General features: G+C 73.4%; 44 protein-coding genes and 1 pseudogene. 14 read left to right on the top strand and 31 right to left on the bottom strand.

The window, feature by feature from the left end:
- Positions 1-246 precede the first annotated feature (246 nt).
- The 3 genes from L1785_RS18625 to hflX all read right to left on the bottom strand — a co-directional run bounded on the left by L1785_RS18625 (position 247) and on the right by hflX (position 5074).
- Positions 247-1227 (bottom strand): L-lactate dehydrogenase, encoded by a 981-nt coding sequence (locus tag L1785_RS18625; protein ID WP_236090795.1) that lies wholly within the window; start codon positions 1225-1227, stop codon positions 247-249.
- Positions 1228-1295: 68 nt separating this feature from the next.
- Positions 1296-3422 carry an ATP-dependent DNA helicase gene (locus tag L1785_RS18620; protein WP_236090794.1) on the bottom strand — a complete coding sequence of 709 codons (2127 nt, stop codon included), beginning with the start codon at positions 3420-3422 and terminating at the stop codon, positions 1296-1298.
- A gap of 107 nt (positions 3423-3529) precedes the next feature.
- On the bottom strand, positions 3530-5074 hold the full coding sequence (gene hflX / locus L1785_RS18615; protein ID WP_236090793.1) for a GTPase HflX: 1545 nt from the start codon (positions 5072-5074) through the stop codon (positions 3530-3532).
- 134 nt (positions 5075-5208) lie between these two features.
- Here hflX and L1785_RS18610 point away from each other — a divergent pair, with 134 nt between their 5' ends.
- Positions 5209-5919, top strand: coding sequence for a class I SAM-dependent methyltransferase (locus tag L1785_RS18610; RefSeq protein WP_236090792.1), 711 nt, complete (start codon positions 5209-5211; stop codon positions 5917-5919).
- Here the strand turns inward: L1785_RS18610 and L1785_RS18605 are convergent.
- The 3 genes from L1785_RS18605 to L1785_RS18595 form a co-directional block, all read right to left on the bottom strand.
- Complete coding sequence (locus tag L1785_RS18605; RefSeq protein WP_236090791.1) at positions 5895-6914, bottom strand: diaminopimelate epimerase; 1020 nt, start codon at positions 6912-6914, stop codon at positions 5895-5897. The genes L1785_RS18610 and L1785_RS18605 overlap by 25 nt on opposite strands.
- Positions 6911-7885: a tRNA (adenosine(37)-N6)-dimethylallyltransferase MiaA gene (gene miaA, locus L1785_RS18600; protein ID WP_236090790.1), complete on the bottom strand. Its 975-nt coding sequence runs from the start codon at positions 7883-7885 to the stop codon at positions 6911-6913. Before miaA ends, L1785_RS18605 begins: the two co-directional genes overlap by 4 nt.
- A gap of 214 nt (positions 7886-8099) precedes the next feature.
- The gene (locus tag L1785_RS18595; RefSeq protein WP_236090789.1) at positions 8100-8783 is read right to left on the bottom strand and encodes a hypothetical protein; all 684 of its coding nucleotides are present in this window, start codon (positions 8781-8783) and stop codon (positions 8100-8102) included.
- A gap of 277 nt (positions 8784-9060) precedes the next feature.
- On the opposite strand from L1785_RS18595, the gene L1785_RS18590 reads away from it, so the two are divergent.
- The gene (locus tag L1785_RS18590) at positions 9061-9537 is read left to right on the top strand and encodes a type III secretion system chaperone family protein (RefSeq protein WP_236090788.1); all 477 of its coding nucleotides are present in this window, start codon (positions 9061-9063) and stop codon (positions 9535-9537) included.
- A complete protein-coding gene (locus L1785_RS18585; RefSeq protein ID WP_308113378.1) occupies positions 9534-10241 on the top strand; it encodes a type III secretion system chaperone family protein in 708 nt (235 codons plus the stop codon). Before L1785_RS18590 ends, L1785_RS18585 begins: the two co-directional genes overlap by 4 nt.
- 507 nt (positions 10242-10748) lie before the next feature.
- On the opposite strand, the gene miaB is transcribed toward L1785_RS18585, so the two are convergent.
- Positions 10749-12506 (bottom strand): tRNA (N6-isopentenyl adenosine(37)-C2)-methylthiotransferase MiaB, encoded by a 1758-nt coding sequence (miaB, locus tag L1785_RS18580; RefSeq protein ID WP_372461886.1) that lies wholly within the window; start codon positions 12504-12506, stop codon positions 10749-10751.
- A gap of 160 nt (positions 12507-12666) precedes the next feature.
- Between miaB and L1785_RS18575 the strand changes: the two genes are divergently transcribed.
- The 4 genes from L1785_RS18575 to L1785_RS18560 all read left to right on the top strand — a co-directional run bounded on the left by L1785_RS18575 (position 12667) and on the right by L1785_RS18560 (position 16061).
- A complete protein-coding gene (locus L1785_RS18575) occupies positions 12667-13491 on the top strand; it encodes an amino acid ABC transporter ATP-binding protein (protein ID WP_372461885.1) in 825 nt (274 codons plus the stop codon).
- A gap of 42 nt (positions 13492-13533) precedes the next feature.
- Positions 13534-14388, top strand: coding sequence for a glutamate ABC transporter substrate-binding protein (locus L1785_RS18570; RefSeq protein WP_236090787.1), 855 nt, complete (start codon positions 13534-13536; stop codon positions 14386-14388).
- 111 nt (positions 14389-14499) lie between these two features.
- Positions 14500-15189 carry an amino acid ABC transporter permease gene (locus L1785_RS18565; protein WP_236090797.1) on the top strand — a complete coding sequence of 230 codons (690 nt, stop codon included), beginning with the start codon at positions 14500-14502 and terminating at the stop codon, positions 15187-15189.
- Positions 15186-16061 carry an amino acid ABC transporter permease gene (locus L1785_RS18560; protein ID WP_236090786.1) on the top strand — a complete coding sequence of 292 codons (876 nt, stop codon included), beginning with the start codon at positions 15186-15188 and terminating at the stop codon, positions 16059-16061. The genes L1785_RS18565 and L1785_RS18560 overlap by 4 nt, the downstream gene beginning before the upstream one ends.
- A gap of 152 nt (positions 16062-16213) precedes the next feature.
- Here the strand turns inward: L1785_RS18560 and L1785_RS18555 are convergent, their stop codons facing one another.
- The 3 genes from L1785_RS18555 to L1785_RS18545 all read right to left on the bottom strand — a co-directional run bounded on the left by L1785_RS18555 (position 16214) and on the right by L1785_RS18545 (position 18675).
- Complete coding sequence (locus L1785_RS18555) at positions 16214-16900, bottom strand: regulatory protein RecX (RefSeq protein WP_236090785.1); 687 nt, start codon at positions 16898-16900, stop codon at positions 16214-16216.
- A gap of 103 nt (positions 16901-17003) precedes the next feature.
- Positions 17004-18188: a recombinase RecA gene (recA, locus tag L1785_RS18550; protein ID WP_236090784.1), complete on the bottom strand. Its 1185-nt coding sequence runs from the start codon at positions 18186-18188 to the stop codon at positions 17004-17006.
- A 253-nt stretch (positions 18189-18441) separates the two neighbouring features.
- Complete coding sequence (locus L1785_RS18545; RefSeq protein ID WP_236090783.1) at positions 18442-18675, bottom strand: DUF3046 domain-containing protein; 234 nt, start codon at positions 18673-18675, stop codon at positions 18442-18444.
- Positions 18676-18717: 42 nt separating this feature from the next.
- On the opposite strand from L1785_RS18545, the gene L1785_RS18540 reads away from it, so the two are divergent.
- Both L1785_RS18540 and L1785_RS18535 read left to right on the top strand, forming a co-directional pair.
- On the top strand, positions 18718-24081 hold the full coding sequence (locus L1785_RS18540; RefSeq protein ID WP_236090782.1) for an Lhr family helicase: 5364 nt from the start codon (positions 18718-18720) through the stop codon (positions 24079-24081).
- Positions 24082-24084: 3 nt separating this feature from the next.
- Positions 24085-24930 (top strand): DNA-formamidopyrimidine glycosylase family protein, encoded by an 846-nt coding sequence (locus L1785_RS18535; protein WP_236090781.1) that lies wholly within the window; start codon positions 24085-24087, stop codon positions 24928-24930.
- Positions 24931-25029: 99 nt separating this feature from the next.
- Here the strand turns inward: L1785_RS18535 and L1785_RS18530 are convergent, their stop codons facing one another.
- From L1785_RS18530 to pgsA, 3 genes are all read right to left on the bottom strand, one after another.
- Positions 25030-25383 (bottom strand): helix-turn-helix domain-containing protein, encoded by a 354-nt coding sequence (locus tag L1785_RS18530; protein ID WP_236090780.1) that lies wholly within the window; start codon positions 25381-25383, stop codon positions 25030-25032.
- Positions 25384-25654: 271 nt separating this feature from the next.
- Entirely contained in the window at positions 25655-26176 is a 522-nt protein-coding gene (locus tag L1785_RS18525; protein ID WP_236090779.1) for a CinA family protein, read from the bottom strand.
- Entirely contained in the window at positions 26173-26775 is a 603-nt protein-coding gene (gene pgsA / locus L1785_RS18520) for a CDP-diacylglycerol--glycerol-3-phosphate 3-phosphatidyltransferase (protein ID WP_236090778.1), read from the bottom strand. Before pgsA ends, L1785_RS18525 begins: the two co-directional genes overlap by 4 nt.
- Positions 26776-26861: 86 nt before the next feature.
- Here pgsA and L1785_RS18515 point away from each other — a divergent pair, with 86 nt between their 5' ends.
- Complete coding sequence (locus L1785_RS18515) at positions 26862-28211, top strand: CapA family protein (protein WP_236090777.1); 1350 nt, start codon at positions 26862-26864, stop codon at positions 28209-28211.
- Between the two features lie 49 nt (positions 28212-28260).
- Here L1785_RS18515 and L1785_RS18510 read toward each other — a convergent pair whose 3' ends face one another.
- Both L1785_RS18510 and L1785_RS18505 read right to left on the bottom strand, forming a co-directional pair.
- On the bottom strand, positions 28261-31035 hold the full coding sequence (locus L1785_RS18510; protein WP_236090776.1) for an FtsK/SpoIIIE family DNA translocase: 2775 nt from the start codon (positions 31033-31035) through the stop codon (positions 28261-28263).
- A gap of 91 nt (positions 31036-31126) precedes the next feature.
- Complete coding sequence (locus tag L1785_RS18505) at positions 31127-31537, bottom strand: hypothetical protein (protein WP_236090775.1); 411 nt, start codon at positions 31535-31537, stop codon at positions 31127-31129.
- Positions 31538-31647: 110 nt separating this feature from the next.
- Here L1785_RS18505 and L1785_RS18500 point away from each other — a divergent pair, with 110 nt between their 5' ends.
- Positions 31648-32319 carry a TetR/AcrR family transcriptional regulator gene (locus L1785_RS18500; RefSeq protein WP_236090774.1) on the top strand — a complete coding sequence of 224 codons (672 nt, stop codon included), beginning with the start codon at positions 31648-31650 and terminating at the stop codon, positions 32317-32319.
- On the opposite strand, the gene L1785_RS18495 is transcribed toward L1785_RS18500, so the two are convergent.
- From L1785_RS18495 to rraA, 7 genes are all read right to left on the bottom strand, one after another.
- Positions 32309-32995, bottom strand: coding sequence for a DUF998 domain-containing protein (locus L1785_RS18495; protein WP_236090773.1), 687 nt, complete (start codon positions 32993-32995; stop codon positions 32309-32311). The two genes, L1785_RS18500 and L1785_RS18495, sit on opposite strands and share 11 nt — an antisense overlap.
- A 108-nt stretch (positions 32996-33103) precedes the next feature.
- The gene (locus L1785_RS18490) at positions 33104-33538 is read right to left on the bottom strand and encodes a DUF4328 domain-containing protein (protein ID WP_236090772.1); all 435 of its coding nucleotides are present in this window, start codon (positions 33536-33538) and stop codon (positions 33104-33106) included.
- Between the two features lie 14 nt (positions 33539-33552).
- Positions 33553-33777, bottom strand: a complete 225-nt coding sequence (locus tag L1785_RS18485; protein WP_236090771.1) for a hypothetical protein — start codon at positions 33775-33777, stop codon at positions 33553-33555.
- A 71-nt stretch (positions 33778-33848) separates the two neighbouring features.
- Positions 33849-34727, bottom strand: a complete 879-nt coding sequence (locus L1785_RS18480; protein ID WP_236090770.1) for a DUF4328 domain-containing protein — start codon at positions 34725-34727, stop codon at positions 33849-33851.
- Between the two features lie 173 nt (positions 34728-34900).
- Complete coding sequence (locus tag L1785_RS18475) at positions 34901-36586, bottom strand: ribonuclease J (protein ID WP_236090769.1); 1686 nt, start codon at positions 36584-36586, stop codon at positions 34901-34903.
- A 32-nt stretch (positions 36587-36618) separates the two neighbouring features.
- A complete protein-coding gene (gene dapA / locus L1785_RS18470; RefSeq protein WP_236090768.1) occupies positions 36619-37575 on the bottom strand; it encodes a 4-hydroxy-tetrahydrodipicolinate synthase in 957 nt (318 codons plus the stop codon).
- 107 nt (positions 37576-37682) lie between these two features.
- A complete protein-coding gene (gene rraA, locus L1785_RS18465) occupies positions 37683-38147 on the bottom strand; it encodes a ribonuclease E activity regulator RraA (protein ID WP_236090767.1) in 465 nt (154 codons plus the stop codon).
- Positions 38148-38244: 97 nt separating this feature from the next.
- Between rraA and L1785_RS18460 the strand changes: the two genes are divergently transcribed.
- The 3 genes from L1785_RS18460 to L1785_RS18450 all read left to right on the top strand — a co-directional run bounded on the left by L1785_RS18460 (position 38245) and on the right by L1785_RS18450 (position 40921).
- The gene (locus L1785_RS18460) at positions 38245-39717 is read left to right on the top strand and encodes an NAD-dependent succinate-semialdehyde dehydrogenase (protein WP_236090766.1); all 1473 of its coding nucleotides are present in this window, start codon (positions 38245-38247) and stop codon (positions 39715-39717) included.
- Between the two features lie 81 nt (positions 39718-39798).
- A complete protein-coding gene (locus L1785_RS18455) occupies positions 39799-40302 on the top strand; it encodes a GNAT family N-acetyltransferase (protein ID WP_236090765.1) in 504 nt (167 codons plus the stop codon).
- Between the two features lie 151 nt (positions 40303-40453).
- Complete coding sequence (locus L1785_RS18450) at positions 40454-40921, top strand: hypothetical protein (RefSeq protein ID WP_236090764.1); 468 nt, start codon at positions 40454-40456, stop codon at positions 40919-40921.
- A gap of 22 nt (positions 40922-40943) precedes the next feature.
- On the opposite strand, the gene L1785_RS18445 is transcribed toward L1785_RS18450, so the two are convergent.
- From L1785_RS18445 to truB, 9 genes and pseudogenes are all read right to left on the bottom strand, one after another.
- The gene (locus L1785_RS18445; protein WP_236090796.1) at positions 40944-41393 is read right to left on the bottom strand and encodes a tetratricopeptide repeat protein; all 450 of its coding nucleotides are present in this window, start codon (positions 41391-41393) and stop codon (positions 40944-40946) included.
- A gap of 170 nt (positions 41394-41563) precedes the next feature.
- Positions 41564-42343 carry a 4-hydroxy-tetrahydrodipicolinate reductase gene (gene dapB, locus L1785_RS18440; protein ID WP_236090763.1) on the bottom strand — a complete coding sequence of 260 codons (780 nt, stop codon included), beginning with the start codon at positions 42341-42343 and terminating at the stop codon, positions 41564-41566.
- A 132-nt stretch (positions 42344-42475) separates the two neighbouring features.
- Positions 42476-43874, bottom strand: a pseudogene (locus L1785_RS18435) (M16 family metallopeptidase).
- Position 43875: 1 nt separating this feature from the next.
- Positions 43876-46143 carry a polyribonucleotide nucleotidyltransferase gene (locus L1785_RS18430; protein WP_236090762.1) on the bottom strand — a complete coding sequence of 756 codons (2268 nt, stop codon included), beginning with the start codon at positions 46141-46143 and terminating at the stop codon, positions 43876-43878.
- 195 nt (positions 46144-46338) lie between these two features.
- Positions 46339-46608, bottom strand: coding sequence for a 30S ribosomal protein S15 (gene rpsO / locus L1785_RS18425; protein ID WP_236090761.1), 270 nt, complete (start codon positions 46606-46608; stop codon positions 46339-46341).
- Between the two features lie 189 nt (positions 46609-46797).
- Positions 46798-48765, bottom strand: a complete 1968-nt coding sequence (locus L1785_RS18420) for a peroxidase family protein (RefSeq protein ID WP_236090760.1) — start codon at positions 48763-48765, stop codon at positions 46798-46800.
- 181 nt (positions 48766-48946) lie between these two features.
- Positions 48947-49903, bottom strand: a complete 957-nt coding sequence (locus tag L1785_RS18415; protein WP_236090759.1) for a bifunctional riboflavin kinase/FAD synthetase — start codon at positions 49901-49903, stop codon at positions 48947-48949.
- Positions 49904-50009: 106 nt separating this feature from the next.
- Positions 50010-50477: a hypothetical protein gene (locus L1785_RS18410; RefSeq protein ID WP_236090758.1), complete on the bottom strand. Its 468-nt coding sequence runs from the start codon at positions 50475-50477 to the stop codon at positions 50010-50012.
- Positions 50478-50580: 103 nt separating this feature from the next.
- Positions 50581-51654 (bottom strand): tRNA pseudouridine(55) synthase TruB, encoded by a 1074-nt coding sequence (truB, locus tag L1785_RS18405; protein ID WP_236090757.1) that lies wholly within the window; start codon positions 51652-51654, stop codon positions 50581-50583.
- Positions 51655-51789 lie beyond the last annotated feature (135 nt).

The following is a 51789-nucleotide window of genomic DNA, read 5'->3' as shown; positions in this document are numbered from 1 at the left end:
CCGGGAACGGCGTCCAGTTGAGCAGCGGCACGCCGGCGATCGTGGCCGAGCTCCACAGAGCGATCTCGGAGTCGCGGGGGGGGGCCCCCCGGGAGGGGGGGGGGGGGGCCCCCCCCCCCCCCCCCCCCCCCGCGCCCCCCCCCCCCCCCCGCCCCCGGCGGGGGCCCCCCCCCCCCCCCCCCCCCCCCCCCCCCCCCCCCCCCCCCCCCCCCCCCCCCCCCCCCCACGATCTCGGCGCTTCCCTCGTCAGAGCCCGAAGCGCTTCTGGACCGCCCGCACGCTCTCCGCCGACGCGCGCAGACCGGCCAGCTCCTGGTCCGACAGCGGGACGGGCACGTTCTGCGTGACCCCGCGGCGGTCCACCAGGGACGGCAGGGACAGGCACACGTCGCTGATGCCGTAGTAGTCCTCCAGCAGGGAGGACACCGGCATCACAGCGTGCTCGTCCTGCAGCACCGCCTCGATGATCCGCGTCGCTGCGAGACCGATGGCGTAGTTCGTGGCGCCCTTGCCGGAGATGATCCGGTATGCGGAGTCGACGACCTCACGGTGCACGGCCTCGCGCGACTCCTCGTCGAGCGGCTTCGCGCCCGGGAACGGCGTCCAGTTGAGCAGCGGCACGCCGGCGATCGTGGCCGAGCTCCACAGAGCGATCTCGGAGTCGCCGTGCTCGCCCGCGATGTAGGCGTGGACGTTGCCCACCGCCACGCCGCACCGCTCGGCGAGCACGACGCGCAGGCGCGAGGAGTCGAGCACGGTCCCGGACCCGAAGAGCCGCTCGCGCGGCAGCCCGGAGATCCTGAGCGCCGCGTACGTCACCACGTCGACCGGGTTGGTGACCATCACGTAGACCGCGTCGGGCGCGACCTCCACGAGGCCGGGCAGGATCTTGGCGGTGAGCTCGATGGTCGCCTCGGCAAGGTCGAGCCGCGTCTGGCCGGGCTTCTGCTTCGCGCCGGCGGTCACGACGACCACGTCCGCGTCGGCGCACACCGCGACGTCGTCGGAGCCGATGACCTCCGCCTGGGGCGTGAACATCAGGCCCTGCTGCAGGTCGAGCACCTCGGCCTCGACCTTGGCCTTGTTGACGTCGAGCAACGCGATGGTCCGCGCGGACCCGCGGGCGAGGGCGGCGTAGGCGAGGGTGGACCCGACGGCCCCCGCCCCGACCACGGCGAGCTTCGTCGTGCGGGACGCCGACCTCGCGTCGGACAGCGCAGCGTTCACGGATCCTCCTCCGGCTCGGGCGATGGCCCGGGCGCTCCGCGCTGGGCGGGCCGCCCGGCCACCTCAGGCTAGGTGTCGAGTCGTGCCAGCGCAGCGCGGACGAGCTGCGCGTCGGACGTAGGCCAGAAGCCCGGCATGGACCGCGTGAGGAACGACGCGTAGCGCGCCGTGGCGAGCCTCGGATCGAGCACTGCGACCACGCCGCGGTCCGTCGTGGTGCGCACCAGGCGGCCGGCACCCTGCGCGAGGAGCAGCGCGGCGTGCGTCGCGGACACCGCCATGAAGCCGTTGCCGCCGGCCTGCTCCACGGCGCGCGCCCGCGCCGCTTTCACGGGGTCGTCCGGGCGGGGGAACGGGATCCGGTCGATGATCACGAGCTGGCACGACGGCCCGGGCACGTCCACGCCCTGCCACAGCGACAGCGTGCCGAACAGGCACGTCGCGGGGTCGTCCGCGAACTCCCGCACGAGGCTCGGGAGCTGGTCGTCGCCCTGGCAGAGGATCGGCACGTCCAGCCGTTCCCGCATCGCCTCCGCCGCGGCCACCGCCGCCCGGCGCGACGAGAACAGCCCGAGGGTCCGCCCGCCCGCGGCCGTGACGAGCTCCGCGATCTCGTCGAGCTGAGCCTCCGTGGTCGGCTCGCGCCCCGGCGCGGGCAGGTGTCTCGCGATGTAGAGGATGCCCTGGCGCGGGTAGTCGAAGGGACTGCCGACGTCCAGCCCCGTCCACGCCGGCTTGTCGGCCGGGTGCTCGGCGGGCGCCTCGCCGTCGCCGAGCGTGGCACGGCCGAGCCCGAGCGCGCCTGCGACGGGCTCGAACGTGCCGCCGAGCGCCAGGGTCGCGGACGTGAACACGCCCGTCGACTCGCTCAGCAGGTGGGTGCGGATCAGCCCGGCGACATGCAGCGGCGCCGCGTGCAGGCGCGTCACCCCGTCGGAGAAGCCGCCCCACGCCGCGTCCGGACGCGAGCACCACAGCACGTCGTGGCTCGTGTCGTCGACGGCCATCCGGTCGGCCGTCTCGAAGAGCTGCAGCACAGCGGACTGCGCCATCTTCAGGCCGGGGTCGGGCTGGCCCGACGCCGGACCGGCGCCCTTCCCCTGTCCTGCCGGCTCGGGCTTGAGCCGGGTGAGCAGCTCGCGCGCCGCATCCCGGACCGCCCCCACGGCCGTGCGCAGAGCGTCCGGCAGCCCGTCCGGGAACCGTTCTGCCGGCGCGGTGACGAGCAGCGTGCCCAGCCCCTGCGCCGCGGCGTCGAGCGCGGTCGTGTCGGCGCCGCCGTGCCGCCGCGCGAGTCGCGACGCGTGCTCCACGGACGCCATCGAGAGGTCCACCGTGGCGGCCGCCGTGACGCGGTCGACGAGCTCGTGGGCCTCGTCGACCACCACGACGTCGTGCTCCGGCAGCACGCCGGGGCTGCCGGACACCGCGATCCCGAGCATCGCGTGGTTCGTCACGACGACGTCCGCCTCGCGTGCGGAGGCCCGCGCGCGCTCCGGGAAGCACTCGGCGAGCATCGGGCACCGGCCGCCCAGGCACTCCATCGACGTGACCGACACCTGCCGCCAGGCCCGGTCCGGCACGCCCGGCACCAGGTCGTCCCGGTCCCCCGTGTCCGTCTCCGACGCCCACTCGTGCAGGCGGCGCACCTGGTCCGCGAGCGTCTCGCCGTCGCGGCGACGACCGCGGGAGGCGGCGCGGCCGCCCGTGGCGCCTGCTCCGCCGTCGGACGCCGGGTGGTCCTCACCGCCGGGGAGGTCGAAGAGCGTGGGCTCGTCCGCCGGGTAGCCGCCCGCTACCTTGTGCACGCACAGGTAGTTGTGCCAGCCCTTCAGCAGCGCGATGCGCGGCTCCCGGGGCAGCAGCGGCGCGACCGCGCGCGCGACCAGCGGCAGGTCACGGGTGATGACCTGGCGCTGCAGCGCCAGGGTGGCGGTGGAGACGACGACGCGGCTCTCCGCCGTCACCGCGTGCCGCACCGCGGGGACGAGGTAGCCGAGCGACTTCCCGGTGCCCGTGCCCGCCTGGACGAGCAGGTGCTCGCCCTTCTCCACCGCGTCCGCCACGGCCTGCGCCATCTGGTCCTGTCCCTCGCGGCGACCACCGCCCAGCTCGCCCACGGCCAGGTCGAGCAGCTCGCCGACCGAGGGCACGTCGGAGGTCCGCGCGGCGGGCGAGTCGTCGAGGCTGGTCACGCATCGATCCTACGGGCGACCACCGACACCCGGCGCCCCGCTGCGGCGGGTACGCCGGTGGCGCCCGTCCCGGCGGGACGGCGCCACCGGCACAGCCACGCCGAGCGTCAGGAGGCCTGTGCCGCCACCCGATCGAGCTCGGCCGCGAGCGCCGCGTCGACGCGCCCGCGCAGGTGGGTGCCCGCCGCGACGTGCTCCTCCTGGTCGATCTCGCCCGACTCGTGCACGCGGTGCACGAGGTCGCCGCGCGAGTACGGCACGACGAGGTCGATCTCGACCGACGGCCGCGGGAGGGCGTCGGCGACGATCTCGCGCAGCTCGGCGATCCCCTCGCCCGTGTGGGCGGACACGACGACGGTCCGCTTCTCGCGCCGCTGGATGCGCCCCACGACGGCCGGGTCGGCGATGTCGGCCTTGTTCAGCACGACGATCTCGGGGACGTCATGAATGCCCGGGATGTCCGCCAGGACCTCGCGCACGGCGGCGATCTGGCTCTCCGGGTCCGGGTGCGCCGCGTCGACGATGTGCAGCAGCAGGTCGGCGCTGCCGACCTCCTCCAGTGTCGAGCGGAACGCCTCGACGAGCTGGTGCGGCAGGTGGCGCACGAAGCCGACGGTGTCGGCGAGCGTGTAGACGCGGCCGTCCTCCGTCTGCGTGCGCCGCACCGTGGGGTCGAGCGTGGCGAACAGGGCGTTCTCCACGAGGACTCCCGCGTCCGTCAGGGCGTTGAGGAGGGACGACTTGCCGGAGTTGGTGTAGCCGGCGATCGCCACCGCGGGGATCGCGTTGCGCTTGCGGGACAGTCGCTTGGTCTCGCGCGACGGCCCCATAGCGTCGATCTCGCGGCGCAGCTTCGCCATGCGGTTACGGATGCGGCGGCGGTCCAGCTCGATCTTCGTCTCACCGGGTCCGCGCGAGCCCATGCCGGCGCCGGCGCCGCCCACCTGGCCACCGGCCTGACGGGACATCGACTCGCCCCAGCCGCGCAGGCGCGGCAGCAGGTACTCGAGCTGCGCGAGCTCGACCTGCGCCTTGCCCTCCCGGGACTTGGCGTGCTGGGCGAAGATGTCGAGGATCAGCGCCGTACGGTCGACGACCTTGACCTTCACCACGTCCTCCAGCGCGCGGCGCTGGGACGGGGCGAGCTCGCCGTCGACCACCACGGTGTCCGCGCCGGTGGCCAGCACGAGCTGAGCGAGCTCGACGGCCTTGCCGGACCCCAGGTACGTGCCGGGGTCGGGCTTCTGGCGGCGTTGCAGCAGGCCGTCGAGCACCTGCGAGCCGGCTGTCTCCGCGAGCGCTGCGAGCTCGCGGAGCGAGATCTCGGCGTCGAGCGCGGCCGCCTCGCCACCGCTGTAGAGGCCGACCAGCACGACGCGCTCGAGGCGCAGCTGCCGGTACTCGACCTCGGTGACGTCCTCGAGCTCGGTCGACAGCCCGGCGACGCGGCGCAGCGCGGTGCGCTCCTCGAGATCGAGCTGCTCGCCGTCGTGGTCCGTGTGCACGGTGCCGCCGTCGGCCCGCGCCGTCCCCGCCCGAGCGAGCACCCGTGCGACGACGTCGTTCGCGATGGCCTGGGCAGCACGCTCGTGGTGCTCGTGGCCGGACGGCTCGTCTGCCGGTGCGCCGGGATTCGTCGGGGAGTCGGTCATGTAATGCCCTTCGGTGGATGTCCTTGGTACAACAACGATCCCACGTCGGGCAGTCCCGGGGCCACGCCTTTCCGCGTGATTTCGCCGCGACCACGCGAGCCGTCCGCCGTCGGACGCGGACCTAGGATTGGCAGGTGAGCCAGCCTGACCACGACAGCACCGCGCCCGAGCACTACTTCACGGCAAAGCCCGCCTCGGCCGAGGAGCTGCGCACCCTCGCGGTCCGGCTCGCCGGGCGAGAGGTCGAGGTCGAGGTCGCGTCGGGCGTGTTCTCCCCGGGGGGCGTCGACAAGGGCACCCGCGTCCTCCTCCAGGAGGTGCCGGCCCCCCCGCAGGAGGGCAACCTGCTGGACCTCGGCTGCGGCTGGGGGCCGCTCGCGCTGACGATGGCCCTGGAGGCGCCGGCCGCGACGGTCTGGGCGGTCGACGTCAACGAGCGAGCCCTCGACCTGGTGCGCCGCAGCGCCGCACGCCTCGGGCTGACGAACGTGCAGGCGGCCACCCCGGACATGGTGCCGCCCGGCACGACTTTCGCGGCGATCTGGTCGAACCCCCCGATCCGCGTGGGCAAGCTCGTGCTCCACACGATGCTGGAGCGCTGGCTGCCCCAGCTGGAGGGCGACGCCGAGGCGTGGCTCGTCGTGCAGAAGAACCTCGGGTCCGACTCGCTCGCGCGGTGGATCACCGAGACGCTGGACCTGCCGGTCGAGCGCAAGACGTCCTCGAAGGGGTTCCGCGTCCTGCGCGTCTCGCACCGAGCACACAGCATGCCGGGACGGGCGCCGGCGTCGGGGCCCGGCACGCCGCCCGGAGCGACGGATCAGAGAGCGACCTCGCCCGAGTAGACGAGCTCGGCCGGGCCGGCCAGCTCGACGTGCCCGTCGGGAAGCAGCCGAACGCGCACCTCTCCGCCCGGCACCTCGACGAACCACGTGTCCGGCGCGCCCTCGCCCTGCCAGGTTCGGACCGCGAGCGCCGCCGCGCACGCCCCCGTGCCGCACGACGGCGTCTCGCCCACCCCGCGCTCGTGCACGCGCATGCGCACGCGCCCGGCCGGCTCGCCGTCGGGCCCCAGCTCCTCGCCGAGGGGGACCACGAGCTCGACGTTCGTGCCGTTCGGCGGCACGGGCGCGACCTCAGGGGCATGCCCCAGGTCGAGCGCGTCGAGCTCCTCGGTCCCCGCGAGCGCGACGACCGTGTGCGGGTTGCCGAGGTCGACGCTCAGCGCCGGCCGCGGCGCCTCCCAGCCGGCCACGTGCACGGCGGCGTCGAAGCCCTGCGCCCGCGCCTCGTCGCCGAAGGGCAGGGACCAGGGCCCCATGTCCACGGCGTACCAGCCGTCGGGCTCGCGCCGCACTCGCTTGACGCCCGCGCGGGTGCCGAGGGCGAAGGTGTCCGACGGCGTCGTTCGCCCGCCCGGGGCGGCCTGCGCTGCGCCGGGCACCGGGCTCGCGGTGCCGGGCGCCAGCGTGACCAGGCCGAGGCTCTCCGCGAAGGCTGTGAAGACGCGGACCCCGTTGCCGCACATCTCGGCGACGGAGCCGTCGGCGTTGCGGTAGTCCATGAACCAGATGGCGGCCGGGTCCTGGGCGAGGACCTCGTCGGCCACGGTCTCCCCGGCCCGGGCGAGCGCCGCGGTCGGGACGAGGCGGATGACGCCGTCGCCGCCGATGCCGCCGCGGCGGTCGGCCAGGCGGCGCACCATCTCGGGCGTGAGGTCGAGCTCGCCGGCGAGGTCGGCGACGAGCACGAAGTCGTTGCGCGTCCCGTGGCCCTTGGTGAAGCGCACGCGACCGGTGGCAGGGGGTGCGGCGGGCGCCTCGGGCACGGTCTGCGTCATGACCCCAGGCTACGCCGCACGGGCTCCGCGCCGGGAACCGGCAGGGTGCCGGCGTCGGCGGACCGGACGACCTCGAGCGCGTCCTGCAGCAGCGTGGGCGACTGCGCGTCGAGCCAGTGGACCCGCGGGTCCCGGCCGAACCACCCCATCTGCTTGCGGGCGAGGCGGCGCGTGTTCGCGGTGACGGCCTCGCGCGCCTCCTCCTGGGTGGCCTCCTCCCGCAACCAGGCGAGCACCTCCGCGTAGCCGACGGCCCGTGCGGCCGTACGCCCCAGACCGGAACCCGTCCCGCCCTGCTCGGGCGACGCGAGGGACCGGACCTCGTCCACGAGACCCTCGCGCCACATCCGCTCGACCCGCCCGGCGACCCGCTGGTCGAGGACCTCGCGCGAGCAGTCGAGCCCGATCTGCACGGCGGGGCGCACGTACTCCTGGCGCGGCAGGTTCGCCGTGTACGGGCGGCCCGTGATCGCGATGACCTCCAGCGCGCGCACCAGCCGCCGCGTGTTGTGCGGGCCGATCGACGCCGCCGCGTCCGGATCGAGCCGCTCCAGCTCGGCGTGCAGAGCGCGGCGGCCCTCGGCCTCGGCCCGAGCCTCGAGCCCCGCCCGGACCTGGGGGTCGGTGCCGGGAAAGTCCATCTCGTCGAGCAGGGCCCGCACGTACAGCCCGGACCCGCCGACGACGACCGCCCGCGCCTCGCGGCCTGCGATCGCGTCGAGGTCCGCGCGCCCCTCCTCCTGGTAGCGCGCGACCGACGCGTCCTCGAGGGGGTCCAGCACGTCGAGCTGGTGGTGCACGACGCCGCGGCGCTCTCCCACCGGCACCTTCGCCGTGCCGACGTCCATGCCGCGGTAGAGCTGGTACGCGTCCGCGTTGACGATCTCGGCGTGGCTCAGCGCCTCGGCGAGGTCGAGCGCCAGGTCCGACTTCCCGGTGGCCGTGGGCCCCACGACGGCGACGATGATCACCCCGGGATTCTCTCAGGCGGTGCCGGTCGCGGCTCAGCCCGAGCTGGTAGCGGCTGAGCCTACGGTTCCGCTCCGGGCTGGTCCTTGCTCCGTGGCGGACCCACACTGCGTTGCACCTCCGGCTCAGCCCGAGTTGGCCGCGGCTGAGCCTGCGGTTCCGCTCCGGGCGGGATCCTTGCTCCGCTGCGGACCCACCCTGCGCTGCACCTCCGGCTCAGCCGCGCAGCAGGGTCACCCGGTACTCGGGCGGGAGGTGGTCGTGCGACTGCGGCAGGACCCGCACCTCCGGCGTCCACTCCGCGCCCACGGCCGCGAGCGCCTCGGCCACGCCCGGCGCCAGGGCGCCAGGGTCCGTGAGGAGCCCGCCCGGCACGCCGCCCCCGGCGACGACCAGGCCGTCCGCGGCCATCAGGTGTCCGACGGCGGCCGCCCTGGCCTCCGACTCGCCACCGGCCGAGATGCCCGGCTGATCGCTCCACGCGGGAGGTAGCTCCAGGGTCTCGACCGCGCCGGCCTGCTCGCCGAGGACCTCCGCGAGGCACATCAGCGCGACCGAGGCACCCACTCCCGCCACCGGAAGGTGTGGCTCCCAGGGCGAGCGACGGGCGCCCCCACCCCCCGAGGTGTCCTCGCTTCGCTGCGGTACCTCGCGGTGACCCCGGAAGTCGGGTATGCGGAGCCAGGTGTCGGCGACGCCCACCGCCGCCAGGGACGGACGCATCCTGCCGTGCCGCAGCGCCTCGCCGTGCGCCACGACGAGCGGGCGCCGGCCGCCCATGACGATCTCGGCGAGGGCCTCGCGGACGGCGTCGCGCACGTCGTCGAGGACGTCCGCCATCCCGGCCACACCCGGCACGAGCAGTGGGGTGGCGGGCAGGATCACGGCGCGCACGGACATCGGGCCCAACGTAGCGTGTCAGCCTCGAGGGTCGCCGCCCGAACGGTCGCCGTCGGCCCGTCGGAGGGCATGGCGGGACGAATTGTTCGCCCGTTCGCCCGGAGCGGAGGCGTAGGCCACGGCCCCGGGCGCCGGGTAGTGTGGGCGGGTGAGGTTCTTCGGGTCACGCCGCCGGGATGGGTCCTCGGCAGGCGATGGCGATCGCAGCGGCCCCCAAGCTCACGGCACACCGCGCCAGGATCTGACCGACGACGAGCTGCGGGCACAGGTCGAAGGGGTGCTCCTGCGAGAGCTCACCGGCGGCCTCGACGACCCCGCCACGATCCCCGCTCCCCTGACGCGTGACCGCGTCGTCGACTGGCTCACCGAGAACGGGTTCAGCTACTTCGTCGACTCCGAGGGCGACGTCGGCGGGCTGTGGCACGGCTGGCTCTTCTACTTCCTCATCGTGGGCGACGGCAGCGAGGTGCTGCAGGTGCGCGGGCAGTGGCACCGCGACCTCACGATCGAGCGGCTCGAGGAGGTCCTCGAGCTGTGCAACGAGTGGAACGCCGAGCGCATCTGGCCCAAGACGTACGTGCGCGTCAGGGACAACGGCGCCGTCCTCGTCTACACGGAGGTCACGGTCGACCTCGAGCACGGCGTCACCGACGACCAGCTCGACCAGCTCCTGCAGTGCGGGCTGACGACCGGCTCGATGTTCTTCGAGCACCTGGACGAGACGTACCCCGATCCCCTGCGGAGCGCCCCGTGAGCCCCGCCTGGAACCGCGGCCCTGGGCGCGGCGGCTGGCTCGCCCGCCTGCTCAACCCGCGGCTGCCGGTCCGGACCGTGCCCGGGGGCCGCACCCGCACCCTCACCGGGGCCGACATCGAGCGGCCACGGCCGCTGTCGACGCAGCGCATCGGCGACGACCTCGCGCGGCGCGGCTACCGCTTCCGCATCGACGACGACGGCGACGTCACCGGCACCTGGGACGGCAACCGGTTCTGGTTCCTCCTGCTCGGCGAGCACGACGAGATCCTGCAGGTGCGCGGACGCTGGGCGGGCACCCTGCCGCCCGGCTCGCGGCTCGCCGTGCTGCAGGCCGCGAACGACTGGAACCGCGAGCGCATCTGGCCCAAGGTGTACACGCGCGAGGAGGCGTCCGGGCTCGCGCTGTACGCCGAGGTGTCGGTGGACTTCGAGCACGGGGCGACCGAGGACCAGCTGGCACAGACCGTCTCGTGCGGGCTCGTGACGGCCAGCCAGTTCTTCTCGACGGTGGCGTCGCTCGCCCCGCCCGACGGGCACGCGGAGCACGACCCCGACGACCCGGACGAGGACCCGGGCCAGCCCGTGACGGACGACCGGCCCGGGGACGACATCCTCGGCGACCCGACCCCCGGAGACGGCGCGCGCGGCGAGTCGGCCGGCCACGAGGACGACGAGCCGGACCCGGCGGACGGCGCGAAGTAGAACCCCACGAACTGCCGGCGCCCGTGAGGACCCCATAGGGGAGACGTCCCCATCGCCTCGTTCACCTAGGGTCTGGGCGAGACGGCCGCGGGCGAACGCAGGGGGGAACGGTGACCAGTTCCGCGACGAGTGGGACGGCCTGCACGCGACGGCCTTCACGTGGTTCGGCTGGTGGAACGCTCAGGTCAACCACATCGAGGGCTCGCGATCCAAGAGCTTCGTCGAGGGTGATCCGTTCCCCTGGTTCCTCGTCTACCCGCTGGCCGGTCTCGGGATCTGGTTCGTCATCACGACGATCCGCCAGTGGGCGCGCTACTCCCGGATGTCGGCCACGCGCCCCTGAGCGACGGCCGTCGTCGTCCTCGAGACGACGTCAGCGTGGTGGACACCATCGAAGGATGCCCGACCCGGTCGCATCACTCTCGGCCTTCGATCGTCACTCTCTGCAGTAGGCCCGAGCCCGCTACCTGGCGCAGGGCACGCCGGGCCGCTGAGGCCCGCCCTGCGTCAGCGCCGCAGCGTCGGCAGGCCCAGCGAGACCGGGCCCGACGGTGCCGGTGTGCCGTGGGAGTGCTCGTCCTCTCCCCCGCCGAGCCGCGCCTTCTCCCGCGCGGCCCACGCGTCGCCGGACCGGGTGCGGCGCACGGCGAAGCCGCCGGTCAGCGCGGAGTCGGAGATCAGGTGGTGCGGCGCGGCCTGGGTCACGGTGACCGACACGACGTCGCCCGGACGCGGAAGGCGCGGGTCGACGACGGCGGCGAGGCGCGGGTCGTCCAACGACACGGGCTGCTCGGGCAGCCCCGCCCCGGCCGGCCCCGCGCTCTGGGCGAGGTCGCCTGCGAGGGGCGAGCGGCCGACGCCCTCACCCCACGAAGTGTCCTCGCTGCGCTGCGGTACTTCGCGGGGACCCCGAGGATCGGCCAGTGCCGGCACCGCGAAGTGGACGAGCCTGTTGTCCGCCGCGCGGCCCGAGAGGCGGTGCTTGGCGCCGTCCTTCTTGCCGACGCCCTCGGCGACGAGCACCTCGAGCGTACGTCCGACCTGCGCGTCGGACTCCTCCCCCGAGATGCGCTCCTGGAGGGCGAGGAGGCGCTCGAACCGCTCCTGCACGACCTCCTTGGGGAGCTGCCCCTCCATGGTGGCGGCGGGGGTTCCGGGGCGCGGCGAGTACTGGAAGATGAACGCCGACGAGAACCGCGACGCCTCCACGACCCGCATCGTCTCGAGGAAGTCCTCCTCGGTCTCGCCCGGGAAGCCGACGATGATGTCGGTGGTGATCGCGGCGTCCGGCATGGCGGCGCGGACGCGATCGAGGATGCCGAGGAACTTCTCGGAGCGGTAGGAGCGGCGCATCGCGCGCAGGACGCGGTCGGAACCGGACTGCAGCGGCATGTGGAGCTGCGGCATCACGTTGGGGGTCTCGGCCATGGCGGCGATGACGTCGTCGGTGAAAGCCGCCGGGTGCGGTGACGTGAAGCGCACCCGCTCCAGGCCCGCGATCTGCCCGCACGCGCGCAGGAGCTTGGCGAAAGCGCCGCGGTCGCCGAACTCGACGCCGTAGCTGTTCACGTTCTGGCCGAGGAGCGTCACCTCGATGGCACCCGCGGCGACGAGCGCCTCCACCTCGGCGAGGATCTCGCCCGGCCTGCGGTCGCGCTCCTTGCCGCGCAGGTGCGGCACGATGCAGAAGGTGCACGTGTTGTTGCAGCCCACGCTGATGCTGACCCAGCCGGCGTAGACGCTCTCGCGCTTGGTGGGCAGCGTCGACGGGAAGACCTGCAGCGACTCGGCGATCTCCACCTGGGCCGCCTCGTTGTGCCGGGCGCGCTCCAGCAGGACCGGCAGGGCGTCGAGGTTGTGCGTGCCGAACACGACGTCGACCCACGGCGCCTTGGCCACGATGTCGCCGCGGTCCTTCTGCGCCAGGCACCCGCCCACCGCGATCTGCATGCCCGGGCGCCGCGCCTTGATGCTCGCGAGCTGGCCCAGGTTGCCGTACAGGCGGTTGGCCGCGTTCTCACGCACCGCGCACGTGTTGATCACCACGACGTCAGCGCTGCTGCTCGCCTCGTCCTCCTTGGACGCGGGGGCGTAGCCGGCCTGCTCGAGCATGCCGGCCATGTGCTCGGAGTCGTGCACGTTCATCTGGCAGCCCAGCGTGCGCAGCATGTAGGTGCGCTGCGCCTCGGCGTGCACGTCGGCGCCCGCGGACGCGATCGTCGCCGCGTCCGGGGGCGTGGTCTGGGAGAGCGTGGGAGCGGACATCGGAGCAATTCTACGGTCCGACCGGTGAGACGCTGGCAACGCGGCCGGGGCTGGGGCGAAGACCCCACAAACCCCCATACCAGGCATCTGTTACCGAACCGTTGTCAAGGGATGACCTGTCTCGTTGGCCCTCGAAACATCCGCTCGTTAGGTTCGAGGGATGGACCACGAGGCGATCACGGACGAACCTGTGGCTTCGAGCGCGCCCCGGCCGACGTCGGGCACCGCGACCACGGACCGCGCGACGGGCGAGCCGCTGGTGGAGCTCGAGGGAGTGAACAAGCACTTCGGTGCGCTGCACGTGCTGAAGGACATCAACCTGACCGTCCGCAAGGGCGAGGTGCTGGTCGTGATCGGCCCCTCCGGCTCGGGCAAGTCGACGCTGTGCCGTGCGATCAACCGGCTGGAGACGATCGACACCGGCACCATCGCGATCGACGGGCAGAAGCTGCCCGAGGAGGGGCGCGCGCTTGCCCGGCTGCGGGCGGACGTCGGGATGGTGTTCCAGTCGTTCAACCTGTTCGCGCACAAGACGGTGCTGGACAACGTCACGCTCGGGCCGCGCAAGGCACGCGGCACGCCGAAGAAGGCCGCGGCGGACCAGGCGAGGGCCCTGCTCGACCGCGTGGGCGTGGCCAACCAGGCGAACAAGATGCCGGCGCAGCTCTCGGGCGGCCAGCAGCAGCGCGTCGCGATCGCCCGCGCCCTGGCGATGCAGCCCAAGGTCATGCTGTTCGACGAGCCGACGTCGGCCCTCGACCCCGAGATGGTCAACGAGGTGCTCGACGCCATGGTGGCGCTCGCCCGTGAGGGCATGACGATGATCGTCGTGACCCACGAGATGGGCTTCGCCCGCAAGGCGGCCGACCGCGTCGTCTTCATGGCCGACGGGCAGATCGTCGAGGAGGCTCCCCCCGAGGAGTTCTTCACCGCCCCGAAGTCGGATCGGGCACGCGACTTCCTGTCGAAGATCCTGCCTCACTGACCCGACCCACTGAATCATCTGTTGGAACAACGAAGGGGAACCATGCGCAAGCACACCATCCGGCTGATGGCCGTGGCCGCGGCTGCCGCGCTCTCGCTGTCCGCATGTGGCGGCGGTGAGGTCGGCGAGGAGCCCACCGAGGGTGCGACCACCGCCGAGGGCGGCGGGACCATCCGGATCGGCATCAAGTACGACCAGCCGGGACTCGGTTACCAGGACGCCGACACCTTCACGGGCTTCGACGTCGACGTGGCGACCTACGTCGCCGACAAGCTCGGCTACTCGGCCGACCAGATCGAGTTCGTCGAGTCGATCTCCGCGAACCGCGAGACGATGCTGCAGAACGGCGACGTCGACATGATCTTCGCGACGTACTCCATCACGGACGCGCGCAAGGAGGTCATCGACTTCGCGGGCCCGTACTTCGTCGCCGGCCAGGACCTCCTCGTCGCCGAGGACAACACGGACATCACGGGTCCTGAGACGCTCGAGGGCAAGAACCTCTGCTCCGTCACCGGCTCGACGTCCGCACAGAAGATCAAGGACAACTACGCCACCGGCGTGAACCTCCTCGAGCGCCCCGGCTACGCCGAGTGTGTGACGGCCCTCGGCGCGGGCCAGGTCGACGCCGTCACCACGGACGACATCATCCTCGCCGGCCTCGCGGCCACCGAGGCGAACGCCGGGAAGTTCAAGGTCGTCGGCGCCCCGTTCTCCGAGGAGAACTACGGCGTGGGCCTGCCCAAGGGCAGCGAGCTCTGCGAGGACATCAACGCCGCGATCACCGAGATGATCGAGGACGGTACCTGGGAGGAGCTCGTCGCCAAGAACACCGAAGGCACGGGCTACACCCCGAACGCGGAGCTGAACCCGCCGACGCCGGCGCCCTGCGCCTGACGTCGCCACTCGGCCCGATGCCGGACTGGTCGCCTCCGGAGGGAGGCGACCAGTCCTGCGTCGCCGCAGCAGCGTCGGGCACCTGACGCAACGATTCCTCGGAAGGTGACAGTGGACGACTACTTCGCCGAACTCGGCGAGCTGTTTGAGCGCTTCAACGTCGTGGGCGCGTTCTGGACGAACATCCAGCTGACGTTCTGGGCCGCCCTCATCGCACTCGCGCTCGGGACCGTGCTGGCGCTCATGCGGATCTCGCCGATCGCGTCCCTCCGGTTCGCTGGCACCGCGTACGTGAACGTCATCCGCAACACGCCGCTGACGGTCATCATCATCTTCATGGTGCTCGTCGTGTGGACGCTGTTCGCCGTGACGCTGGCACCGGGCTTCAACGACAACTTCTTCCGTCTCGCGGTCATCGGCCTGGCGATCTACCACGCGGCGTTCGTGTGCGAGGCGATCCGCTCCGGCGTGAACACCGTGCCAGTGGGACAGGCGGAGGCCGCGCGCGCGATCGGGCTGCCGTTCCTCGCTGCCGCACGGCTCGTCATCCTGCCGCAGGCGTTCCGGGGGTCGATCGCACCGCTCGGCAACACGCTCATCGCGCTGCTGAAGAACTCGACGGTCGCCGCCGCCGGCTCCGTGTCCTGGGAGACCGCGTCCACGATGAGGCTGATGATCGAGTTCCGACCCGACCACCTGTACCTGATCTTCTTCATCTTCGCGCTGGGCTACGTCGTGCTCGTGATCCCCATCGGGGTCGTCACCACCTGGCTCTCCGACCGACTGGCGGTGAAGCGATGAGCTCCGTGCTGTTCGACTCCCCCGGCCCCCGCGGTCGCCGGCTCGTCATGTTCGGAAACGTCGCCAGCGGAGTCGTCGTGGCAGGCGTCGTCGTGTTCGTGCTGGTCGTGCTCGCGCAGCAGGGGCAGCTCGACCCGGCGCTCTGGGTCGCCGCGCTCGACGGTCGCGCCTGGCAGTTCTACTACCTGCCTGGGCTGCAGAACACGCTGCGCGCCGCCGCGTTCGCCACGGTCGGGGCCGTCGCCTTCGGTGTCCTGTTCGGGGTGGGGCGGCTGTCTCTCAACCCGCTGGTGCGCGTGCTCAGCGGCGTGGTCGTGGAGTTCTTCCGCGCCGTGCCGGTGCTGCTCATGATGTTCTTCCTGTGGGTCTTCTTCTCGCGCCAGCTGACGTGGGTCCCCGACCGGCCGTACGCAGCCGTCGTGGTGGCCCTGGTCCTGTACAACGGGTCCGTCATCGCCGAGCTCGTGCGGTCCGGCGTGCGCAACCTGCCGCGCGGGCAGAGCGAGGCGGCGCTTGCGGTCGGGTTGACGGGCGCGCAGTCGCTCCGGTCCGTCCTGCTGCCCCAGGCGCTCGTCGCGATGCTGCCCGCGGTCATCTCCCAGCTGGTGGTCGTCCTCAAGGACTCCGCTCTGGGCACGCTCATCGCGTACCCCGAGCTGCTCCGCGCCACGCAGATCCTGGCCTCCGGCGAGCAGAACCCGCTGCAGGCGCTCACCGTCGCCGCGCTCGTCTTCATCGTGCTCAACTGGCTGCTGTCCGTGCTGGCACACCGGCTCTCCCTCACGCTCTCCTCCCGGACGTCCGGGAAGACGGTCGAGGGCGTGGGGATCGGAAACCCGGTGGCGGCCCCGGTGGTGCCTGAACCGCACTGAGCGGAGCCTGGCTGACCGCGAGACACACGAGGGGTGTCCGTCCCGGACCGGGACGGACACCCCTCGTGTCTCTCGCGGTGGCCGCTCGGGGTGGCTGGAGACGCCCTCGCGATCCCCGGCATGGGGCGGTGTGCCTCCTGGGTCGGCCGGGATCACTCGATGCCGACGTCCAGGTCGTCCGTGTCCTCGCCCTCGGTCATGAGGGCGTCGCGGACCAGCCCGAACGCCAGGCCCGGCGCGTAGCCCTTGCGGGCGAGCGCGCCGACCGCCCGGCGCACGCGGACGTCGCGGTCGAGCCCGCGCGTGCGGGCGATGAGCCGCGTCGCGAGGCGGGCGGCAGTGTCGCGTTCGTCGTCCTCGTCGAGCTGGTCGAGGGCACCGGCCGCGGTGTCGTCGTCGATCCCTCGACGCCGCAGCTCCGTGGCGATCGCCCGCCGCGCGAGCCCGCGCTCGGCGTGCCGCGTGCGGACGATCGTCTCGGCGTACGTGGCGTCGTCGACGAGGCCGACCTCGTCGAACCGGTCCAGGACCGAGGCCACGACGTGCTCCGGATAGCCCTTGCGGCCGAGCGCCTGCTCGAGCTCCCGGCGCGACTTCTGTGACGCCGTGAGGATGCGCAGCACCGTCTCTCGGGCCCGTTCCTTCGCGTCGTCGAGCGTCAGCTCGCCGGACTCCAGGAGCTCGGCGACGGTCCGGCGCGGCTCGCGCGGGCCCTGGGGCCCACGAGCGTTGCGGCCGCCCCGGCGCGCGCGTTCGCGAGGCTGATCCGAGCCCTCCGTGCGAGCCGAATCATGGCCGGCCGGCCCTGTGCCGGGCTCCGGCCAGGCGTGCTCGGTCACCGTCACAACACCTCCGTCCGGCGCGGCTCGCGCCCCGTACGTCGCGAGCCGCCGCGACGCTTCCCCACGCCGCGACGGCTCGCGCGCCCACCGTACTGCAAGGTCAGAACGGTGCTGCCTCGGTCTTGGCGGGTGCCGCCTTGGCCCGCGACCTCGTCGCGGTGGTGGCCTTGGCCGTGGCGGTGGTCTTGGCGGACGACGAGGTCGCGGCAACGGTGCCGGAACCCGGCGCAGCGACCGGGTCTCCCGGCACCGGGACGGCCGGCGCCTGTTCCGCCGGAGCGTCGACGCGCGCGCCGACCCCGAGCTTCTCCTTGATCCGCTTCTCGAGCTCCGCCGCGAGGTCGGGGTTGTCCCGCAGGAACGAGCGGGCATTCTCCTTGCCCTGGCCGAGCTGGTCGCCGTCGTACGTGAACCACGAGCCGGACTTGCGGACGAACCCGTGCTCCACGCCCATGTCGATGAGGCCGCCCTCGCGGGAGATGCCCACGCCGTACAGGATGTCGAACTCCGCCTGCTTGAACGGCGGAGCCATCTTGTTCTTGACGACCTTGACGCGGGTACGGTTGCCCACCGCCTCCGTGCCCTCCTTGAGGGTCTCGATGCGGCGGATGTCCATGCGGACCGACGCGTAGAACTTCAGGGCCTTGCCACCGGTGGTGGTCTCGGGGGAGCCGAAGAACACGCCGATCTTCTCGCGCAGCTGGTTGATGAAGATCGCGGTGGTGCCGGTGGAGTTGAGCGCGCCCGTGAGCTTGCGCAGCGCCTGCGACATGAGGCGGGCCTGCAGACCCACGTGGCTGTCACCCATCTCGCCCTCGATCTCGGCCTTGGGCACGAGGGCCGCGACCGAGTCGATGACGATGATGTCCAGCGCGCCCGAGCGGATCAGCATGTCCGTGATCTCGAGCGCCTGCTCGCCGGTGTCCGGCTGCGAGACCAGAAGGGCGTCCGTGTCGACGCCCAGCTTCTTGGCGTAGTCCGGGTCGAGCGCGTGCTCGGCGTCGATGAACGCCGCGATCCCGCCTGCCCGCTGGGCGCTGGCCACGGCGTGCAGCGCCACCGTGGTCTTTCCGGAGGACTCGGGGCCGTAGATCTCGACGACGCGGCCGCGCGGCAGCCCGCCGATGCCGAGCGCGATGTCGAGCGCGATGGAGCCGGTCGGGATCACCTCGACGGGCGCGCGCGTCTCGTCGCCGAGGCGCATGACCGAGCCCTTGCCGAAGTTGCGGTCGATCTGGGCGAGGGCTGCCTCGAGCGCCTTCTCGCGGTCTGCCGGTGCGGGCATGTGCGTCACCTTTGTGTTCTGGGGCGCGATGTGCGCGCCGGGATGGATGGCTCCGTGGTGCCTTCGTGGACGACCGTACGCGGAGCCACTGACACGGATGCCTGCTCCGGCCGCCGCCTGTCGACGACGTTCCGAAATCCGCGCCTGTGGTCAAAGTCTAGGCGAACGGGTGTTCGATGCAAGCCCGTCACACGGTGTGTCGCGCGCATTCCACTGCCGACAACCCGGCGCCAGCTCCCGAGCGACTCGGAGCTCACCGACGGGGCGGCGCCTGCCGGTGCTTGTCCGCGCCCCACCGCTGCGTGTCCGGCACGTCGAGGGCGTCGCACAGCGCGTGCCAGACGTCACGCGGGTCCACGCCGGCCTCGAGCGCCTGCGCGGGGGTCCGGTCATCGAGCCGTGGCAGCACCTGCTCGCGGATGAGCGTGCGCCCGTATGCAGGCCCGAAGACCTCGTCGACCAGCTGCCAGAACTCGCGATTTCGCACTCGCCCAGCCTATGTGTCAGTGGTCCCGGCAAGAATGGGGTCATGCCCGAGTCCATCGACCCGCTCGCGCGTTTCGGCCCTGCCACCCGTGCGTGGTTCTCCGGCGCATTCGCCGAGCCCACCGCCGCCCAGTCCGGCGCGTGGGACGCGATCGCGCGCGGCGATCATGCCCTGGTCGTGGCCCCCACGGGTTCGGGCAAGACGCTGGCGGCGTTCCTCTGGGCGATCGACCGGCTCACGACCGAGCCTGCGCCGTCGCGCGAGCGGCGGTGCCGGGTCCTGTACGTCTCGCCCCTCAAGGCCCTGGCCGCGGACGTGGAGCGCAACCTCCGGTCGCCGCTGGCGGGCATCCGCCAGGCAGCCGCGCGCGAGGGGGTCGAGGTGCAGGACGTCACGGTGGGGATGCGCACGGGCGACACGCCCGCGAGCGAGCGCCGTGCGTTCGCCACGCGCCCGTCCGACGTGCTGATCACCACCCCGGAGTCGCTGTTCCTCGTGCTGACGTCAGCCGCACGCGCGGGCCTCGCGGGCGTCGAGACGGTGATCGTGGACGAGATCCACGCGGTCGTCGGGACCAAGCGCGGGGCTCACCTCGCGGTGAGCCTGGAGCGGCTCGACGCGCTGCTGGACCGCCCCGCACAGCGCATCGGCCTGTCCGCGACGGTGCGGCCGGTCGAGGCGGTCGCGACGTTCCTCGGCGGCCACCGGCCGCCCGCCGAGGGAGGGCGGCCGGTGACGGTGGTCCAGCCGCCGGCGACGAAGCGGTGGGCGATCGATGTGGTGGTCCCGGTCCCGGACCTCGCGGACCTCGACGCCGCGACGCCGGAGCCGGGCCGCGGCCCGGACGGACCCGGAGGCGACGGCCTGCCCGGTCCAGACCTGTCGGGTGCGGCCACCGGCGCACCGCGGCGCGCGTCGGTGTGGCCGCACGTCGAGGAGCGCGTCGTCGACCTGGTGGCCGAGCACACCTCCACGCTGGTGTTCACGAACTCGCGCCGCGGTGCAGAGCGGCTCACGGCCCGCATGAACGAGGTGTGGGCGCAGCGCGAGGGCGTCGAGGTAGCGGAGCCGGGAGCCACCTGGTCGGCCCTCCTACCGGGCCAGTCCGGCACGGCCGCCGGCGTGGCGGGCCCGCCCGCGCGACCGGGCCGCGGCATGCCGGAGGCGGTGTCCACACAGCCGGAATCTGCCACCGTCCTGGCCCGCGCCCACCACGGCTCGATGAGCCGCGCGGAGCGCACCCGCACGGAGAGCGAGCTCAAGGAGGGTCGGCTGCCCGCGGTCGTCGCGACGTCGTCGCTCGAGCTCGGCATCGACATGGGCGCGGTGGACCTGGTGGTGCAGGTGGGCGCCCCGCCGTCGGTCGCGAGCGGGCTGCAGCGCATCGGACGCGCCGGGCACCAGGTGGGGGCGGTGTCGAAGGGCATCGTGTTCCCGATGTTCCGGGGCGACCTCGTGCCCGCGACCGTTATCGCCCGGCGCATGCGCCAGGGCGAGATCGAGCACCTGCACGTTCCGGCGAACCCGCTGGACGTGCTGGCGCAGCAGATCGTCGCTTCGCTCGCGGTCGACGAGTGGGACGAGGCCGACCTCCTGGCCCTGGTCCGTCGCGCGGCGCCGTTCGGCGGCCTGGGGGACGCGACGTGGCGGGCGGTGCTGGACATGCTCGCCGGCCGGTATCCCAGCGAGGACTTCGGCGAGCTCCGGGCACGGATCGTCTGGGACCGCATCACCGGCCTGTTGAGCGGCCGTCCGGGCGCGCTGCGCCTGGCCGCGACGAGCGGCGGCACCATCCCGGACCGTGGCCTGTACGGCGTCTTCCTCGCGGCAGAGCAGCCGGTCTCCGACGGCGGAGCCTCCGCGGGCGACGTCACCCTGGGCGACGCCCCGGCCGGGCGGACCCGAGGCGGTCGCCGGGTCGGCGAGCTCGACGAGGAGATGGTCTACGAGTCCCGCGTGGGCGACACGTTCACCCTCGGGTCGAGCACGTGGCGCATCGAGGACATCACGCCGGACCGGGTGCTCGTCTCCCCTGCGCCCGGCCTGCCGGGTCGCCTGCCCTTCTGGAAGGGAGACTCGCCGGGCCGTCCCGCGGAGCTGGGCCGTGCCGTCGGAGCGTTCGTACGCGAGACAGATGCTGTTCTGGCCGCGGACCCGGCCGACGGCCGCGAGCGCCTCCGGGCCGAAGGCCTCGACACGTTCGCGACAGAGAACCTGGCGGCCTATCTGACCGAGCAGCGCGCGGCGACGGGCCGCGTACCGGACGACCGCACCGTGGTCGTGGAACGGTTCCGGGACGAGCTGGGCGACTGGCGCGTGGTGATCCACTCGCCGCTCGGCGCGCGCGTCCACGCTCCGTGGGCGCTCGTCATCGGCGCGCGGCTGCGCGAGCGGTACGGCGTCGACGTGGCGGCGATGCACGCCGACGACGGCATCGTGCTGCGCCTGCCGGACACCGGTGAAGGGTGGGGAGCCCCCGAGACGTGGGACGGCGGTTCGGGGACGACGTCGGCGTCGTCGGGCAGCGTGACGCTCGAGGACCTGCTCCTGGACCCGGACGAGGTGCTGGGCGCGGTGCGCGACGAGCTGGGCGGGTCGGTCATGTTCGCCGCCCGCTTCCGCGAGGCGGCGGCGCGCGCGCTGCTGCTGCCGCGACGCCGGCCCGACCGCCGGCAGCCGCTGTGGCAGCAGCGGCACCGGTCGGCGCAGCTGCTGGAGGTTGCGTCGCAGTTTCCGGACTTCCCGATCGTCCTGGAGGCGGCGCGCGAGTGCCTGCAGGACGACTTCGACGTCGCCGCGCTGTCCGGGTTGATGCGGGACGTGGCGTCGGGCACCGTGCGGGTGGTGGAGGTGACGACCCCGTCGCCGTCGCCGTTCGCGCAGTCGCTCCTGTTCGGGTACACCGCACAGTTCCTGTACGACGGCGACGCGCCACTGGCCGAGCGCCGCGCGGCCGCCCTGTCGCTGGACCCGGCGTTGCTCGCCGAGCTGCTCGGCGAGCAGGGCGCGGCCGATCTGGCGGACCTGCTCGACCCGGACGCCGTCCGGCGCACCGAGGACGAGCTGCAAGGGCTGGCTCCGGACCGGCGGGCGCGAGACGCGGAGGGCCTGTGGGACCTGCTGCGACGCACCGGCCCGCACCCCGTGTCCGCGCTCGAGGCGCGGTCCGCCGAGTCCGCGGAGGTGGCCGGATGGCTCGCTGGTCTCGAGCGTTCCCGGCGCGCGATCCGGGTCAGGGTCGCCGGGGTCGAGCAGTGGGCCGTCGCCGAGGACGCCGGCCGGCTGCGGGACGCCCTGGGCGCTGCGCTCCCGTCCGGCATCCCGGAGGCGTTCACCGAGCCGGTGCCCGACCCCCTCGGGGACCTGCTGCGTCGGCACGCCCGCACGCACGGGCCGTTCCCGGCATCGGACGTCGCTCGGCGGTTCGGGCTCGGCGTCGCCGTCGCGGGCTCCGCGCTCGCCCGGCTGGAGGCGACGGGCGTGCTGGTGCGCGGGCGGCTGCGACCCGACGCCCTCGGCGGGGTCGGCGACGAGTGGTGCGACCCCGGCGTCCTGCGCGTGCTGCGGCGGCGATCGCTCGCGGCCCTGCGCGCCGAGGTCGAGCCCGTCGAGCCGGAGGCGCTCGGAGTGTTCCTGCCGCGCTGGCAGGGTATCGGCGGGTCCGCGCCGCTACGCGGCACCGACGGACTCCTGCAGGTTGTCGAGCAGCTCGCGGGTGCGGCGGTCCCGGCCTCCGCACTGGAGACCCTGGTACTGCCCGCGCGCATCGCGGACTACTCCCCCGCCGTGCTCGACGAGCTCACTGTCGCGGGCGAGGTGCTGTGGTCCGGGCACGCGCGGCTTCCCGGCTCGGGCGGGGGCGACGGGCTGGTCTCGCTGCACCTCGCTGACTCGGCCGCCCTCACGCTGCCCGCGCTCGAGCCCGTCGAGGAGGGCGGGCCGCTCGACTCAGACCTGCACCGTGCCGTGCTCGACCTCCTTACCGGCTCCGGTGGGTTCTTCCTGCCGCGGATCGCGGAGCTGGTCGCTGCGCCCCCCGGCGAGGTGCTCGAGGCGCTGTGGGACCTGGTGTGGGCCGGCTGGCTCACCAACGACGGGCTGGGCGCGTTGCGCGAACGCCTCGGTGTCGGAGGCGGCGCCCACCGCGCGCCGCGGGCTCCCGGGCGCGCCCGGCCGGTGCGGCGGTCACGGTTCGCCCTGTCACCCGGGCGCCCGGCGTCGGCGCTCGGTCTCGCGGGCGGCGGTGCAGGGGTAGTGGCAGGTCGGGCCGCGACCGGCATGGCGGGGGCGGGGACCGGCCCGGCCGGGACGGGCACGACCGCTCGCGGCGTGGCCGGAGGCCTGCGCAGCGTGACAGTGCCCGGCGGCGGCGGGCGCTGGTCCGCGCTGCCGGCGCGCGAGACGGACCCGACGCTGCGCGCGCACGCTCTCACGCAGGTTCTGCTGGATCGGCACGGCGTGCTCACCCGGGCGGCCGCGGCGGCCGAGGGCGTCACCGGCGGGTTCCGCGACGTGTACCGGGTGCTGTCGGAGCTCGAGGAACGAGGCGCAGTCCGGCGCGGCTACTTCGTGGAGCACCTCGGCGGCTCGCAGTTCGCGCTGCCGGGCGCCGTGGACCGGCTCCGGGTGGACGCCCAGGACCGCACGCGGATACTCGAGCTCGCGGCCGACCCGTCCTCGGCGGGGCCAGGCCCGGACGGCGACGGTCCACCTGGCCCCCGCAGCACCACGCGGGGCGCGGTGGTCCTCGCGGCCCTCGACCCGGCCAACCCCTTCGGGGCGGCCCTCGCCTGGCCTGCGACGACGTCGTCGGCCGCGCCGGGCACCGGCACGTCAGGCACGGGCGCCCGCGACGCGAGCACACCCGGCACGAGCACCCCGGGTGGCATGAGAACCCCGGGCGCGAGCGCCCCAGCCCACCTCCCGGCCGGGACGGTCGCCGCGGCGGGTGCGGCGCAGGCGACCCCTGCAGCCCCCTGGGCAGACGCAGTGAGCGACGACGCGGCCGGCTCCGCCCTCATGGCCGAGAGGAGCGCCGGGAGCGGCACGCCGACGGGCACCGCCCCCGCCGTCGAGGGCGGCACGCACAGGCCCGGGCGCAAGGCCGGGGCCGTCGTGGTGCTCGTCGACGGCGACCTCGTGCTCTACGTCGAGCGCGGCGGGCGCACGGTGCTGTCGTTCGGGCATCCGTGGCCGCGCGTCGCGACGGCCGCCGCGGCGCTCGCCGAGGCAGTACGCACCGGGCGGCTCGGCAAGGTCCTCGTTCAGCGGGTCGACGGCGTGCCTGCGCTCGAGGCAACGTCGCGGGCCGGTTCGCGTGACGTCCCCGGCCCGCCGGCCACGGCGGCCGCTCTCGTCTCGGCCGGCTTCGGAGTCACGCCACGCGGTCTGCGGCTGCGGGGGTGAGCCGTGCCCGAGGGTGACGCCCTGCGGCTGACGGCCGAGCGCCTGTCCGCCGCCCTCGCCACCGGCCCGCTCGTCCGGGCCGAGCTGCGCTGGCCGACCGTCGGTGGGGTGAACCTGGTCGGCGCGACCGCCCTCGAGACCGCCTCCTACGGCAAGCACCTGTTCACCCGGCTCGACGACGGCCGCACGATCCACACACACCTGCGCATGGAGGGTTTCTGGCGGGTTGCCCGCACCGGCACGCGCGAGGCCGGGGTACGGAACCCGAACATCAGGGCGGTACTCGCCACCGCGCACTGGACGTGCACCGGCTGGTACCTCGGCATGCTGGACCTGGTCCGCACGCGCGACGAGCCGCGTCTGCTCGAGGGCCTGGGGCCGGACGTGCTCGGACCGCAGTTCGTCGAGGCCGGGCTGGACGTCGCAGACGGTACGCCGGTCCCGGCGGAGGCGCGCCCAGGGATCGACGGCGCCGTAGAGCGCCTCGGAACTGCCCCCGGGCGCCCGCTGTGCGACGCGCTCCTCGACCAGCGGACCGTCGCTGGACTGGGCACCATCTGGATGGCCGAGTCGCTGTACGCCCGCCGCCTGTGGCCATGGACGCCCGCCGGCGAGCTCACGGACGAAGAGCGCCACGCGCTGCTTCTCACTGCACGGCGGCTGATGGAGCGCAGCGTCGCGATCGGACGCACGCGCGGCCTGTCGGCGGTCGAGGTGAGCGTGCACGGCCGGGCCGGCAAGCCGTGCCGTCGGTGCCGCACGCCGATCGCCGTCGGGACGGCCAACGAGAAGCCGTTCGAGCGGCCGGTCTTCTGGTGTCCCACCTGCCAGGCGGCAGCGCCCGGCTGAGCCCCGCGCCGGCACCCCCCGGCACGCCCCGGCACGCCCCGGCACAGCAAAGCGGGCGTCCCACCCGACGGTGGGACGCCCGCTGTGTGCAGGTTCGGGTCAGCCGACGGGCGCGAGGTCCACGCGCTCGACGTCCCGGCGCTGTGCGGAACGGTCCCCGCCCCTGGCGAGGAAGCCCGCCATGAGGTCCGCCGGGATCGTGTCCGGGATCTGGAAGCCTTCGGCGACCGCGATGCGGTCGCTCACCTCGCGCAGGATCAGCGACATCGGCATGTCCAGTGCCTCGCAGATCGACGCGAGAAGCTCCGAGGAGGCTTCCTTCTGTCCTCGTTCCACCTCGCTCAGGTACCCCAGGGACACGCGTGCCGCGGAGGACACTTCGCGCAGGGTGCGTCCCTGACGTTGCCGCGCATCACGCAGCACGTCACCGATCTCTCGTCGTAGTACGACCATCTCGCGCCCCCTTCCCGTGCCTGTCCCGTTCCTCACCGCATCCGGGGCCCCAGCTCGCGCCGGGACCGTAGTGCGGGCCTTGCGTCCAGTAGTGCGCCCCCCACGAGCGGGGGTTGTCCTACCGTACCCCGCGCCCGAGGAGTTCTGGTTCTGGCGCCAGGTGCGGCCTTCCGGCCTGTTGGCAATCACACCGCGTCCAACGTCAGTGATTCGAGCCTTGTTCCCGAAGTACCTCTACGTCAAGACCTGTACAAGAATTTGCCAAGAAGATTCACCCGCCTGTAACGTCCGAAACATCGGGGGTGTCGTGAACGGCACCCTCCGTCGTCGGCGCCCCGAGCATCTCGACCGCCAGCTCCAGCACCCCGCGGGCTGCGTCGCCGATCACCTGTGACCGGCCCCCCAGCAGGTCGAGGCGGCGCACCTCCTCGGCGTCCGGCGTGCTCACGGCGACGTAGACGAGCCCCGGTTCCTTGCCGTCCTGCTGGTCCGGACCGGCGACGCCGGTCGTCGCCAGCCCGATGTCGGCGCCTGTCGCCACCCGCACGCCCGTCGCCATCTGCGCGGCGACCCGGGGGTCGACAGACCCGTACTCGTTCAGCAGGTCGGCGTCGACGCCGAGGATGCCCGCCTTGAGGTCCGTCGCGTACGCGACGATCCCGCCGCGGAGTACGGCGGACGCTCCCGGGACGGACACGAGCGTCGCGGTGACGAGGCCGCCCGTGAGCGATTCGGCCACACCCACGGTCCAGCCGCGCGCGGCGGCCGCCTCGAGCAGCTCCGGCGCGCTCATGCGGCACCCGACCCGGTGCTCTTGGCGCGCAGCGCATCTCGCCGGATCCGCCAGCCCTGGTATGCGTACTCGACGCCGGTGACGACCGTGACGACGATCGCCGCCGCCATGACCACCCACGAGATCACGGTCAGCCACGGCAGGCCGTCACGCGGCAGCAGGAAGCCGATGATCGCCACGGCCTGCAGCACGGTCTTCAGCTTGCCGCCACGCGAGGCCGGCATCACGGCGTACCGCAGCACTGCCATCCGCATCCCGGTGATCCCGAGCTCCCGCACGAGGATGACCACCGGCACCCACCACGGCAGCTCGCCGAGCGGCCACCACAGCAGGACGAGCGCCGCGCCGACGAGCAGCTTGTCGGCGATGGGGTCGAGCAGCTTGCCGAGATCGGTGATCAGCCCGCGGCTGCGCGCGAGGTAGCCGTCGACCTTGTCGCTCAGCGCGGCGACCAGGAAGATCGCCGTCGCGACCAGCCGCCACGTCACGGAGTCGCCGCCCTCGGCGAGGAGTGCCCACGCGAAGACCGGGACGAGCGCGATGCGGATCATCGTGACGCCGTTGGCGATGTTCCATGGTGACGGCTCGGTACTGACCATTGGTCCAGCCTATCGGTGGGTCAGGGTTCACCCGGACCCACGCCCGCCGGCCCGCGAGTGGACCGGCAACCACTACGATCGCGACCATGGCGCATGTCCGGCGATCCGGGCCATGGGACCGCGGTGCTGCCGCGGCCGCCCTGGTCATAGGCATGCTCACGGGGATCGCGCTCACGAGTGCGGCCTGCGGCCCCGCACCCGCGGACGCGTCCTCGGCCAGCACGACGCCGGAACCGTCGCGCCAGCCGATGCCGGACCTCACGACTCCCGCCGCCTCACCGGCCGCGCAGACCGCCCCGGGGGGTGCGGGACCCGGCCCCGCCCCTCAGCAGGTGCCGTCGCCGCCGACGGAGCGCCCCGCGACCTTCACGATCCTCGCGGGCGGCGACGTCCTCCCGCACGCGCCGGTCACCACCTCGGCGTCGCGTGGAGGCGTCCTCGACTTCTCACCCCTGCTTGCCGGGATCGATGCGTGGGTGCGTGGCGCGGACCTGGCCCTGTGCCACCTGGAGGCGCCGGTCGCCCCGCCCGGGACCGCGGCCAGCGGGTATCCGCTCTTCGGTGCGCCGCCCCAGCTCGTCACCGACCTGCAGGAGCAAGGCTGGGACGGCTGCTCCACGGCGTCCAACCACGCGGTGGACCGCGGCTTCGGGGGTGTCACAGCGACACTCGACGCCCTGGACGCCGCCGGGATGGGCCACACCGGCACGGCACGCGACGCCGTCGAGCAGGCGCAGCCGCAGCTGTATGTCCTGGAGCGGCGCGGTCGGCAGCTCACGGTTGCTCACCTGGCCAGCACGTACGGCCTCAACGGCCTCCAGATCCCCGAGGAGGCTCCCTGGGCCGTGGACCTGACGGACGTGAACCGTCTCGTCGCCCAGGCGTCGGCGGCCCGCGCGGCCGGAGCGGACCTCGTCGTCGTGAGCCTCCACGAGGGCGTCGAGTACGTCCAGGATCCCACCGCGCGGCAGCGTGAGGTCGCCGGGCTCCTGGCGGCGTCGGGCCAGGTGGACCTGCTGGTGGGACACCACGCGCACGTGCCCCAGCCGGTCGAGCACCTGCCGGGCGGACCGGGGGACGGGGGCATGTGGGTCGCGTACGGGCTGGGCAACCTGATCTCGAACCAGGGCAAGGACTGCTGCGATCCGCGCACCAGCTCCGGCCTCCTGCTGACCGTGACCGTGACGCAGGAGCCGCGCGGGCCCGCTCGCGTCACCGGCGCCGGGTGGACGGCGACCACGGTGGACCTGAGAGCCGGGCACCGGCTGCGCACCATCGCCGACGCCCTTGCCGACCCGGCCTCCGGCACTCTGTCCAAGGAAGAGCTGATCCGGCGCCAGGACCTCGTCCGCGCGGCGGCCGGGACGCAGGCGCCGGAGCTCGTCGCCCCGCCGACCCCGACGGGCGACCCGCCCGTGGTGACCCGCAGCCCGTGACGCCGCCGACCCGGCGGGCCTGCTCTCCGCAAGGTGACCCTGCGCAGGATCAGCGCAGGTCGTCTGCGTCGTCGTAGTACTCCTTCGCCACGGGCGGCAGGTTACCTGCGGTGCCCTCGGCGTACGGGTCGCCGTACCCGCCGGTTCCCCGGGCCTGGGCGCCCCCGGGCCCGGGCGAGGCGCCGGCCGAACCGGCCGCGCCGCCGTCGGACACCCCGGCCTGGTCGAAGAGCTGGGGGCCGTCGCCGCGGATGAGGGCGAGCGCCGACGGGAGGTCGTCCGGGGTGACGAGGACGTCGCGCGCCTTGGAGCCCTCGGAGGGCCCGACGATCTCACGCGACTCGAGCAGGTCCATGAGGCGCCCCGCCTTGGCGAACCCGACGCGCAGCTTGCGCTGCAGCATCGAGGTGGAGCCGAACTGCGTGGTGACCACGAGCTCCGCGGCCTGCAGGAGCAGGTCGAGGTCGTCGCCGATGTCGTCGTCGATCTGCTTCTTGGTGGCCGCGACCGTGACGTCCTGCCGGTACACGGGCTTGAGCTGCGCCTTCACGTGCTCTACGACGGCGTGCACCTCGGACTCGGTGACCCACGCGCCCTGGACGCGCATCGGCTTGGCCGCGCCCATGGGCAGGAACAGCGCGTCACCCTGGCCGATGAGCTTCTCCGCGCCCGGCTGGTCGAGCACCACGCGCGAGTCGGTGACCGACGACGTCGCGAAGGCGAGCCGGGACGGCACGTTGGCCTTGATGAGGCCCGTGACCACGTCCACCGACGGACGCTGCGTGGCCAGCACGAGGTGGATGCCCGCGGCGCGTGCGAGCTGCGTGATGCGCTGGATCGACGACTCGACGTCGCGCGGGGCCACCATCATGAGGTCGGCGAGCTCGTCGACCACCACGAGCAGGTACGGGTACGGCGCGATCTTGCGCTCGGACCCGGGCAGCGGCTTGACCTTGCCCGACCGCACGGCCGCGTTGAAGTCATCGAGGTGCTTGTACCCGAACGCGGCCAGGTCGTCGTAGCGCGCGTCCATCTCGCGTACCACCCAGTCGAGCGCCTCGGCGGCCTTCTTGGGGTTGGTGATGATGGGCGTGATGAGGTGCGGGATGCCCTCGTAGATCGTGAGCTCCACGCGCTTGGGGTCCACCAGCACGAGCCGCACCTGCTCGGGCGTGGACCGCATCAGGATCGACGTGATCATCGAGTTGATGAAGCTCGACTTGCCGGCCCCCGTGGCGCCCGCGACGAGGATGTGCGGCATCTTGGCGAGGTTCGCCATGACGTAGCCGCCCTCGACGTCCTTGCCCACGCCCATGACCATGGGGTGCTCGGTGCGCCGGGCCGCCGACGAGCGCAGCACGTCGCCCAGGACCACCGTCTCGCGGTCGGAGTTCGGGATCTCGATGCCGATCGCCGACTTGCCCGGGATCGGCGACAGAATCCGCACGTCGGCGCTCGCCACCGCGTACGCGATGTTGTTCGACAGGGACGTGATGCGCTCGACCTTGACCTTGGGCCCGACCTCGACCTCGTAGCGCGTGACCGTCGGCCCGCGCGTGAACCCCGTGACGCGGGCGTCGACGTCGAACTGCTCGAACACGCCCGTGAGCGATTCGACCACGCGGTCGTTCGCGGCGGAGCGCGTCTTGTGCGGCGGTCCCGCCACCAGCAGGTCCTCGTCGGGCAGCACGTAGACGGTGTCGCCGTCGAACATCGGCTGCTCGCCGCGGGGCAGCGGCGAGCTCGCCTCAGGCAGGCGAAGCTCGCCGGCCGACGCCGGCCGCGCGCCCGGCGTGGGCAGCGCACCTTGGTCGCCGCTCGCCGCGCCGGCACCGACGGGGAGCACCTGGGTGGTCGCCTTGTCGCCGCGGGTGTCCGCCCTGGCCACGCGTGCGGCCTCGGCCTCGCGTTCCAGCAGCGCGGCCTTCTCGAAGGCCTCGTCTCCTGCGAAGCCCTCGAGCTTGGCCCGCTCCGCGGCGGCCTCGGCGCGCGTCGGGCGCTTGCGCCCGGTGCGGGACCGGGTCGGCTCGGTTCCGTCGTGCCTGGACACGCCGTCGGCGAGGGCCAGGGCGTCAGGGCCTTCGGGATCCGCGGCGCGGTGGTTTCCCGTCAGCAGGTCGTAGATGCCGCGCAGCCGATCCGGGATCCGGTGCACGGGAGTGGCGGTGACGACGAGGACGGAGAAGAGGGCGAGCAGCACGAACAGCGGGACGGCGAACCACTCGGTCAGGCCGGCCACGACGGGCGTCGCCGCGAGGTAACCGATCACCCCGCCCGCCTCCCGGACGCCCTCGAACCCGCCCGACAGCCCGGGTGCCCCGTTCGCGACGTGCACGAGCGCGCACACCGCGATCGTCAGGAGCGTCACGCCGATCGCGACGCGCCCGTTGGCCTGGGCGCGCTCGGGGTGGCGCATGAGCCGCACGCCGAGCCACACGAGCAGCACGGGAAGGGCGACCCCCGCCAGCCCGAGCGTGCCCGCGACCACGGCGTGCACGCCGTCGCCGAAGGCCCCGTCGATCCCCCACCATTCGCGGGCCGCGACCACCACGGCCAGCGCCACGAGGAAGAAAGCGAGGCCGTCCCTGCGGTGCTCGGGGTCCAGGTCCTGCGCCCCCTTGCTGATCGAGCGCGTCACCCCGCCGACAGTGTGGGCCACGCCCAGCCAGGCCCCGCGGACCGCCCGGACCGGCCACGACGGGCCGGCAGGGGCCGCGGGCGCGGCGGCGGGGCGGGCAGCCGGACGCTGGGACGTCCTGCCGCCCGAGGTGCGCTTCGCGGCGGACTTCTTGGTCGCTCGCGGTGTCGTCGTGCGGGTCGCCATGATGTGCTCACCGTACCGGCGGCTGCTGACAGTCCACGGCAGGCCTGCCCGGTGTGTCCTCTAGCCGCTGCGCCGCCCTCGGGCGCCTGCCTCAGGCGGTCAGCAGGCCGACCCCGAGCGTCACCACGCCCGACGCGATGAACACCGCCCCGACGGGGAACAGCACCGCCGCACGGTTCGGTCGCATGCGCCCCGCACCCATCGCGGAGAAGAAGAAGCCCGCGGGCATGACGATCGCCGCGCACAGCACGCCCGTGGCCGCGACCCACCGCGCGAACCCGGTCAGTGAGGTCACCTCGGTGAGCAGCACACACAGCAGGCCGAGGATCACGAGCACGCCGGCGTGCGCATGGCCCGCGCGGTAGAAGGCCCTCTGGAAGTCGGTCGCGGGCGCCTTGCCGCGGGCGACGGCCAGCAGGAAGAACCCGCCCGACTCGATGGTCACGACGGTCAGCAGGACGACTCCCGCGGTGACCCGGGCGGCGTCGGTGAGCTCCAGCATGGTGGTCCCCTCGGTCCGGCAGCTGCTTGGTGGCTGTCGCGTCCGCGATTTGCGAACACTGTTATAAAACACCGTTCGCAAACCGGCGTCAAGCCTCCTAGACTCGCCGCATGGCACGACCCCGGCTGCACGACGACGCACTGCGCACCCGCCTCCTCGAGGTCGCCTCCCGAGCGATCTCGTCGGGCGGCGAGGCCGCCGTCACCGTTCGCACCGTCGCCACCGAGGCCGGGACCAGCCCGTCAGCCGTCTACGCGCTGTTCGGGTCACGGGAGGACCTCGTCGCCGCCGTCAGCGAAGAGGGGTTCCGGCGCTTCGCCACGCACCTGGGCGCCGCGCCGCGCACCGACGACCCCGGCGCCGACCTCGTCGCCCTCGGCCTCGCCTACCGGGAGAGCGCCCTGGCCGACCCGCACTTCTACCGCGTCATGTTCGACCGGGCCGTGCCGCCCGAGGCGCGCACCGGAGTGGCCGCGGACGCACGCGAGGCGGGCGGGCCGCCGTCGGGCACCGCGGCCGACGGCGAGACGTTGCCGGTGCCTGCCACGCAACGACCCACCTTCGGCGTGCTGCGCGACGCCGTCGCGCGGGTCCTCGGCGGCGCCCCGCCCGAGCGTGTCGAGAGCGCCGCCGTGGGCCTGTGGGGACTGGTCCACGGGCTGGTGACCCTGGAGCTTGCGGGGCTGCTGCCGGGTGACGCCGCGACGCGCGAGCGGCGGTACGCGGAGGCCGCGGGGACGGTGGGCCCTGGCCTGCTGCGGGCGGACCCCGTCAGGCCGTGACGGTCCCCCGGACGCCGTCCGGGTGCGGGACCGCGCGGTAGACCCGGAGCGACGCGACCAGCAGCCAGGCGAAGCCGGCCACGACCGCGAGCCACAGGAGCACCATCCCGCTCGGCCCCAGCACGACGCCACCGAGGAAGCCGACCAGCACGACCGCCCCGGCCGTCCTGGAGACTGCCGCCGCTCCCCGCTCCCCCTGGCGGGACAGCCAACCACCGAGCAGGAAGGCCGCGACCGTGAGCGACACAAAACCCACCCCGCCGAACGCGAGGTGCAGCAGGCTCGACAGGGACGGCGTCGTCGTCTCGGGTGCGCCCGCCGGGAAGCCCCCGATCGGGTCGGGAGGGAAGACCGCGCTCGCGACCATCGACACGCCGAAGATCGCCACGGCCACGCCCGCGCCCCGCGCGCCCGCGCGAGCCAGGCCAACCCCCGCCGCCAGCACCATGAGTCCGCTGAGGCCCAGGTTGCCGGTCTGCATCCAGCCGCTCTCCCCGAGCATGAGGACGCTCAGGGGGTGGGTCGAGAAGTCGAAGCCCTTGCGGGTCAGGGCCAGCGTGAGCCCGACGACCAGGTAGAACGGGCCGGCCACGACGCCCCAGCCGAGCAGCGACCGGGTGACGGCCGCGCCCATGTCGAAGGCGCCGGAGCGGGCGGGACGGGCGGTGCTGGACATGGTGGCCTCCCGGGGTCGGTGGCGCTCGTGCGCCTCGTCAGGTGGACGAGGCGCGGCCGCGGAACTCATCGCCGGGCGTCGGGCGCCGGACGATGCCCGGCTGCAGAATCAGGCAGCGAGGGCCGCAACCCGAGCCCGCTGCCTGGCGGCGACCTCCCGGACGATCCGGACCCACAGCGCCCCGGTGGCCGCCGTCAACGCGGCGAGAGCGGCCTCGAGCCACGGCAGGTAGGACGCGTACTGGGCGCTGTCGCTCAGCGCGAACCCCGCGACGACGACGTAGATCGCGACGGCCACGACATCAGTGGTGAGGAACCATGCCCACCACGCGCCGGCGCCCCGGGCCGCCGGGCCGACCGTCGCCCGGTGGACGTCGCGCACCACCAGGTACGGATACCAGAAGTTGACGATGGGCAGGAACCAACCGGTCCAGATGAACGCCTGGTGCTTGCGGTGGCGGTACCGCGGCGGGAGCGCTTCGGCGAGCCGCCGGCTGCGCCCGAGCCAGAGGCAGCCGACGACGAATGCCCTGATCTGAACCACTGACAGAAGGTTGTTCACCCAGCTGTACGGACGATCGGGCTCTCGAGATAGGTGAGGCCGCGCGCCGCATACTCCGTCACGACCCGCGCCTCACCGAAGGAGGCCGCGAACGAGCAGACCGCCAGCGCGACCCACACCCAGGCGATCACCTGGGTCGCGGACGCGAGGCCCCCGGGAACGGGCGGCAGAGGCGCGGGCGCCTGCGGCTGCCCGGCGGGACGGGTGTGCAGGTCGGTCATCGGTGGCTCCTTCGTGGCAAGCGCCCGGACCCTATCGGACATTTCGCAGCCCGACGGTCGGCCCGCGGCGGTCAGGCCGCCGGCGCCGCGACCCGCGCCCGCTGCGCGGCGGTGATCTCCCGGATGAACGCCACCCAGAGGTACCCGCCGACGGCGGTCACCGCCGCGGCGATGGTCTCGACGACGGGGAACGCCGCGACCGCCCCGACGTCCAGCGGGTCCGTCCCCAGCACGCCGCCCAGGAGCCGGCTGCCGATCCGGTCGAGGAAGACTGCCAGGAGCCAGCAGGCCCACCACAGCCCCAGCCCTTCCCGCAGGAGGCCGTTGACCGTCGCCCGGCGCACATCCCGCACCACCTGGTAAGGGAACCAGAGCGACACCACCGGTACCACCCAGCCCAGCCACACCCATACCCGGCCACGCTCCTGCCGCGCGGCCGGCGCCCACGTCTCGGCGAACACCCTGCTCCGGTACAGCCAGAGCACGCCGACGACGTAGCTCGCCACGACGAGCGGCACAAGGAGCAAGGCCACGCCGTCGTAGGCGACCCAGCCCGCCTCGGTGTAGCTGAGGCCCTGCTCGGCCGCCTCGGTCCAGGTCCCGAGACCCGCCCAGGCCGACAGCGCAGTGATGGCCCGGAGTCCCACGTAGGCCCACGCCAGCACAGCCGCCGCCGTCGCGAGGACGCCGGGCACAGTCGGGAGGACGCCGGGCACAGTCGGGAGGACGCCGATCGCAGGCGCGTACGGCCCGGGCGCGCCGTATGCCGGGACCGGCACCGCGGCGGGGACGCCGTAGGAGGGTGCGGGAGTCGCTGCCGCCGGCGTCGGCGAGCCGTAACCGGGCGCTCCGGAAGACCCGCCGGGCGGTGCGAAGTGCCCCGCCCGCGGGTCCGCGCCCTCGCTCCCGTTCGCGCCGGGCAGGGGTGCAGGAGGCGGGGTGTCTGTCAAGGAAGTGCCTTCGTTCGGAGCGGCGTTGCGTCCCGAACAGTACAGATCGTCACGGTCCGTCCGACGAGCTATGGCGGGTGAAACCCCACCCAGACCCGTAGAGACGCCTGTGGCGGGCACCCGGCCCCTTGGGATCAAGGGTCGTCTACCCGCCACAGGCGTATGAACGAGGGCTACGCCTCCACGACAACCGGCACGATCATCGGCTTGCGCCGTAGGCGCGTGGCCACGAAGCGGCCCACGGTGCGGCGCATGACCTGCTGCAGCTGGTACGTGTCTGACGCGCCACCCTCGATCGCGTTCTCGAGCGCCGTCGTGAGCTCGGGCAGGACCTTCTGGAACACCGCGTTGTCCTCGGCCATACCGCGGGCGAGGATCTGCGGGCCGGCCAGCACCTTGCCGGTGGCGGTGTCGATCACGGCGAAGACGGACACGAAGCCCTCCTCGCCGAGGACACGCCGGTCCTTGAGCTCGGCATCGGTGATCGTGCCCACCGACGACCCGTCGACGTACACGTAGCCGCACGGCACCGCGCCGACGACGGACGCCCGGCCGTTGACGAGGTCCACGACCACGCCGTCCTCGGCCAGGATGACGCGGTCAGCAGGCACGCCGGACCGGACCGCGAGCGCCCCGTTCGCGACCAGGTGCCGCACCTCGCCGTGCACCGGCATGACGTTGCGCGGCCGCAGGATGTTGTAGCAGTACAGGAGCTCGCCCGCGGACGCGTGCCCGGAGACGTGCACCTTCGCGTTGCCCGAGTGCACCACGCGGGCGCCGATCCGGATCAGCCCGTTGATGACGCGGAACACCGCGTTCTCGTTGCCCGGGATCAGCGACGACGCCAGGATCACCGTGTCGCCGTGGCCGACCTGGACCTTGTGGTCGCCGTTGGCCATGCGCGACAGCGCCGCCATGGGCTCGCCCTGGGAGCCGGTGGACATGTAGACCACCTGGTCGTCGGGCAGCTCGGCGGCGCGCCTCTGGTCCACGAGGACGCCCTCGGGCACCGTGAGGTAGCCGAGCTCGGACGCGATGCCCATGTTGCGCACCATCGAGCGACCCATGAACGCGACCTTGCGGCCGTGGTTGTGCGCCGCGTTGAGCACCTGCTGAACGCGGTGCACGTGCGAGGAGAACGACGCGACGATGATCCGCTTGTCCGCCTGCCCGAAGACGGTGTCGAGGACGGGGCCGATCTCGACCTCGGGCGTCACGAAGCCCGGGACCTCGGCGTTGGTGGAGTCGACCATGAACAGGTCGACGCCCTTCTCGCCCAGGCGGGCGAACGCCCGCAGGTCCGTGATGCGCCCGTCGAGCGGGAGCTGGTCCATCTTGAAGTCGCCCGTGTGCAGCACGGTGCCGGCCGCGGTGGTCACGGCGACGGCGAGCGCGTCCGGGATGGAGTGGTTCACGGCGACGAACTCGCACTCGAACACGCCGAGCTGCTCGACCTGCCCCTCCTTCACCGCGAGGGTGACGGGCGTGATGCGGTGCTCCTTGAGCTTCGCCTCGACGAACGCCAGGGTCAGCTGCGACCCGACCAGCGGGATGTCCTGCCGCAGGCGCAGCAGGTACGGCACGGCACCGATGTGGTCCTCGTGCCCGTGCGTCAGCACGATCGCCTCGATGTCGTCGAGGCGGTCCCTGATGTACTCGAAGTCCGGCAGGATCAGGTCCACGCCGGGCTGGTTGTCCTCGGGGAAGAGGACGCCGCAGTCGATGACCAGCAGCCGCCCCTCGTGCTCGAGAACCGCCATGTTGCGTCCCACCTCGCCGAGCCCACCGAGGGCGACGACGCGCAGCCCGCCCGCGGGCAACGCGGGGGGCAGGGACAGTTCGGGGTGAGGATGACTCACTTGGCCTCCAAGGCCTCGTTCCTACAAAAGTCTCAGTGCCCGCCGGTGCCCGCCTTGGCGTGGCCGGCCGCAACGGGCAGGAGCCCGGCCTGCGCGAGGACCACGCGCAGGGCCGCGACGTCGTCGTCGCTCGCCTCCACGAGGGGCAGGCGCATGGTCCGGTGCTCGAGGACGCCCTGCACCTGCAGAGCGGCCTTGGCCATGACGGCCTGGAAGCCGGCGCCGTTGAGGGCGTCGATGACGGGGATGATGGTGCGGAAGATGTCGAGCGCTCCGGTGTGGTCGCCTTCGTCCCAGTGGCGCACGACGTCGGCGAACCGGGCGGCCGCGACGTGCGCGGACACGGACACGACGCCGGCGCCGCCGTGGGCGAGGAACGGCAGCAGCAGGCCGTCGTCGCCCGAGTACCAGGCCAGGCCGGTCGCGTCCATGAGCTTGGCCGCCGCGTACACGTCGCCCGTGGCGTCCTTGTTCGCGACGACGCGCGGGTGCGCGGCGATCCGGTCGAACGTGGCGGGCTGGATGCGGACCCCGGCACGGCCGGGGATGTCGTACAGCATGACGGGGAGGTCGGTCGCGTCCGCGACCGCGGCGAAGTGCCGGTACAGGCCCTCCTGGCTGGGGCGCGAGTAGTACGGCGAGACGACCAGCAGGCCGTCCGCACCCTCCTCCGCCGCCTGCTCCGCCATGCGGATCGCGTGGACCGTGTCGTTCGAGCCCGCGCCCGCGACGACCGCGGCCCGGTCGCCGACGGCCGCGACGACGGCCGCGACGAGCTCGGCCTTCTCGGGTGCGTGGGTGGTCGGCGACTCGCCCGTGGTGCCCGACAGGACGAGGCCGTCGTTCCCGTCGTCCACCAGCTTCTTCGCCAGCTTCACCGCGGCGTCCAGGTCGACGGCGCCGTCGGGCGTCATCGGGGTGACCATCGCGGTGAGCACCGCGCCGAACGGGCGCGCAGGAGCGCCGAGGGTGGCGACAGGAAGGACCATGGGTCCACGGTACCGTCTGGCACCGACAAACCTGGAGACCGGTCCCTGCGGTCCGACGCCGATGTCACCCACCGCCGGAACCGCAGGCCGCCGCGGGAGCGGGCAGGTCAGCGCTCGACGAGCACCCCGTCGGGGTCCGCGTGGACCGTCGCCCCCGGACGGAAGACCACGCCGCCGATCTCGACCGGCACGTCCACCACACCGGTGCCCATCTTGGACGACTTGCGCGGGTTGGTCCCCAGCGCCTTGACCCCGAGCGGGAGGCTCGCGAGCACCACAGAGTCGCGAACTGCTCCGTGGATGATCACGCCGGCCCAGCCGTTCTCGATGGCCGACGCCGCCATCAGGTCGCCCATGAGCGCGGAACGCAGCGACCCTCCGCCGTCGACCACGAGCACGGCGCCGTCGCCCGGCGTCGCGAGCACCGACCTCACCAGGCCGTTGTCCTCGAAGCACCGCACGGTGCGCACCGGGCCCGAGAACTCGGCGACCCCGCCGAGGTCCCGGAGCTGGAGGGAGAGCGAGGCGAGCGCCTCGCCGTGCTCGTCGTACAGGTCCGCCGTCGCTGCCATGGCCGGGACTGTAGCCGACGGCGGGCCCGGGTGGCCCCGCGAGCGGTCTGCGGCGGCCCACTGTCGAGCGCTCCGCGCCCAGGTCCATACTCGGAGCATGACCGCGACGACGCTCTCCCCAGCCCTCGTGGCGCACCTGCCCACCGGCGTCCTCGTGAACGGGCAGTGGGGCCCGGCCTCCGGCCGCGGCAGGTTCGAGGTGCGGGACCCGGCCACCGACGAGGTCCTCTTCGACGTCGCCGACTCGAGTCCCGACGACGCCCTCCGCGCCCTGGCCGCCGCGGACGCCGCGTTCCCCGCCTGGCGCGCGACCCCGCCCCGCGTGCGGTCGGAGGTGCTGCGCGGCGCGTACGAGCGGATCACCGCCCGCGCCGACGACCTCGCGGCCCTCATCACCGCCGAGGCGGGCAAGCCCGTCGCCGAGGCCCGTGCCGAGGTCCTCTACGGAGCCGAGTTCTTCCGCTGGTTCGCCGAGGAGGCCGTGCGTTCCGACGGCCTGGTGCGCACGGCGCCGTCGGGCGCCAACCGCCAGCTCGTCCACCGCCGGCCCGTCGGCCCGGCCCTCCTCATCACGCCGTGGAACTTCCCCATCGCGATGGCGACCCGCAAGATCGGTCCGGCGCTCGCGGCGGGTTGCACCGTCGTGATCAAGCCGGCCCGCCTCACCCCCATGACGACGATGCTGGTCGCGGAGATCCTGCGCGAGGAGCTCGCCGCGCGCGACCTGCCGACGGGGGTCGTCAACGTCATCCCCGCCTCGTCGGCCGGGCCGGTCACCGCCCCGCTGATCGCCGACCCGCGTCTGCGCAAGCTGTCGTTCACCGGGTCGACGCCGGTGGGCTCGCTCCTGCTGGAGCAGGCCGCGAAGCAGGTCCTCAAGTGCTCGATGGAGCTGGGCGGCAACGCGCCGTTCGTCGTCTTCCCCGACGCGGACCTCGACGCCGCGGTCGAGGGCGCGCTGGTCGCCAAGCTGCGCAACGCCGGCCAGTCGTGCGTGGCGGCCAACCGCTTCCTCGTGCACGACGACGTCGCGCGCCCCTTCGCGGAGAAGCTCTCCGCGGCCTTCGCGGACCTCGTCGTCGGCCCCGGCTACCGTCCGGACGTCCAGGTGGGACCCCTCATCGAGTCCGCCGCCGTGGACAAGGTGGCCGAGCTCACGCAGGACGCCGTGGACCGCGGCGCGCAGGTCCTCGTGGGCGGGGAGCGCCAGGAGGGTCCGGGACACTTCTGGCAGCCGACCGTGCTCACCGGGGTGGACCGCCGCGCGCGCGCGGTGCACGAGGAGATCTTCGGGCCGGTCGCCCCGATCGTGGCCTTCGGTTCCGACGACGAGGCGGTCGAGCTCGCCAACGACACCCCGTTCGGCCTCGCCGCGTACGCGTACACCACGTCGCTGTCCCGGGCGATGCGCGTCATGGACGAGATCGAGGCCGGGATGATCGGCATCAACCGCGGCCTGGTGTCCGACGCGAGCGCGCCCTTCGGCGGCCTCAAGCAGTCCGGCCTGGGCCGCGAGGGCGGCGACGAGGGCCTGGCGGAGTACCAGGAGACGATCTACGTCGCCCTCTGACGCGGGCCGCCGGTAGAAGCCGCGGGCCGCCGGTGGAACCTGCCGAGGTTCACCGCCCGCGCCCACGACTAGGGTGGGTCCGTGGCCCTGTTCCGTGAGACCGCCGACGTCTCCGTCCGACCCGCCGTCGACGGCGACGAGTCCGCCGTGACCGACGTGCAGGTCTCGGCCTGGCGCGCCGCCGGGCTGCTCGGCGACGCCGTGGTCGACTCGCTCGACACCGCCCGCATGCGCGAGCGCTGGGGCGCCGCGATCGACGCGCCTCCCGCGCCGGGCTTCGCAGTGCTCGTCGCGATGGACGGCCCGCGCGTGGTCGGGTTCGCCGCCGTCGCGCCGGGGCAGATCCTGTCGCTCGAGGTCGAGCCCGGTCACCAGCGGGCGGGGCACGGGTCTCGCCTGCTGGCCGCCGCCGTCGACCGGCTGCGGGCCGACGGCGCCACCGAGATCGTCACCTGGGCGCTCGAGGGCGACACGCCCCGCGAGACGTTCCTCGCCTCCGCGGGGCTCGGCACGGACGGGCTCACGCGGACGCTCGCCACCGGCGCGCGCGAGGTCGTCGAGCGGCGCTGGTCCGCGGCGCTCTAGCCTTCTGGTCGCACGAGTCTGCGGTTCCGCTCCGGGCGGGATCCTCGCTCCCAGCCGCGCTCCGGGGTTCCCAGGAAGTTGTGCGGCAAGCGAACGCGAGGGTTCACGCCGCCGTGACACACCTGGAACACGACGCTGCGACGATCCGGAGATGGGGATCCTCACCGAGTACTTTGCGGCGCCGACCGACGACGCCGCAGCCACGGTGCTCCACGCGCCGGGCGGGCCGTCGGCCCCGGACCGTCGTACGGACCAGCCGCCGTTCGACGCCGTCGGGCTGCCGTCGATCGACCCGTTCGTCATGCTCGGCACCCTCGCCCAGGTGCTCTCCGGCCGCCCGTACGGCGAGGTCACGGCTCATCCCCGGCACGGCGCGCTCGTGTGCAGCGGGGGCGACGAGGGGCCATGGATCGTCACCGTCTCCGAGGACCTGGTCGCCGACCTCGTCGCAGCACCGTCGAGCCGGCTCGCCGAGGCCGCGCGGACCTGGGCCCGTACGACCGGCGCCACCGTGCCGCCGCACCGGCTCGTCGCGGCGGTGCTGGCCCTCGCAGCGCTCGCGGGCCGCGCGTCGGCCTCGCGGCAGAGCCTCTACTGCTGGACGAGCCTGGAGGACTGAGCGCCCGCGAGCATCGCTGCGGTCAGGGCGCGCCGGTGCGGAACAGCGGTGCTGCCCGGCGCAGGGCCTCGCGGGCACGCTTCCGGTCGCCCGCGGCGTCGTAGGCGAAGGCGAGGTGGTACCAGGCGCGCCAGTCGTCGGGCGCGGCCTCGACGGCCTGCCGGCGCGGCTCGAACGCGGCGTCGGCGGCGGCCCGGTCGATGCGGCCGCCCGGCGACCGGGGCAGGTCGTCCACGGGGAGGTCGCCGTCGGCGGCGAGGGTGTCAGCCATCGCCTGGACCGTCCCGGCGAGCCGGTACTCGACCGCGATCAGCCCGATCACGACCAGCGGCAGGATCAGGACGGCCACGCCGATGGCGACCAGCACGGGTTCGCCGGTGCGGATCATCGCGATCCCCCGGCCCGCGATCTGCCAGACGTACAGCGCGAGCAGCGCGGTCACCGCGACGGCCCCGGCCAGCCCGCGCGGCAGCCGTCGCCGGGGCTTGTCCGGGCTGCCCGTCGCCGGTCGCTCGCCCGGCCGGGGGTCGCCCTGCTCGGGCGTGGCCGGGCCGTACGCCGGCGTCTCGTCTCCCGCGTGCGCCCCACCCGGGGTGCCGGGACCGTCCGGGGTGCGCGGGACGTCGTCGGGCACAGGAGCGGTCACGACAGGTCCAGCACGTGCTCGAGGCCGACCGTCAGGCCGGGCCGCGACCCGACGGACCGGACCGCCAGGACGACGCCCGGCATGAACGACGCCCGGTCGAACGAGTCCTGGCGGATCACGAGCTGCTCGCCCTCGTTCCCGAAGAGGATCTCCTCGTGCGCCACGAGGCCGCGCAGCCGCACGGCGTGCACCCGCACGCCGTCGACGTCGGCGCCGCGCGCCTCCCAGCCGCTCTCCGTGGCGTCGGGCGACGGCCCGAGCCCTGCCTCGGCCCGTGCCCGGGCGATCGCCGCCGCGGTGTGCCGGGCGGTGCCGGACGGTGCGTCCACCTTGTTCGGGTGGTGCAGCTCCACGACCTCGGCCGACTCGAAATAGCGGGCGGCCTTGGCGGCGAACGTCATGGCGAGCACGGCCGACAGGCCGAAGTTCGGGGCGATCAGGACGCCGAGACCGCCGAGACCGGCGGCGGCGCGCTCCGCGTTGACCCGGCCGAGGTGCTCGGTCACGCGTCCGCGCGACGCGTCGTCCCAGCCGGTCGTGCCGACGACGGCGTGCACCCCGGCGTCGAGCAGCGCGTGCACGTTCGCCTCGGTCACGGACGGGACCGTGAAGTCCACCGCGACGTCGGCGCCGGCGAGCGTTCCCGCGCCCGGCGCGTCGCCGCGTCCGAGGCGCGCCACGAGCTGGAGGCCGTCGGCCGCCTCGACGGCCGCGCAGGTCTGGGCTCCCATGCGGCCGGATGCGCCCAGCACCGCCACCCTGATCAGGTCACTCACGATCCACCACCCTAACCCGCCGCGGCATTCCGGCCGCACCGGCCCCCACTCGCCCGCACAGCGCTGTGGGCGGAGCAGGTGCCGGGACGCTGATCCGCGACCCGGCACCTGCTTCGCCCACAGCGGGCATGCTCAGTCCCCGAAGGGCCCCACGCGAACCAGCGACCGCGGGCGGCCCGCCAGCTCCACCGCCAGATCCTGCACGTCGGCGACCGTGACGGAGCGGATGAGCTCCAGCGACTCGGCGACGGACAACAGCTCGCCGTACACCAGCTCGGCCTTGCCGAGCCGGCTCATGCGCGACCCGGAGTCCTCGAGCCCGAGGACGAGCCCGCCCGCGAGCTGCCCGATCGACCGGTCGAGCTCCGTCGACGTGATGCCGTCGGACGCGAGGCGCTCGAGCTCCTCGATCAGCAGCTCGGTCACCTGGTCGACCCTGGCGGGCGCACACCCGGCGTAGAGGCCGAAGGTGCCCAGGCCGCCGTGGCCGGACGCGAACGAGTACGTCGTGTACGCCAGCCCGCGCTTCTCGCGGATCTCCTGGAACAGGCGGGACGACATCCCGCCGCCCAGGACGGCGTTGAGCACGGACAGCGCGAAGCGGCGCTCGTCCGTCGCGGCGAGGCCCGTCGAGCCGATGACGATGTTCGCCTGCTCCACCGGGCGATGGATCGTCAGGGACACCCCCACGGAGGGGACGCCGTCCGAGGACGCCTCCCCTGACCGACGCTCACGCGGCGCGACCGCCTCGTCGAGCGACCATCCGCCGATCGTGAGCGCCGTCGACACCTGGTCCACGAGCTCCTCGTGGGAGACGCCGCCCGCGGCGGCGACCACGAGCGTCTCCGGTCGGTAGTGCCACCGGTAGTGCTCCCACACTGCGTCGCGCGGGACGGCCTTGATGGTCTCCGGCGTACCGCCGATCGGGCGGCCCAGCGGATGCTTGCCCAGCACGGCGGCCGTGAACTCCTCGTGCGCCACGTCCGACGGGTCATCGTCGTTCATGGCCAGCTCTTCGAGGATCACGCCGCGCTCGGTCTCGAGCTCGCCCTCTTCGAGGCGGGCCGAGGTGACCATGTCGGAGATGACGTCGACCGCCATGGGTAGGTCGGTGTCGAGCACGCGCGCGTAGTAGCACGTGTGCTCCTTACCGGTGGACGCGTTGGCCTCGCCGCCGACGGCGTCGAACGCCTCGGCGATGTCCATGGCCGTGCGGCGCGTCGTCCCCTTGAAGAGCAGGTGCTCGAGGAAGTGCGTCGAGCCGAAGTGCCCGTCGGTCTCGTCCCGGGAGCCGACGCCGACCCAGGCGCCCATGGTGACCGAGCGCAGGCCCGGCATCTGCTCGGTGAGCACACGGACGCCGCCGGGGGGGGGGGGGGGGCGGGGGGGGGGCCCCCCCCCCCGCGGGGGGGTGGCTGCCCCCCGGCCGGCGGGGGGCGTGGGGGGCGCCCGGCCTCCCCCCCCCCCCCCCCGGGGCGGTCAGCTCGGCACCGGGCTCGCCCGCAGGGACGAGCGGCAGGTGCCAGGTCATGTCAGGCGTCCGCGGACACGGTGGCGTCGGCGGAGTCGGCCGAGTCGGCCGTCTCGGAACCGGCGTTCTCGTCCTCGTCCGTGACGGCGACCAGGGACAGCTTGCCGCGCGGGTCGATCTCGCCGATCTCGACCTGGACCTTCTGGCCGATCGAGAGCACGTCGTCGACGTTCTCCACGCGCTTGCCGCCCACCAGCTTGCGGATCTGGCTGATGTGCAGCAGCCCGTCCTTGCCCGGGGACAGGGAGATGAACGCGCCGAAGGACGTGGTCTTGACCACGGTGCCGACGAAGCGCTCGCCCACCTCGGGGACGTGCGGGTTGGCGATCGCGTTGATCGCCGCGCGGGCGGCCTCGGCCGACGGGCCGTCGGTGGCGCCGATGTACACGGTGCCGTCGTCCTCGATGGAGATGTCCGCGCCCGTCTCCTCCTGGATCTGGTTGATCATCTTGCCCTTCGGGCCGATGACCTCGCCGATCTTGTCGACCGGCACCTTCACCGTGATGACGCGCGGGGCGTTCGGGGACATCTCGTCCGGCGTGTCGATGGCCTCGGCGATGACGTCGAGGATCGTCAGACGGGCGTCACGGGCCTGGGTCAGCGCGCCGGCCAGGACCGAGGCGGGGATGCCCTCGAGCTTGGTGTCGAGCTGGATGGCCGTGACGAACTCGCGCGTGCCGGCGACCTTGAAGTCCATGTCGCCGAACGCGTCCTCGGCGCCCAGGATGTCCGTCAGCGCCGCGTAGCGGGTCTCACCGTCGACCGTGTCGGAGATGAGGCCCATCGCGATGCCGGCGACGGGGGCGCGCAGCGGCACGCCCGCGTTGAGCAGCGACAGCGTCGAGGCGCAGACGGAGCCCATGGAGGTGGAGCCGTTCGACCCGAGGGCCTCGGACACCTGGCGGATCGCGTAGGGGAACTCCTCGCGCGACGGCAGCACCGGCACCAGGGCACGCTCGGCGAGCGCGCCGTGGCCGATCTCGCGGCGCTTGGGCGAGCCCACGCGACCGGTCTCACCGGTGGAGTACGGCGGGAAGTTGTAGTTGTGCATGTACCGCTTGCGCGTCTCCGGACCGAGCGAGTCGATCTGCTGCTCCATGCGGAGCATGTTCAGCGTGGTGACACCCATGATCTGGGTCTCGCCGCGCTCGAACAGGGCGGAGCCGTGCACGCGCGGGAGCACCTCGACCTCGGCCGAGAGCGTGCGGATGTCGGCCAGGCCTCGGCCGTCGATGCGGACACCGTCGGTGAGGACGCGCTGACGCACGAGCTTCTTCTGCAGCGAGCGGTACGCGGCCGACAGCTCCTTCTCGCGGCCGTCGAAGCCGTCCTGGAGCGTGCCGAGCATCGAGGCCTTGATCTCGTCGAGGCGGTTCTCGCGCTCCTGCTTGTCGCCGACGGCCAGGGCCTCGCGCAGCTCGCCGGACACCGCGGCCTCGACCGCGTCGAAAGCGTCGGGCTGGTAGTCCGGGAACACCGGGAACGCCTGGACCGGCTTGGCTGCCTGCGCAGCGAGCGCGGCCTGGGCCTCGCACAGCGCGCGGAGGAACGGCTTGGCAGCCTCGATGCCCTCGGCCACGACCTCCTCGGTCGGGGCGACGGCGCCCTCCTCCTTGATGAGCTTCCAGGAGTTGTCGGTGGCCTCGGCCTCGATCATGGCGATAGCCACATCGGTCGAGCCGTCGTCAGCCGTCACCACACGCCCGGCCACGACCATGTCGAAGACCGCGCGCTCCTTGTCGGAGTACTTCGGGAACGCGACCCACTGGCCGTCGACCAGGGCGATACGCACGGCACCGACCGGGCCGGAGAACGGCAGGCCGGAGATCTGCGTCGACGCCGAGGCGGCGTTGATCGCCAGCGTGTCGTACGCGTCGTCCGGGTGGATGGCCAGGACGGTGATGACGACCTGGACCTCGTTGCGCAGACCCTTGACGAACAGGGGGCGCAGCGGGCGGTCGATCAGGCGGCAGGCCAGGATCGCCTCGGTGGACGGACGTCCCTCGCGGCGGAAGAACGAGCCGGGGATACGGCCCGCGGCGTACATGCGCTCCTCGACGTCCACCGTCAGCGGGAAGAAGTCGAACTGGTCCTTGGGGTGCTTGCCGGCCGTCGTGGCCGACAGCAGCATGGTCTCGCCGTCGAGGTAGGCGGCGACGGTGCCGGCGGCCTGGCGTGCCAGGCGGCCGGTCTCGAAACGCACGGTGCGCTTGCCGAAACGACCGTTGTCGATGATCGCCTCGGCGAACTGGATCTCGGGACCCTCCATGGGTGCCCTCCATTCTCTTCGAAGCACCGCCACTCCCGACGGTCTTCGATCGAGGTCCACCGAACAGCGTGTTCGGGAGGCCACTACCGAGGACCGGGCGAGTTTGCGGCGGTGCAAGGGGTGTTGGTACTACAGGTACATCTCACCAGACCAGCCCGGCCCCTGCGACAGGGACCGGGCTGGTGAGGGACGTGATCAGCGGCGCAGACCCAGGCGCTCGATCAGCGAGCGGTAGCGCGCGATGTCGATCTTCTGCAGGTAGCCGAGCAGGCGGCGGCGCTGACCGACGAGCAGCAGCAGACCACGACGGCTGTGGTGGTCGTGCTTGTGCTCCTTGAGGTGCTCGGTCAGGTCCTTGATGCGCTGGGTCAGCATCGCGATCTGCACCTCCGGCGAACCGGTGTCGCCCTCGCGGGTCGCGTACTCGGACATGATGCGCTGCTTGGTGGCAGTGTCGAGCGGCATTGGCTCTCCTCAGGTGTCGTTGCGCGGTGCTCCGGGACTGGTTTCACCGGGGCGCTCTCGATCCGCGGCCGTTCAGACGGCCTTCCTACCTTACACGCTGAACGACGGCGGAGGCTCGCCCTGCACTGTGACGTCGCCCTGGTAGGGACGTCGTAGGCAGGCCTGGCCTCCGCCGTCGGACCTGTCGGATCAGGAGAGGCCGTCGTGCCCGGCGCGGTGTCCCCCGTCCGTGCGGAAGACCGGCGCGCCGTCCGCCGCGTGCGCCACGGGCAGGACGCCCGCGAAGCGCATCAGGTCGGGCAGCGTGGTGATCATGCTGCCGTCCTCGAGGCGGACGCCGTCCGCCGGCGACCAGCCCCCTGCGTGCCGCACGTACGAGTCCCGGTCCTCGCGGAGCAGGTAGACGAACGTCTCGCACAGGATCCGGCTGCCGACCTCGCCCAGGAAGTTGCCGTTCCCCTGGACCTCCGCCTCCTTGAGCACGTAGTACCACAGCGGCGTGCGGCCGCCGAGCGCGTCGAGCGCGTCCGAGACCCCCTGCGACGCCCCCCGGCGCAGCTGGGCGGGCGTGAGCGGCTCGAGGTGCAGCGCCCGGGCCACGTTCTCCCCCGTCGGGATCGCCAGCATGTAGCCCCGCAGCAGGTTCCGCTGGGCGAGCTGGCGGAGCAGCCCGGGCGGGAGGTTGCGCATCTCCCCGAGCCCGCGGGCGAGGAACGCGTCGATCTTGCGCGCCCCGTGCCCCGGGTCGGGGTCGCCCTTGTCGGTGAACCTGGTCCAGTCGATCGGCCAGTTCGACGGCAGCGACGGACCCATGCCGCCGCCACCCGTGAACTGGAACAGCTGCTCCAGGCTGGCGAACGGCCGCGCCCCGCCGGCGCCGAAGTTGACGTTGTAGTCGTATCCGTTCCGCACCATCGAGTGCCCGAACCGGAACGCCGCCACCGCGAACTCGAGCGGCATGGAGATGCGCCGGAAGGGTCGGAACAGCAGGTTGCCGGTGAGCGTGACCTCGTCGAGGACCCCGGGCTTGGTGAGGGTGCGCAGGTAGTCGTTCGCCACCAGCCACTGGTGGTGGAAGCGGACCAGCTGCTGGGCGCGGTCGAAGAGCATCCGGTCGTCGGCCGCGAGGAGCGGCTCCGTGCGGGCGACCCAGTCGACCACGGCGTTGTGGAACCGGATCATCGCGACGTGGAACTGCGCCACGACGAGGTTCTCGTCGTTGCGGTCGTCCGGCACCAGCGGCGCACCCGTGCCGGAGCGGGGCAGGTCGCGCTGGGCGTCGTCACCCGGCGCGACGAGCTGGAAGCCGGGGATGGGCGTCGTGGCGACCCGGCCGAGCCGCAGCTTCGGCGAGCCCGGCACGTAGGCGGCCTCGCTCCGCGTGGTCCCACGGTCCGGCTCGCCCGCGAACCTCGGGCCGGAGCCGTAGAGGCTGTCGAGGTTGAGCATGGGGTGGCGTCCGTTGTGCAGGCTGCGCACCACCACGTTCGGGGCGAAGACGCGAAATGGCGCCGTGTCGATGTTGCCGAGGGCCTGGTCGCCGCCCGCCCCCGAGGTCGCGTCCGGGCCGTTCGTGTTGAGCGTGATGTCGTGGTCGATGAACTGGCCCCAGTACGTGTAGACGGCGGGGACCGTGGAGTCGCCCTGCGCCGCCGGGGGGCCCGGGGGATCGATCATCGCGGTGCCGAGCGCCAGGAGCCCCTGGCGGACCGCCTCCGTGTCCTGGCCCAGGTGCGCGCGGGGGAAGCGCGCCCGCAGGCTGCGGAACACGTAGTCGAACGACGTCGTGGCGTCGAACCGGTGGTTGCGCAGGTCGCGACGGATCGCCCGCTCGGTCGCCGGCATGAGGGTCGCCTCGTGGGTCGCCGGGTCCGCGGGCTTGCGCACGGTCCCGTTCGGGACGAACGTCCCACCGTGCCCGATGTTGCGCACGGTACGCCCCACCGGCGTCTGGGACAGGTCCTCCTGCTCCAGCGGCGCGTTGTCCACGAAGTCCGGCAGTGCAGGCGGCGCGGCCTCGGCCGCGTCCACGGGCGGGAGTGCGATCTCCGGTGCGTCCGGCGGCGCTACCGGCGGCGCGGCCTGCGGTGCGGCGGGCACCGGCGCGGCGGCGGCCGCCTCGTCGCGTCCGCCGGCGGTGCTCCTGTGAGCCTCCATGACTCCTCCTCCTCGGTCTGTGACGTGGGTCACGCTCAGAGGGAGGGGCGCGAGAGCGTTCCAGGACACTCGCCGGTCGAAAATACCCCGGAAATCCCGGCCTGGAGGTTGCGCATTACCGACATCTACGCTATATACGGCATCGGACGCGGTGGGGGGGTGAACCCCGCGACCCCCCGACCTACGCCCGGGGCTCGAGGATCGCCCGTGCGCGCGCGACGTCGTCGTGCATCGTGGCGATCAGCTCGTCGATGCCGTCGAACCGCAGGGTGGGGCGCAGGTGCTCCACGAACTCCAGGACGACCTGCTCGTCGTAGAGGTCGAGGTCCGTGCGGTCCAGCACGTAGGCCTCGACGCGGCGCTCCACGCCGTCGAACGTCGGGTTGGTGCCGATCGAGATCGCGGCCGGGAGCACGCAGTCCGGGTGCTCGCCGTCCAGGGTGGGGCGCAGGAGGCGTCCCGCGTAGACGCCGTCGGCGGGGACGAAGCCCTCGATCCCGCCGAGGTTCGCGGTGGGGAAGCCCAGCTCGCGGCCGCGGGCGTCGCCGTGCACGACGGTGCCGCGCACCCGGTGCCAGCGGCCCAGCACCTGCGCGGCGGAGGTGACGTCGCCCTCGGCGAGCGCCGCCCGCACTGCCGTGGAGGACCAGCGGTGGTGGTCGTCGCCGCCGACGTCCTCGATCGCGACGACCTCGAAGCCGTGCTGGCCGCCCAGCTCCACCATGGTCGCGAGCGTGCCGGCGTTCTGCTTGCCGAAGCGCACGTCGTGCCCGACGACGACCGTCCGCGCGCCCAGCCCGTCCACGAGGTAGCGGGCGACGAACTCCTCGGGGGTCTGCGCCGCGAAGTCGAGCGTGTACTCGACGAGCAGCACGGCGTCCAGACCGGTCGCCTCCAGGAGTGCGAGCCGGTCGTCGAGGCCGGTGATGAGCTCGGGCGAGCTGTCCGGGCGGTGCACGGCCGCGGGGTGAGGGTGGAACGTCACCGCCACGGCGAGCGCGGCGTCGGCGCGGGCGAGCTGCACGATACGCCGCAGCACCGCCTGGTGCCCCTTGTGCACGCCGTCGAAGTTGCCGATCGTCACGACCGACGGTCCGAACCCGGCGGGGACCTGCTCCAGGTCCGTCCACAGCTGCACTCGTCGAGCTCCCTTACACACGCATGCGGATCGCACCGGCGACGGCCGGCAGCGCTGGTCCAGCGTGCCACGCCGAGGCCCCCGGCGCGGAATCGGTACCGCGTCGCTACTCCGGCGGGCCGAACACGAAGCCCGTCACCCGCTCCTCGCCGAGCACCCGGCGCACGGAGACGTCCAGGACGTTCGCCAGGTGCCCCAGCTCGGACTCGGTCATGGACGAGCCGAGCAGCTGGATGTGGCGCTCCCCCGACCGGCGCCAGCCCAGGTGCCCGGGGTCGACCGGCTCGGGCACCCAGGTCGTGCGGACGGCGGGGTAGCGCGTGCGCACGAGCAGCCGGCCTTGCATGGCCCGCACGGTCAGGTAGGAGTCCTCGAAGGCGACGCCCAGCTCGAACTGACTGTCGGGCCACCAGGTCAGCGCCGCGACCAGCGACGACAGCAGCGGGACCGAGCACGCGGTGCCCTCGACATCACCGTCCGCGATGTCAACGCTCACGTCGCGGCCGACCATGGCAGGCAGCGCCCGCACGACCGAGCCGACCTCGTCGATTCCTGCCGCGATCCGGAGCGCCACCGGCACAACGTACCAATCGGACATGACGCCGGGTATCACCCGTCCGCTGTGCGAACGTCGGCGGTCCGACCGCGACCCCCGACGGGCCGGGAATCGTGCCTGGTCAGCCCGCTGGAGCGAGCACCAGCACCGGCTTGGCGACGTCCTCGCCGCGGCGCCGGGCGTCCTGCAGCAGCGCGACGAGCTCGCCCGACCGCGCCAGCGCCGCCACCACCTCGGGCCGTCCGGACGGGGTGACCGCCTGCCCGTAGCCGAGGGCCCGCACCTCGAGGTCGTCGAGCTCGCGCACCGGGAAGATGGCCCGGGCTGCGTCGGCCAGGGGCAGGGTTGCGAGGACGCCGTCGGCGTCGGCCTGCGCCTCGAGCTCCTCCAGGGTGCGCGCCCCGTCGAGCCCGTAACCGCCCACGCGGGTGCGGCGCAGCATCGTCAGGTGCCCGCCCGTGCCGAGCGCGACGCCGAGGTCGCGCGCCAGGGCGCGCACGTAGGTTCCCGAGGACACGGTGACGCGCACGTCGACGTCGACCACGGGCACCTCCAGCTGCCCGATCCCTTCGCCACCCGGGATGGCCGGAAGGCCGTCGGCGTCCGACTCGGCGACGGCCGCGTCCTCGGCGGGATGGGCGCTCGCGGCGGGCGGGACGTCGTCGGGCAGCGTGGCCGTGGCGGCGCGGACCGCCAGGACCTCGAAGCGCGAGACCGTGACGGGACGTGCGGCGAGCTCGACCTCCTCCCCCGCGCGGACGCGCGCGTAGGCGCGCTTGCCGTCGACCTTGATCGCGGAGACGGCGGTCGGCACCTGGAGGATGTCGCCGGTGAGCGCCGCGACGGCCGCGTCCAGCGCGTCGCGCGGCACGTCGGCCGCGCCGGGAGCCGCAGTGGCCTGTCCCTCGGCGTCGTCCGTGGCGGTCACCACGCCCAGTCGGATCGTCGCCTCGTAGTCCTTGTCGGCGCCGACCACGTACGTGAGGAGGCGCGTCGCCCGGCCGATACCGATCACGAGCACCCCCGTCGCCATCGGGTCGAGGGTGCCGGCGTGCCCCACCTTGCGCGTCCCTGCCAGGCGCCGCATCCGCCCGACGACGTCGTGGCTGGTCCAGCCGGCGGGCTTGTCGACGACGACGAAGCCGTCGGCCGCCGTCGGACGGCGTGCTGGTGCGGAGGTCGGGGGCGTGGCCATGTGCCCCAGTATCGCCCGGTCCACGCCGGTGCGCCGGACTGCTGGTGGAACGTGGCGAAGCGGGCCGGGCCCCCGGGGGGGGGGGGGGGGGGGCGCCCCCCCCCGCCGCCGGGGGGGCGGGGGCTGGCGGGGGGG

Source organism: Antribacter soli (assembly GCF_021568775.1).
In the GTDB taxonomy this organism is placed as follows: domain Bacteria; phylum Actinomycetota; class Actinomycetes; order Actinomycetales; family Cellulomonadaceae; genus Antribacter; species Antribacter soli.
This window is presented reverse-complemented; position numbering and strand designations above follow the sequence as displayed.

Bases quoted from the DNA above. Each gene is read 5' to 3' on its own strand.
- L1785_RS18420 (WP_236090760.1), bottom strand. From the start codon at position 48,765: ATGGAGGCTCACAGGAGCACCGCCGGCGGACGCGACGAGGCGGCCGCC.
- L1785_RS18500 (WP_236090774.1), top strand. From the start codon at position 31,648: ATGGCACGACCCCGGCTGCACGACGACGCACTGCGCACCCGCCTCCTC.
- L1785_RS18570 (WP_236090787.1), top strand. From the start codon at position 13,534: ATGCGCAAGCACACCATCCGGCTGATGGCCGTGGCCGCGGCTGCCGCG.
- L1785_RS18460 (WP_236090766.1), top strand. From the start codon at position 38,245: ATGACCGCGACGACGCTCTCCCCAGCCCTCGTGGCGCACCTGCCCACC.
- L1785_RS18595 (WP_236090789.1), bottom strand. From the start codon at position 8,783: ATGTCCGTGCGCGCCGTGATCCTGCCCGCCACCCCACTGCTCGTGCCG.
- dapA (WP_236090768.1), bottom strand. From the start codon at position 37,575: ATGGTCCTTCCTGTCGCCACCCTCGGCGCTCCTGCGCGCCCGTTCGGC.
- L1785_RS18560 (WP_236090786.1), top strand. From the start codon at position 15,186: ATGAGCTCCGTGCTGTTCGACTCCCCCGGCCCCCGCGGTCGCCGGCTC.
- L1785_RS18485 (WP_236090771.1), bottom strand. From the start codon at position 33,777: ATGACCGACCTGCACACCCGTCCCGCCGGGCAGCCGCAGGCGCCCGCG.
- L1785_RS18505 (WP_236090775.1), bottom strand. From the start codon at position 31,537: ATGCTGGAGCTCACCGACGCCGCCCGGGTCACCGCGGGAGTCGTCCTG.
- L1785_RS18495 (WP_236090773.1), bottom strand. From the start codon at position 32,995: ATGTCCAGCACCGCCCGTCCCGCCCGCTCCGGCGCCTTCGACATGGGC.
- miaB (WP_372461886.1), bottom strand. From the start codon at position 12,506: ATGTCCGCTCCCACGCTCTCCCAGACCACGCCCCCGGACGCGGCGACG.
- L1785_RS18430 (WP_236090762.1), bottom strand. From the start codon at position 46,143: ATGGAGGGTCCCGAGATCCAGTTCGCCGAGGCGATCATCGACAACGGT.
- L1785_RS18510 (WP_236090776.1), bottom strand. From the start codon at position 31,035: ATGGCGACCCGCACGACGACACCGCGAGCGACCAAGAAGTCCGCCGCG.
- L1785_RS18525 (WP_236090779.1), bottom strand. From the start codon at position 26,176: ATGAGCGCGCCGGAGCTGCTCGAGGCGGCCGCCGCGCGCGGCTGGACC.
- rraA (WP_236090767.1), bottom strand. From the start codon at position 38,147: ATGGCAGCGACGGCGGACCTGTACGACGAGCACGGCGAGGCGCTCGCC.
- pgsA (WP_236090778.1), bottom strand. From the start codon at position 26,775: ATGGTCAGTACCGAGCCGTCACCATGGAACATCGCCAACGGCGTCACG.
- hflX (WP_236090793.1), bottom strand. From the start codon at position 5,074: ATGACCGACTCCCCGACGAATCCCGGCGCACCGGCAGACGAGCCGTCC.
- L1785_RS18540 (WP_236090782.1), top strand. From the start codon at position 18,718: ATGCCCGAGTCCATCGACCCGCTCGCGCGTTTCGGCCCTGCCACCCGT.
- recA (WP_236090784.1), bottom strand. From the start codon at position 18,188: ATGCCCGCACCGGCAGACCGCGAGAAGGCGCTCGAGGCAGCCCTCGCC.
- L1785_RS18575 (WP_372461885.1), top strand. From the start codon at position 12,667: ATGGACCACGAGGCGATCACGGACGAACCTGTGGCTTCGAGCGCGCCC.
- truB (WP_236090757.1), bottom strand. From the start codon at position 51,654: ATGGCCACGCCCCCGACCTCCGCACCAGCACGCCGTCCGACGGCGGCC.
- L1785_RS18530 (WP_236090780.1), bottom strand. From the start codon at position 25,383: ATGGTCGTACTACGACGAGAGATCGGTGACGTGCTGCGTGATGCGCGG.
- rpsO (WP_236090761.1), bottom strand. From the start codon at position 46,608: ATGCCGCTCGACACTGCCACCAAGCAGCGCATCATGTCCGAGTACGCG.
- L1785_RS18450 (WP_236090764.1), top strand. From the start codon at position 40,454: ATGGGGATCCTCACCGAGTACTTTGCGGCGCCGACCGACGACGCCGCA.
- L1785_RS18515 (WP_236090777.1), top strand. From the start codon at position 26,862: ATGGCGCATGTCCGGCGATCCGGGCCATGGGACCGCGGTGCTGCCGCG.
- L1785_RS18605 (WP_236090791.1), bottom strand. From the start codon at position 6,914: ATGACGCAGACCGTGCCCGAGGCGCCCGCCGCACCCCCTGCCACCGGT.